General features: G+C 70.2%; 51 protein-coding genes (1 of these 51 running past the window's edge). 26 read left to right on the forward strand and 25 right to left on the reverse strand.

Annotated features, from left to right (window positions below; all coding sequences use genetic code 11):
- From A9977_RS23280 to A9977_RS23295, 4 genes are all read left to right on the forward strand, one after another.
- A protein-coding gene (locus A9977_RS23280; RefSeq protein ID WP_183027211.1) for an SDR family oxidoreductase crosses the window boundary here: on the forward strand, positions 1-189 show its 3' end. 609 nt of this gene lie to the left of the window's left edge; the window shows 189 of its 798 coding nt (coding positions 610-798); the start codon falls outside the window, past its left edge; its stop codon occupies positions 187-189.
- A gap of 65 nt (positions 190-254) precedes the next feature.
- Positions 255-620 (forward strand): H-NS family nucleoid-associated regulatory protein, encoded by a 366-nt coding sequence (locus A9977_RS23285; protein WP_183027212.1) that lies wholly within the window; start codon positions 255-257, stop codon positions 618-620.
- A 74-nt stretch (positions 621-694) separates the two neighbouring features.
- Complete coding sequence (locus A9977_RS23290) at positions 695-1183, forward strand: guanylate cyclase (protein WP_183027213.1); 489 nt, start codon at positions 695-697, stop codon at positions 1181-1183.
- A 48-nt stretch (positions 1184-1231) separates the two neighbouring features.
- Entirely contained in the window at positions 1232-1615 is a 384-nt protein-coding gene (locus A9977_RS23295) for a response regulator (RefSeq protein ID WP_183027214.1), read from the forward strand.
- A 7-nt stretch (positions 1616-1622) separates the two neighbouring features.
- Here A9977_RS23295 and A9977_RS23300 read toward each other — a convergent pair whose 3' ends face one another.
- The 11 genes from A9977_RS23300 to A9977_RS23350 form a co-directional block, all read right to left on the reverse strand.
- Positions 1623-2219: a flavin reductase family protein gene (locus A9977_RS23300; RefSeq protein ID WP_183027215.1), complete on the reverse strand. Its 597-nt coding sequence runs from the start codon at positions 2217-2219 to the stop codon at positions 1623-1625.
- A 117-nt stretch (positions 2220-2336) separates the two neighbouring features.
- A complete protein-coding gene (locus A9977_RS23305; RefSeq protein ID WP_183027216.1) occupies positions 2337-2606 on the reverse strand; it encodes a hypothetical protein in 270 nt (89 codons plus the stop codon).
- A 146-nt stretch (positions 2607-2752) separates the two neighbouring features.
- Positions 2753-4021, reverse strand: a complete 1269-nt coding sequence (locus tag A9977_RS23310; protein ID WP_183027217.1) for a cytochrome c — start codon at positions 4019-4021, stop codon at positions 2753-2755.
- 10 nt (positions 4022-4031) lie between these two features.
- Entirely contained in the window at positions 4032-4769 is a 738-nt protein-coding gene (locus A9977_RS23315; RefSeq protein ID WP_259652108.1) for a c-type cytochrome, read from the reverse strand.
- 132 nt (positions 4770-4901) lie between these two features.
- Entirely contained in the window at positions 4902-5636 is a 735-nt protein-coding gene (locus tag A9977_RS23320; protein WP_183027218.1) for an LrgB family protein, read from the reverse strand.
- The gene (locus tag A9977_RS23325; protein WP_183027219.1) at positions 5633-5986 is read right to left on the reverse strand and encodes a CidA/LrgA family protein; all 354 of its coding nucleotides are present in this window, start codon (positions 5984-5986) and stop codon (positions 5633-5635) included. Before A9977_RS23325 ends, A9977_RS23320 begins: the two co-directional genes overlap by 4 nt.
- Positions 5983-6588 (reverse strand): hypothetical protein, encoded by a 606-nt coding sequence (locus tag A9977_RS23330; protein WP_183027220.1) that lies wholly within the window; start codon positions 6586-6588, stop codon positions 5983-5985. The genes A9977_RS23325 and A9977_RS23330 overlap by 4 nt, the downstream gene beginning before the upstream one ends.
- Positions 6585-7205 carry an SCO family protein gene (locus A9977_RS23335; RefSeq protein WP_183027221.1) on the reverse strand — a complete coding sequence of 207 codons (621 nt, stop codon included), beginning with the start codon at positions 7203-7205 and terminating at the stop codon, positions 6585-6587. The genes A9977_RS23330 and A9977_RS23335 overlap by 4 nt, the downstream gene beginning before the upstream one ends.
- Entirely contained in the window at positions 7202-7813 is a 612-nt protein-coding gene (locus A9977_RS23340) for a cytochrome c (protein ID WP_183027222.1), read from the reverse strand. Before A9977_RS23340 ends, A9977_RS23335 begins: the two co-directional genes overlap by 4 nt.
- Positions 7788-8483, reverse strand: coding sequence for a cbb3-type cytochrome c oxidase subunit II (locus A9977_RS23345; protein ID WP_183027223.1), 696 nt, complete (start codon positions 8481-8483; stop codon positions 7788-7790). The genes A9977_RS23340 and A9977_RS23345 overlap by 26 nt, the downstream gene beginning before the upstream one ends.
- A gap of 8 nt (positions 8484-8491) precedes the next feature.
- Positions 8492-10123, reverse strand: a complete 1632-nt coding sequence (locus A9977_RS23350) for a cbb3-type cytochrome c oxidase subunit I (protein ID WP_183027224.1) — start codon at positions 10121-10123, stop codon at positions 8492-8494.
- A gap of 247 nt (positions 10124-10370) precedes the next feature.
- On the opposite strand from A9977_RS23350, the gene A9977_RS23355 reads away from it, so the two are divergent.
- Entirely contained in the window at positions 10371-11798 is a 1428-nt protein-coding gene (locus A9977_RS23355; RefSeq protein WP_183027225.1) for a PLP-dependent aminotransferase family protein, read from the forward strand.
- 5 nt (positions 11799-11803) lie between these two features.
- Complete coding sequence (locus A9977_RS23360) at positions 11804-12460, forward strand: DUF1345 domain-containing protein (protein ID WP_183027226.1); 657 nt, start codon at positions 11804-11806, stop codon at positions 12458-12460.
- Positions 12461-12521: 61 nt separating this feature from the next.
- On the opposite strand, the gene A9977_RS23365 is transcribed toward A9977_RS23360, so the two are convergent.
- From A9977_RS23365 to A9977_RS23375, 3 genes are read right to left on the reverse strand one after another with little or no spacing between them, the layout of a single operon-like run.
- Positions 12522-13457, reverse strand: coding sequence for a DMT family transporter (locus A9977_RS23365; protein WP_183027227.1), 936 nt, complete (start codon positions 13455-13457; stop codon positions 12522-12524).
- 39 nt (positions 13458-13496) lie between these two features.
- Positions 13497-13994 (reverse strand): methylated-DNA--[protein]-cysteine S-methyltransferase, encoded by a 498-nt coding sequence (locus tag A9977_RS23370; RefSeq protein ID WP_183027228.1) that lies wholly within the window; start codon positions 13992-13994, stop codon positions 13497-13499.
- Positions 13991-15514 carry an AlkA N-terminal domain-containing protein gene (locus A9977_RS23375; RefSeq protein WP_183027229.1) on the reverse strand — a complete coding sequence of 508 codons (1524 nt, stop codon included), beginning with the start codon at positions 15512-15514 and terminating at the stop codon, positions 13991-13993. Before A9977_RS23375 ends, A9977_RS23370 begins: the two co-directional genes overlap by 4 nt.
- 111 nt (positions 15515-15625) lie before the next feature.
- On the opposite strand from A9977_RS23375, the gene A9977_RS23380 reads away from it, so the two are divergent.
- Entirely contained in the window at positions 15626-17008 is a 1383-nt protein-coding gene (locus A9977_RS23380) for a phosphomannomutase/phosphoglucomutase (RefSeq protein WP_183027230.1), read from the forward strand.
- A 14-nt stretch (positions 17009-17022) separates the two neighbouring features.
- On the forward strand, positions 17023-18423 hold the full coding sequence (locus A9977_RS23385) for a 3-deoxy-D-manno-octulosonic acid transferase (protein ID WP_183027231.1): 1401 nt from the start codon (positions 17023-17025) through the stop codon (positions 18421-18423).
- Between the two features lie 9 nt (positions 18424-18432).
- On the opposite strand, the gene A9977_RS23390 is transcribed toward A9977_RS23385, so the two are convergent.
- The 4 genes from A9977_RS23390 to A9977_RS23405 all read right to left on the reverse strand — a co-directional run bounded on the left by A9977_RS23390 (position 18433) and on the right by A9977_RS23405 (position 21668).
- Positions 18433-19803 carry a TolC family outer membrane protein gene (locus A9977_RS23390; RefSeq protein WP_183027232.1) on the reverse strand — a complete coding sequence of 457 codons (1371 nt, stop codon included), beginning with the start codon at positions 19801-19803 and terminating at the stop codon, positions 18433-18435.
- A 25-nt stretch (positions 19804-19828) separates the two neighbouring features.
- Positions 19829-20167, reverse strand: coding sequence for a rhodanese-like domain-containing protein (locus tag A9977_RS23395; protein ID WP_183027233.1), 339 nt, complete (start codon positions 20165-20167; stop codon positions 19829-19831).
- A 100-nt stretch (positions 20168-20267) separates the two neighbouring features.
- Positions 20268-20945, reverse strand: coding sequence for a protein-L-isoaspartate O-methyltransferase (locus A9977_RS23400; protein ID WP_183027234.1), 678 nt, complete (start codon positions 20943-20945; stop codon positions 20268-20270).
- 42 nt (positions 20946-20987) lie between these two features.
- Entirely contained in the window at positions 20988-21668 is a 681-nt protein-coding gene (locus A9977_RS23405; protein ID WP_183027235.1) for a TetR/AcrR family transcriptional regulator, read from the reverse strand.
- Positions 21669-21761: 93 nt separating this feature from the next.
- On the opposite strand from A9977_RS23405, the gene msrA reads away from it, so the two are divergent.
- From msrA to A9977_RS23425, 4 genes are all read left to right on the forward strand, one after another.
- A complete protein-coding gene (gene msrA / locus A9977_RS23410) occupies positions 21762-22325 on the forward strand; it encodes a peptide-methionine (S)-S-oxide reductase MsrA (protein WP_183027236.1) in 564 nt (187 codons plus the stop codon).
- A 14-nt stretch (positions 22326-22339) separates the two neighbouring features.
- Complete coding sequence (locus A9977_RS23415) at positions 22340-22729, forward strand: hypothetical protein (RefSeq protein WP_183027237.1); 390 nt, start codon at positions 22340-22342, stop codon at positions 22727-22729.
- Positions 22730-22807: 78 nt separating this feature from the next.
- Positions 22808-24895: a TonB-dependent receptor gene (locus A9977_RS23420; RefSeq protein ID WP_183027238.1), complete on the forward strand. Its 2088-nt coding sequence runs from the start codon at positions 22808-22810 to the stop codon at positions 24893-24895.
- Positions 24896-24940: 45 nt separating this feature from the next.
- A complete protein-coding gene (locus A9977_RS23425; protein ID WP_183027239.1) occupies positions 24941-25888 on the forward strand; it encodes an AEC family transporter in 948 nt (315 codons plus the stop codon).
- 13 nt (positions 25889-25901) lie between these two features.
- Here the strand turns inward: A9977_RS23425 and A9977_RS23430 are convergent, their stop codons facing one another.
- Both A9977_RS23430 and A9977_RS23435 read right to left on the reverse strand, forming a co-directional pair.
- Entirely contained in the window at positions 25902-26879 is a 978-nt protein-coding gene (locus A9977_RS23430; protein ID WP_183027240.1) for a GMP reductase, read from the reverse strand.
- Positions 26880-27098: 219 nt separating this feature from the next.
- Complete coding sequence (locus A9977_RS23435; RefSeq protein WP_183027241.1) at positions 27099-27764, reverse strand: OmpW family protein; 666 nt, start codon at positions 27762-27764, stop codon at positions 27099-27101.
- 142 nt (positions 27765-27906) lie between these two features.
- Here A9977_RS23435 and A9977_RS23440 point away from each other — a divergent pair, with 142 nt between their 5' ends.
- Positions 27907-30312, forward strand: a complete 2406-nt coding sequence (locus A9977_RS23440) for a UvrD-helicase domain-containing protein (protein WP_183027242.1) — start codon at positions 27907-27909, stop codon at positions 30310-30312.
- 155 nt (positions 30313-30467) lie between these two features.
- On the opposite strand, the gene A9977_RS23445 is transcribed toward A9977_RS23440, so the two are convergent.
- The 3 genes from A9977_RS23445 to A9977_RS23455 are packed head-to-tail and all read right to left on the reverse strand — an operon-like array spanning position 30468 to position 32695.
- Positions 30468-31259 carry a BPSS1780 family membrane protein gene (locus A9977_RS23445; RefSeq protein ID WP_183027243.1) on the reverse strand — a complete coding sequence of 264 codons (792 nt, stop codon included), beginning with the start codon at positions 31257-31259 and terminating at the stop codon, positions 30468-30470.
- A gap of 9 nt (positions 31260-31268) precedes the next feature.
- Positions 31269-32321 carry a homoserine kinase gene (locus tag A9977_RS23450; RefSeq protein WP_183027244.1) on the reverse strand — a complete coding sequence of 351 codons (1053 nt, stop codon included), beginning with the start codon at positions 32319-32321 and terminating at the stop codon, positions 31269-31271.
- Positions 32322-32326: 5 nt separating this feature from the next.
- On the reverse strand, positions 32327-32695 hold the full coding sequence (locus A9977_RS23455; RefSeq protein WP_183027245.1) for a hypothetical protein: 369 nt from the start codon (positions 32693-32695) through the stop codon (positions 32327-32329).
- A gap of 107 nt (positions 32696-32802) precedes the next feature.
- Here A9977_RS23455 and polA point away from each other — a divergent pair, with 107 nt between their 5' ends.
- From polA to A9977_RS23495, 8 genes are all read left to right on the forward strand, one after another.
- On the forward strand, positions 32803-35622 hold the full coding sequence (polA, locus tag A9977_RS23460; RefSeq protein ID WP_183027246.1) for a DNA polymerase I: 2820 nt from the start codon (positions 32803-32805) through the stop codon (positions 35620-35622).
- On the forward strand, positions 35619-36854 hold the full coding sequence (locus A9977_RS23465; protein WP_183027247.1) for a DUF1566 domain-containing protein: 1236 nt from the start codon (positions 35619-35621) through the stop codon (positions 36852-36854). The genes polA and A9977_RS23465 overlap by 4 nt, the downstream gene beginning before the upstream one ends.
- 22 nt (positions 36855-36876) lie before the next feature.
- Positions 36877-37791 carry a LysR family transcriptional regulator gene (locus A9977_RS23470; protein WP_183027248.1) on the forward strand — a complete coding sequence of 305 codons (915 nt, stop codon included), beginning with the start codon at positions 36877-36879 and terminating at the stop codon, positions 37789-37791.
- 187 nt (positions 37792-37978) lie between these two features.
- Positions 37979-38422: a helix-turn-helix transcriptional regulator gene (locus tag A9977_RS23475; protein ID WP_259652109.1), complete on the forward strand. Its 444-nt coding sequence runs from the start codon at positions 37979-37981 to the stop codon at positions 38420-38422.
- Positions 38406-39701 carry a type II toxin-antitoxin system HipA family toxin gene (locus A9977_RS23480; RefSeq protein WP_183027249.1) on the forward strand — a complete coding sequence of 432 codons (1296 nt, stop codon included), beginning with the start codon at positions 38406-38408 and terminating at the stop codon, positions 39699-39701. Before A9977_RS23475 ends, A9977_RS23480 begins: the two co-directional genes overlap by 17 nt.
- A 38-nt stretch (positions 39702-39739) precedes the next feature.
- On the forward strand, positions 39740-40099 hold the full coding sequence (locus A9977_RS23485; RefSeq protein WP_183027250.1) for a DUF2946 family protein: 360 nt from the start codon (positions 39740-39742) through the stop codon (positions 40097-40099).
- A 218-nt stretch (positions 40100-40317) separates the two neighbouring features.
- Positions 40318-42432: a TonB-dependent siderophore receptor gene (locus A9977_RS23490; protein WP_259652118.1), complete on the forward strand. Its 2115-nt coding sequence runs from the start codon at positions 40318-40320 to the stop codon at positions 42430-42432.
- A 13-nt stretch (positions 42433-42445) separates the two neighbouring features.
- Positions 42446-43942, forward strand: coding sequence for a PepSY domain-containing protein (locus tag A9977_RS23495; protein WP_183027252.1), 1497 nt, complete (start codon positions 42446-42448; stop codon positions 43940-43942).
- On the opposite strand, the gene A9977_RS23500 is transcribed toward A9977_RS23495, so the two are convergent.
- Positions 43939-45153: a D-amino acid dehydrogenase gene (locus A9977_RS23500; protein ID WP_183027253.1), complete on the reverse strand. Its 1215-nt coding sequence runs from the start codon at positions 45151-45153 to the stop codon at positions 43939-43941. The two genes, A9977_RS23495 and A9977_RS23500, sit on opposite strands and share 4 nt — an antisense overlap.
- 246 nt (positions 45154-45399) lie before the next feature.
- On the opposite strand from A9977_RS23500, the gene A9977_RS23505 reads away from it, so the two are divergent.
- The 5 genes from A9977_RS23505 (at position 45400) to A9977_RS23525 (ending at position 49400) form a co-directional block, all read left to right on the forward strand.
- Positions 45400-46284, forward strand: a complete 885-nt coding sequence (locus tag A9977_RS23505; RefSeq protein ID WP_183027254.1) for a transporter substrate-binding domain-containing protein — start codon at positions 45400-45402, stop codon at positions 46282-46284.
- A gap of 16 nt (positions 46285-46300) precedes the next feature.
- A complete protein-coding gene (locus tag A9977_RS23510) occupies positions 46301-47035 on the forward strand; it encodes an aspartate/glutamate racemase family protein (RefSeq protein WP_183027255.1) in 735 nt (244 codons plus the stop codon).
- A 107-nt stretch (positions 47036-47142) separates the two neighbouring features.
- Positions 47143-48054 carry a dienelactone hydrolase family protein gene (locus A9977_RS23515; protein WP_183027256.1) on the forward strand — a complete coding sequence of 304 codons (912 nt, stop codon included), beginning with the start codon at positions 47143-47145 and terminating at the stop codon, positions 48052-48054.
- A 126-nt stretch (positions 48055-48180) separates the two neighbouring features.
- Complete coding sequence (locus tag A9977_RS23520) at positions 48181-49089, forward strand: ZIP family metal transporter (RefSeq protein ID WP_183027257.1); 909 nt, start codon at positions 48181-48183, stop codon at positions 49087-49089.
- Positions 49090-49166: 77 nt separating this feature from the next.
- Complete coding sequence (locus A9977_RS23525) at positions 49167-49400, forward strand: hypothetical protein (protein ID WP_183027258.1); 234 nt, start codon at positions 49167-49169, stop codon at positions 49398-49400.
- Between the two features lie 104 nt (positions 49401-49504).
- On the opposite strand, the gene A9977_RS23530 is transcribed toward A9977_RS23525, so the two are convergent.
- Positions 49505-51366, reverse strand: a 1862-nt coding sequence (locus A9977_RS23530) for a DUF3300 domain-containing protein (RefSeq protein ID WP_183027259.1), incomplete at its 5' end; no start/stop codon positions are given.

Below are 51366 nucleotides of genomic sequence, written 5' to 3' on the forward strand. Positions count from 1 at the left end.
GCGGCCGAGCGGTCCGGGCAGTCGGTCGCGCAGTACACGCAGGACAAGCACGCCACCATTCCCGCGCGCCGCGCCGGCCGGCCCGAGGAGTTTGGCGCCGCCTGCGCCTTCCTCTGCGGCGCGCAGGCCGGCTATCTCACGGGCCAGAACATCCTGCTCGACGGGGGCGCCTTCCGAGGGACGCTTTGACGGGAAAAACGGGGCAAACCGGTGGCGTATGCTCCGCCTTCTTCTGTGTCAAGGTTGATCTCGCAATGGCAAAAACATTCGTTCAAGTGCAAAGACAAATCGAGCAGCTGCAAAAGCAGGCTGATCAGCTGCGAAAGAAGGAAGCTGACGGCGTGCGCGCCCGGATCCAGGAAGCGATCAGCGTGTACGGCTTCAGCGCGGACGATTTTGATTTTTCAGGCGAACCCCGACGCGCGAAGGCGGCCAGGAAGACCGTCGGCAAGCAAGGGGCCAAGGTCGCTGCGAAGACCCGGGTGAAGGCCAAGGCGTCGCCGGCGGCCGCCAAATACAAGGACGACGAGGGCCACACCTGGGGTGGCCGCGGCCCGCGCCCCGCCTGGTTCAAGGCGGCGCTGGAAGCCGGCAAGACGCCGGAAGAACTCAGCGCCTGAACGTCGGGGCGGGCTGGGCTCCGGTCGGGCAGTTGGCCTGCACGGGGTGAGCGCTCGCGCTGCTACATTGCCGCATGGTTTACGCCGATCCCGACCCCGATCCTGATGACGCCGCCGTCGATGCCTTGATGGCCGTGGCAGCGAGCGATGGCGTGCGCGCATTGCTGGTCCGTCTCAACGAACGGGTCGCGCATCGTTACACCGCGATCTACCGCCTGAACGGCGAGATGCTTCGATGCGTGCACCTGATCGACAAGACCGGTGCCGTCCAGCCCGGCTTCCTGGCCGAGGTGTCGCTGCAGGACAGCTTCTGCCAGTTCGTCTTTCGCGACGGCGTCTTCCAGACCGAGAACTCGGCCTTCGACCACCGGCTCGACGGCCATCCCTACCAGGGCGTCGTGGTGTCGTACCACGCGATTCCGGTGGTGACCGAGGGCAGCACCCTGTTCGGCACGCTGTGCCATCTCGACACCGTGCCCTGCGACCTGCCGGACCGGGAGCTCGAGATCCTGCGGGGCGTGGCGGCTGGCCTGCCGGCTTTCCTGGAGCGTCCCGCCGCGTGAGCGGTACACGCCTGAAGGCCGCGTCCTGCGCGGCGTCCCAAGCCGGCCATGACACTCAAGATCTTTCTTGTCGAGGACAACCAGACCATCCGGGACAACCTCGTCCCGACGTTGGAGGATCTGGCCCACGCCGAGGTCGTGGGCATCGCCGAGGGTGAGCACGACGCCAACACTTGGCTCGCACGCCATCCGGATGCCTGGCAACTGGCCGTGGTCGACCTGTTCCTCAAAGAGGGTTCGGGCCTGGGCGTGCTGCGCCAGCTGCAGAACCGCGCGCCCGGTCAGCATGCGGTGGTGCTGACCAACTACCCGACCCCGAGCATCCGCCACCGCAGCCTGGCGCTCGGCGCCGATGCGGTGTTCGACAAGTCGACCGAGCTCGACGCCTTCTTCGCCTTCTGCCTGCAGCCGCAGGCGCATGCGGCGCGCTGAGCCGCTGCTAAGGCGCCGCGGGCACCGTCAGCGTCTCCCCGATCGCCAGGAAATGCCCGCCTGCGATGTAGTGCAGGCTGCGCAAGGCCGGGTCGGCCGTCTCGAAATGCCAGTGGCCGTCGCGGAACACCCGCGTGTCGGACCAGGCGGCCACCACCTCGCCGATGAACAGGTCGTAGGCCTGCTGGTTGTGCGGCTCCGCGACCAGCCGGCATTGCAGCCAGGCCGCGCAACCGTCGACGAAAGGCAGGTCGCTGCCGGGCATGCGGAACAGCTGCACGCCCGAGCGATCGAGCTTGTCGGCCTCCTCGTGCAGGCTGCGCGTGCCCAGCGTGTGGGTCAGCGTCAGCTGCGCGACGGTCGGCACCTGGATCACGAAAGTGCCGCTGCCCTCGACCAGTTCACGGGTCTTGGTCGCCTTGTCCAACACGACGGTGAGCTTGGGCGGTGCGAAGTCCAGCGCGCAGGCCCAGGCCGCGGCCATCACGTTGTCCACACCGCCGTGGCGGGCCGACACCAGCACCGTCGGGCCGTGGTTGAGCAGGCGGTAGGCTTTGTCGAGGGGGACGGGAGCGATGGGCGCGGTGGGGCTGTGGGGATTCATGGCGGGCGTTGTCTGCGTGGTTCGTCCACGTGGATACGAATGATGCCCGGCTTGCGTGGGCACTTGGCGTGCCGCGTTGCATGGCCCTTCGGCGCCATGCGGTCCGCAACGTTCAGTTCAGGCTCGCGAGAGCTGCCACAGCGCGATGCCGGCCGCGATGGCGGGCACGGCGAACACCAGCAGCAGGATCGGAGACTCCTCGCGCACGCTGTAGCCCGCCTGGGTGACGCCCACCCACATGTTGACGGCCGCGATCAGCAGCCAGACCGGCAGGAAGGCCTTGGCACCCATCGCCATTCCCGCGGCGCTCGCGCCCCAGAGCCAGCCGAACAGGATGAACAGGCCCAGCAGCACCACGCCGCCTCCGATGACCATCAGCACATGCATGTGGGAGTCCTCGTCGATCGATGAACGCTCGAGTCTACGGCGTGACTGCGCGCTGGATCGTGCGCGCGCGATGGGGGCCGGGACCCGGCTCATCCCTGAAGTAGGGACGGCGAGCCCTGTTGGAAGGATTCGGGCCGTCCTTTGGCTCAGCGCCGCATCGCGTCCCGCTGCGACACCGCCGGCGCATCGTTGCCCCAACTGCCGCGCACATAGGTCAGCACGGCCGCAATGTCGTTGTCGTCGAGCACGTGGCCGAAGGGCGGCATGCCGTAGGGCCGCGGGTTGCCGGCCGTGGCGGGCAGGAAGCCGCCGTGGCGCACCACCTGGATCAGGTTGGCGGGGGTGTCCATGTTCACCGCGCGGCTGCCGGCCAGCGGCGGGTAGGCGCCGGCCGCGCCCTGGCCTGCGTCGCCGTGGCAGTAGGCGCAGCGCTGGTCGTAAATGCGCGCGCCGCGTTCCATCGTGCCGACGTCGCGCCGCTGTGGCGCGGGTGCCGGCGCGGTGGCGTCGGGCAACTTCTGCAGATAGAGCGCCATGGCCGTGAGGTCGGCCTCGCTCAGGTGCTGGGTGCTGCGAAAGACCACGTCGGCCATCGGGCCCATCACCGAGCCGCCGGGCGCGGTGCCGTTCTTCAGCAGCGCCACCACGTGGCGCGTCTCCCAGTCGGCCACCGAAGCCTCGCGCTTGGAGGTGAGCGAGGGCGCATACCAGTTCTCGATCGGGATCAGGCCCCCCGACAGGCCGCGTTTTTCTTCGGTGGCGCCCAGCACGTTGCGCGTGCCGTGGCAGGCGATGCAGTGGCCCAGGCCTTCGACCAGGTAGGCGCCGCGGTTCCACTCGGCCGGCTGGGCCGGGTCGGGCACGAAGGGCGCGGGCGTGAAGGAGAGCGCGCGCCACACGGCCAGCGCGGCCTGCGTGTCGTAGGGGAAGCGCAGCCGGTGCGCCGCGTTCGGCGTGGCCGAGGCCGGCACGCTGCGCAGGTAGGCGTAGAGCGCGTCGGAATCCTCGCGCGTGATGCGCGTGAAGCTCGGGTAGGGGAAGGCCGGGTAGAGCAGGCGGCCGTCCTTGGAGCGGCCGTTGTGCATCGCGCGCCAGAAGTGCGCCGGGCTCCAGTTGCCGATGCCCTGGTGGGCGTCGGGCGTGAGGTTGCTGGCGTAGACGGTGCCGAAGGGCGTCTCGATGCCCAGGCCGCCCGCGTAGGGCTGGCCGCCGCGCACCGTGTGGCAGCCGGCGCAGTTGCCGGCCAGCGCGAGGTAGCGGCCGCGGTCGACCTGCGCCGGCGTGGCCTCGAAGGTGCTGCCGGCCTCGGTGGGCAGCGCGTCTTCGCCGCGCAGGTTGAGTGCGACCAGCGCCGCGGTGCCGAGCACCAGCAGCACGACCAGGCCGGCGAGGAGGTAGAGGAAGCGTTTCAACATGGTCGCGCCCTCACTTCACCGAAACCGGCATGGCGCTGCAAGGCATGGGCAGCGGGCCGGGCAGCGCGGCCACGGCCTTGGCGCGGTCGGGCACGGGCTGCAGCGCGAGCCAGGCCGCGACGGCGTTGATGTCGGCGGTGTCCAGCTTGCGGCCGACCTGGGCCATGCAGTCGGGCGCGAGCGCGTGGCGGTCGTCGGTGAGCCAGGCGCCGAGTTGCGAGGACAGGTAGAGCCGCGGCAGGCCGACCAGCGCCGGGATGCCGGGCTGCACGCCGGTGAGCGCCGCGCCGTGGCACTGGGTGCAGGCGGGGATGCCGCGCGCCGCGTCGCCTTGCAGCGCCAGCGTCTTGCCGCGCGCCAGCGTCTCGGCCGAGGCGTCGCTGACGGGCGAGACCGCGGGGTAGGGCAGGTCGAGCCCGGCGAAGTAGGCGGCCATCTCGCGCAGGTAGTCGTCCGACAGGTGCTGCACCAGGTGGACCATGTCGGAGTTGAAGCGCCGGCCGTCGCGGAAGCTCACCAATTGATTGAACAGGTAGCCCTCGGGCTTGCCGGCCAGCCGCGGGAAGAAGGCCGCGTTGTTGCTCGCGCCTTCGCGGCCATGGCAGGCGATGCAGGCGGCCACGCGCTGCGCGATGGTGTCGGGGACGGTGCGCGGTGCCGCCGCGGGTTCGGCCGCCGGGGCCAGCGTGGGGAGGACGCAGAGTGCGAGCAGGGCCAGCAGGCGGCGGGAGGAGTGCAGCAGCTTCAAATCGGGGCGCTTGTCGTCGTGATCGTGGGCCCGCACGCACTCGGGCGCGCGCGGGGACAGGGCCGATTGTCGGCGCTGGGTTCGGGGCCGAACAGCATCAGTTGCGGTCGCTTCGACCCTAGCAGTTGGGGCCTACAGCCAGCCGATGCACTGGAAACACACGACCGCCAGCGGCATCAGCAGCGCGGTCGCGATGCCGTTGAGCCCCATGGCCAGCGCGGCGAAGGCGCCGGTGCCCGGGTGCTCCTGCAGCTCGCGCGCCATGCCGATCGCATGGGCCGCGAGCCCGATCGCGAAGCCGCGCGCGGCCGGGTCGTGCACGCGCAGCAGGTCGAGCAGCGGGCGCGAGACGACCGTGCCGGCGACGCCCGTGAGCGCCACCGCCACCGCGGCCAGCGCCGGCAGCCCGCCGAAGCGTTCGGCCACCGGCATCGCGATCGGCATGGTGGCCGACTTGGGCGCCAGCGACATCAGCGTCTCGCGCGTGCCGCCCAGCGCCCAGGCCACGCCCACGGCCGAAGCGATGGCCGTGAGGGTGCCGATCGCCAAGGCGATGCACAGGGGCCGCCAGATGGCCTTGAGCCGGGCCCGGTGCCCGAACAGCGGCACCGCGAGCGCCACCGTGGCCGGGCCGACCAGCAGGGTCAGCAGCTGCGTGCCCTGCGCATAGACCGGGTAGGGCGTGCCGCTGAGCCACAGCGCGCCGATCACCAGCGCGACCGCGGTGAACACAGGGAGCAGCAGAGGGTGGCCGCCGCTGCGGCGGTAGAGCCATTGCGCGACCAGGTAGGCCGCCAGCGTCAGGCCGATCCAGGGCAGCGGCGAAGCGGCGAGCCGGGCCCAGTCCTGGGGCGAGGTGGCGCTCATGCGTCGTCTGCCGGTCGGCGCCGCAGCAGCCATTGCAGCACCAGCGCGGTCACGGCCAGCGTGACGATCGCGCCCACCACGCAGGCCGCGAGAAAGGGCCGCCACTCGCGTGCCACGCGCTCGAAGTGCAGCATCACGCCGGCCACCGCGGGCACGAACAGCAGCATCATGTGCTGCAGCAGCGAGCCGGCGGTGCGCTCCAGCGCGGCCGGCACGTAGCCCATCACTGCCAACGCGGCGCAGAGCAGCAGCATGCCGACCAGTGCGCCGGGCAGCGGCAGGCCGAAGCCTGCGACCAGCATCTCGCCCAGCAGCTGCAGCCCGATCAGGGTCGCGAGGGCCTGGATCATGGCGTGGCCGCCGCGGCCGAGGCGTCGTCGTCCTGCGCGAACACGCGCGACACGAAGGCCAGCTGCGCCAGCCACGCGACCAGGCCGGCCGCGGCCCAGCACACCAGCGCGCGACCGGCCGCGGGCTGCTGATCGACCAGGTACACGGCGCACAGCTGCAGCGGCGCCTCCTGGTAGAGCAGGCCCGCGGCCAGCATCATCCAGAAGCCGTTGAGCACGAAGAAGGCCTGCAGCACCGTGCCCGCGCGCGGCCACGAGGCGGCGGCCCAGGCGCCTGCGGCCACCAGGCTCGTGACCTTGGCCAGCGCGATGCCCTCGTGCAGCACCGCCTGGTCCAGCGCGGCCGGCAGCATCCAGAAGCCGGTGGTGCACAGCGCGGCCAACAGGCCCGGCAGGCCGTGCGCGTTCCAGGCGGCGAAACCCGGCGAGCGCGCCGCGCCGCTGCACCGCGGCAGCGCGCAGCCCAGCAGGAACAGGGCCGGCAGCTCGAGCCCCATGTGCCGCGCCATCGTGTGCTCCAGCCAGGGATGGGCGGGCGCGAGCGCGGCGATCGCCAGCGCCGGGGCGCAGGCGATCAGCGTGCGACGCGTGGCGGGTGTCATGGTGTGCGCAACTGTGCGGCCAGCGCGAGGTCGGGCCGGTCGACGTCGTAGGCCTGGGCGAGCCGGCCCCGGCCGTCGATCACGAACAGCGCCGCGTTGTGCGCGTAGCCGCCCAGGCCATCGGGCAGCACCACCACGCCGAACAGCGACAGCATGCGCGCCAGCTGGGCCGGATCGGCGACCGTGGCGAAGCGCCACAGCGCGGGGTCGGCGTCGAGCCGCCGCGCATGTGCCGCCAGCACCGCGGGCGTGTCGTTGGCGGGGTCGAAGCTCAGCGTGAGCAGGCGCATCTGCCCTGCGAGTCCGCGCGCCCGGATCTCCGACTGCAGCCAGGACTGGCCCGAGGCGCTGGTCAGGCACACGGTCTGGCAGCGCAGGTACTGCAGCGTCACGAAGGTGATCGGGGCGTTGGGGGCCGCGTAGTCGCTCAGTTGCAGGCCGCGGCCCGCGCCGTCGACCAGGGCGAGGCCGGGCAGCGCGCGCGGCGCCTGTTCGATGTCGGCGCGCCGCACGCCGTCGGAAGTCACGGCCGCGAAGCCGCGCGTCACGCCGGCGAAGGCGATGAGCGCCAGCGCCGCGACGGCCAGCGTGGCGAGCGTCGTGCGCGCGGCGCTCATGGCGTGGCGTCCGCCTTGGCCAGGAAGTCCTGCAGTTGCTTCACGCCGTTCCATGGTTCGGTGCGGCTGGCCGACGCCGCGCGCGCGGCCTGCACCGCGTCGGCCGTGACCGGCAGGCTGTCGTTGCCCCATTCGCTGCGCACGAAGCTCAGCACGGCCGCGAGTTCGGCGTCGTTCATCTGCTCGCCGAAGGCCGGCATGGCGCCGTTGTAGGTGGTGCCCGCGACCTCGATCGGGCCGTTCAGGCCGTGCAGCAGGATCTGCACTGGCAGCGCGGGCGCTTCCTTGACCCAGGAGGCGCCCGCCAGCGGCGGGAACACGCCGGGCAGGCCCTGGCCATTGGCCTGGTGGCAGGCCTGGCACTTGGCGACGAAGAGCTGGCGGCCATCGACCGCGCCGCCCGGCGCCGCGGCCGCGCCCTGCGCTAGCGTGGCCGGCTGGCGCTGGTCGCCCAGGCCGGCCAGGCCGTCGGGCCGCGCCATCACGATGTAGGCCAGCGCCCAGGCGATCAGCGCGCCGACCAGGGCCAGCACCACGTGCGGCACCGGGTTGTACTGCTCGTGCGGATCGTCGTGTTCGCTCTTACGGTTTTGCGGCGGCGGGGGCATCGGTCTTCTGTGCTTCGGTGGAGGGATCGGGCGCACCGGTGGCGCGTCCTGGTGGCAGCAGGCGGATCACCGCCTCGGCCTGGGCCGGCGTGAGCACCGGGTACTCGCGCTTCAGGCTCTGCAGGTAGGCCACGAGGTCGAGCGCCTCGGGCTTCGCCACCACGATCTCGCTGAGCGACACCGTGCCCGGCGGCAGCGTGACCACGCGTTCGCCCTTGGCCACGGTCTGCTCGTTCTTGATCTCGAACAGGAAGCGGTAGGCCGGCATGTTGCTGCCGGCCACATAGGCGCGCGGCTGGAACAGGTGGCCCAGGTGCCAGTCGGCGCTGGGCTGGCGCACGCCGATGTTGAACAGGTCGGGCCCGGTGCGCATGGTGCCCAGCAGCGGCGGCGCGTCGTAGTGGTAGTCGCCGGCCACCGAGGCACGGCCCCAGCCGCGGCGCGCGTCGGCGATGCCGGCGCCGGTGGTGCTGGGCTGCTGCGTGTGGCAGGCGATGCAGCCGTTGGCCATGTAGACCGCGCGGCCGCGCAGCTCCTGGCTGGTGTAGGGCTTCAGGGCCGGCGGCGCCGGGTCGTCCTTGAGCTGCAGGAAGGGCACCACGATCATGGCCGCGGTGGCGAGGGACAGCGTGACCATGGCCCCGCTGACGAGCTTGAGTTCGTTTTCCATCAGGGGCCTCAGGCGGTGGTGGCGGACGAGGCAAGGCGTTCGGCCGGGGCGAACACGCCCGAGCGCGCGGAGATCAGCAGCACGTGCCAGGCGAAGACCAGGTGGCCCAGCGTCATCAGCGCGCCGCCGATCGAGCGGCCCTGCAGCCAGGGCAGCGTGACCGCCACCGCGTCCATGAAAGGCCGCGCGGGGTCGAGCAGGATCAGGCCCTGCAGCAGGCCGCCGATGCTCAGCGTCACCATGTAGACGGTGAAGCCCGCGACCACCAGCCAGAAGTGCAGGCCGATCAGCGCCGGCTGCGGCCAGCGCACGTCGAGGATGCGCGGCAGCGCGAAGTAGACGCCGCCGAAGATCACCATCGAGACGAAGCCGTACATGCCCAGGTGGGCGTGGGCCACGGTGAAGTGGGTGAAGTGCGTGACCGCGTTGAAGGAGCGCAGCGCCTGGAACGAGCCCTGCAGCGAGGCGCAGGTGTACATCACGGCGCCGAAGACGATGAAGCGCAGCACATGCGAATGCCGCAGCGCGCCGAAGTGGCCCTTGAGCGTGAGGTGCTGGTTGACCGAGAACGCGACCACCGGGATCACCATCATCACGCTCTGCACGATCGACAGCGTGATCAGCCATTCGGGGATCGGCCCGCCGATCAGGTGGTGCGCGCCGACCTGGCCGTAGAAGAAGGCCAGCGTCCAGAAGCCCAGCAGCGAGAGGTTGTACGAACGCACCGGCCGGCCGATCACCTTGGGCAGGAAGTAGTAGACGCAGGCCAGCGACAGCGGCGTGTAGAACAGGCCCAGCACGTTGTGGCCGAACCACCAGTTCATGGTCGCCTGCTCGACGCCGAAGTGCACGCCGGGCACCTTGGCCACGATGTAGAGCGTGGGGAACCAGAACAGCGCCGCACCCATGTACCAGACCGACACGTAGAGGTGCTGCACCTGGCGGCGCTGCAGCATGAGCGCCATCGGCAGGCCGATCAGCATGCCGCCGAGCGCGAACAGCGCGCCGATCTGCCAGGGAATCTCCAGCCATTCCATGCCGGCGTTGATGCCCACCGCCAGCCCGCCCAGGCCCGCGACCAGGCCGGCGTTCCACAGCAGCGTGCCCACGATCACCAGCCGGCCGCCCTGCAACTGCGTCTTGAGCAGCCGCGGCAGCATCCAGATCGCCAGGCCCAGCAGGCCCATCGGCGCCCAGCCGTAGGCCACGGCGTTGAGGTGCAGCGTGCGCAGCCGGCCGAAGCCGAGCCAGGCCTGATCGGTCAGCAGGTCGGGCCAGTGCAGTTTCAGCGAGCTCAGCAGGCCGGCCGCCGAGGCCACCACCAGCCAGACCGTGGCGCAGGCGATCAGCATGAAGGCCGGGAAGGAGCTCGAGCGGTCGGCCGCCTCGCGCGCGGCCAGCTCGGTGGGCGCCGGGCCGGCCACCTCGCCGGCGTGCGCCGCGACCACGCGCGTGAGCGCATGGTGCTGGTCGGCGCTGGCCGAGGGCTCTTCGGGCCGGCCGATCTCGCCGGGCGAGAAGATGGTGCGCGCGCCGCTGGCCTCGGCGTCGAACAGGCCCTTGCGCAGCGACCAGATGAAGCCGAACAGGCCGACGATGGAAAGAAGGAAGGTGGCCAGCAGCAGGGCGGTGGGGTTCATGGGCACTCGTGGGGCAGCGTCGCCCCGTTCGCTGCGAAGGCGGCGGGCGGTGGCGAAGACGGAAGCCGATGCTAGGTCGAACGCATCAGTTGGAGAATCACCAGTTGACGTGTGAAAAACCGGATCAGAAGGAACGCGTGCGAGAGGAATACACTGGCGGCACCGAGTCGGCGCAGTTGCCTCAGCTGGCCGAATCATCCCAGAAAATACGGATCAGGCTTGCCGCCTGCTCCTTCCGGAGCCCTCCATGAAGCGCTACGAGGCCCTGGCGGCCGATGTCGAGGAATCGATACGCAGCGGCGTGCTGCAACCCGGCGACCGCGTGCCCTCGGTGCGCCACACCACCGCCAGCCGCGGCGTGAGCGCCTCGACGGTGTTCCAGGCCTACTACCTGCTCGAGGCGCGCGGCCTGATCCGGGCGCGCGAGCGCTCGGGCTACTACGTGGCCGCCGCCGGCGCCAAGGGCCGCCGCGTGCCGCCCGAGCCCGACCTGAGCTCGCAGCCGGCCGACGCCTCGATCGCGGTCGACGTGAGCGACCGCGTGTTCGAGATCCTCGAGGCCAGCAAGACGCGCGACGTGGTGCCCTTCGGCTCGGCATTCCTGAGCCCGCTGCTGTTCCCGCTGGCACGGCTGGGCCAGGCGCTGGCTTCGAGCGCGAAGACGCTCGACCCCTGGAGCACGGTCGACGACCTCACGCCCGGCAACGCCGCGCTGCGCCGCCAGATCGCGCTGCGCTACCTGGCCGACGGCCTCCACGTGCACCCCGATGAGATCGTGGTCACCAACGGCGCGCTGGAGGCGCTCAACCTGTGCCTGGCGGCGGTCACGCGGCCCGGCGATTCGGTGATCGTCGAGTCGCCCACCTTCTATGCGGCGCTCCAGGCGCTGGAGCGCATGGGCCTGCAGGCCATCGAGGTGCCCACGCATCCGCGCGAGGGCATCGACCTGGCGGCGCTGGCGCGCGCGATCGAGCGCCACAAGCCGCGCGCCTGCTGGCTCATGACCACCTTCCAGAATCCGCTGGGCAGCCTGATGCCCGAGGCCAAGAAGAAGGCGCTGGTGGCGCTGCTCGCCGAGCACGAGATCCCGCTGATCGAGGACGACGTCTACGCCGAGCTCTACTTCGGCGACAAGCGCCCGCTGCCGGCCAAGGCCTTCGACACGCAGGGGCTGGTGATGCACTGCGGCTCGTTCTCCAAGTGCCTGGCGCCGGGCTACCGCATCGGCTGGGCCGCGCCCGGGCGCCACGCCAAGGCCGTGGGCCGGCTCAAGCTCACGACCACGCTGGGCGCCTCGGCGCCCGCGCAGGCCGCGCTCGCGACCTACCTCGAACACGGTGGCTTCGACAAGCACCTGCGCAAGCTGCGCCAGACCCTGGCCGGGCAGCAGGCGCCGCTGGCGGAGGCGGTGGCGCGGCACTTCCCGGCCGGCACCCGCGCCACGCGGCCGGCCGGCGGCTACTTCCTCTGGGTCGAGCTGCCCGAGGGCGTCGACGCGATCGAGATCCACCGCCGCGCGCTGGCGCTGGGCATCAGCGTGGCGCCCGGCCCGATCTTCTCGGCCAGCCGGGCCTTTGCGAACTGCCTGCGGCTCAACTACGGCCACGCCTGGGATGCGCGCGCCGAGGAGGCGGTGGTCACGCTGGGCCGGCTGGTGGCGGCCTCGCTAAAGTGAGCGCCATGCAAACACATCTCTCGAAGGCCGCCGGGCTGCAGCGCCTGGCCTACGGCGCCGCGGCCGGGCTGGCCGTGGGCCTGGTGCCCTGGCCCCTGGGCGGCATCGCGCGCGGCCTGCTGGGCTGGACCTGCGGCACGCTGGTCTACCTGCTGCTGGCCTGGTGGCTGGCCGAGACCTTCGACGCCGAGCGCACGCGGGCGCGCTCCCAGTCGCTGGACCAGCCCAACGTGCTGATCCTGGTCATCACGCTCACGGCGGTGGCCGCGTCGGCCTCGGCCATCACCATGATGCTGCAGCAGGTCAAGCAGCTCGACGGCATCGAGCGGGCCGCCCACATCGCGCTGGGCATGTTCGCGCTCGCGGCCTCATGGCTGCTGATCCACACGATCTACGCCTTCCACTACGCCCACCGCTACTACCAGACCGAGATGCAGAAGACCGAGGCCGGTCCGGGCCTGGACTTCCCGGGCAAGCTGGACCCGGACTACTTCGACTTCCTCTACTTCTCCTTCGTGATCGGCATGACCTCGCAGGTCTCGGACGTGCAGGTCACCTCGCGCGTGATGCGGCGCATCACGCTGGTGCACGGCGTGCTGGCCTTCGCGTTCAACATGCTGGTGCTGGCGCTCTCGATCAACGTGGTGGCCGGGAGTATTTGACTCGCCTCCTCCCTCCCCCTACCGGCGTCCCACGAAAGAGAAAGGCGCGTTCGGGTCGGCGTCAGCGCTGCTTGCCGAGTTTCACCAGCCCCGTCGACAGCGCCACGCCGCAGACGATCACCGCCGCACACACCAGCATCCACTGCGTGATGTGCTCGCCCAGGAACACGGTGCCGTAGAACACCGCGAACACCGGCACCAGGAAGGTCACGGTCAGCGCGCGCGCCGGGCCGGCGCGTTCGATCAGGCGGAAGAACAGGATGTAGGCCAGGCCGGTGCAGGCCACGCCCAGCACGACCAGCGCGAGCCAGGCGCGCAGGCTGGGCATCTTCTCGGGCCAGAACCACAGCGCGGGCAGCGCGAGGAACAGCGTGGCGCCGAGCTGGCTGCCGGTGGCGGTGGCCAGGGCCGGCACGCCACCGAGGTGGCGCCGCGTGGCGCTGGCCGCCACGCCGTAGCAGAGGCAGGCGCCCAGGCAGGCCAGCACGGCCCAGGTGGCGCCGTAGCCGCTGGCATCGGCGTGCAGGCCGGCGCTGCGGCTGGCCAGCATCGCGACCCCGGTGAAGCCGATCACCAGCCCGACGATGCGCGAGCCGCTGGGCCGTTCGCTGAACCAGGCCCAGGCCACCAGGGCGCCGAACATCGGCACGGTGGCGTTGAGCACGGCCGCGAGCCCGCTGTTGATGGTGAGCAGCGCGAAGCAGAACAGCGCGAAGGGCAGGCCCGAGTTGAGGATGCCGATCACGAAGCTGGCCTTCCAGTGCTGCCGCAGCGCCGCGGCCTGGCCGCGCAGGAACAGCAGCGGCAGCAGGAACAGCGCGGCCACCGTGACCCGCACCGCGGCCGCCGGCAGCGCGCCGAATTCGGCCGCGCCGATGCGCATGAACAGGAAGGATGCGCCCCACAGCGCCCCCAGCAGCACGAGGTCGAGGAGCCAGGCGTTGGAGGCCTTGGGCGAGGCGAGGGGGGAGACGGTGTTGTTGTTGGTTGTTGTCATAAGGGTGGTCGAGAACGGCGCGCGAACGCACGCCCGATGCTAGCGGGCGCCTTCGAGGGCCAGCAGCGCGGTCTTGCGTTCGAGCCCGCCCGCATAGCCGGTGAGCGAGCCGTCGGCGCCGAGCACGCGGTGGCAGGGCACGATCACGCTGATCGGGTTGCGGCCGACCGCGGCCCCGACCGCGCGCACCGCCGCCGGGTTGCCCACGCGCTGGCTCAGCGTGCCGTAGCTGGTGGTCTGGCCCGCGGGAATGGCCAGCAGCGCCTGCCACACGGCCTGCTGGAAGGCGGTGCCGTGCGACAGGTCCAGCGGCAGGTCGAAATCGCTGCGGGTGCCTGCGAAGTAGTCCTGCAGCTGCGCCGCGGCCTCGCGCAGCACCGGGTGCGCGTCGTCGGGCTGCCAGCCGCGCATGTCGGGCAGGTGGCGCTGCCGGTCGAACCAGAGCCCGGCCAGGCCGTCGTCGGTGGCGGCCAGCGTGACGCCGCCGAGCGCGGTGTCGACATGCAGCGTGCGGAGGAGGGGGGTCTTGAACTTCATGGCGTGCTCCGTTCGAGGGAAGGGGCGGGCGGCGTGTGCCAGGCGCGCAGCACCGCATAGCTGCGCCAGGGCCGCCAGGCCTGCGAGGCCTCGGCCGCGGCGCGGGCCGTGCCCACGCCCAGCGCCTTCTGCAGCGCCACGTCGCCCGAGGGAAAGGCATCGGGCCAGCGCAGCGCGCGCATCGCGATGTACTGCGCGGTCCAGTCGCCGATGCCCGGCAGCGCCTGCAGCGCGGCCAGGGTGGCCGGCACGTCGGCGCCCGCATGCAGCGCCAGCCGGCCCGAGGCCACCTCGTGCGCCAGCGCCTGCAGCGCCGCCTGCCGCTGGCGCACGATGCCCAACTGGCCCAGCGCGTCGCCGCTGGCCGCCGCGATCGCGGCCGGCGTGGGGAACAGGTGGGTCAGCCCGGCGACCGGCGTCTCGACGGGCTCGCCGAAGGCCGCCACCAGCCGAGAGCCCAGGGTGCGCGCCGCGGCCACCGTGATCTGCTGGCCCAGCACCGCGCGCACCGCCAGCTCGAAGCCGTCGACCGTGCCGGGCACGCGCAGGCCGTCGCCCAGCGGGAAGGTGGCGTGCAGCAACGCGTTGATGGCCATCGGCTCGGCATCGAGGTCGAGCAGGGCGCGCACCCGGCTGATCACCACCGGCAGCGCGCCGGCCAGCGTGTCGCTCACGGCCAGCTGCAGCTGCTCGCGCGCCGGGTCGAAGCGCAGCGCGATCCAGCCGGTGCAGGCGCGGCCCGCATGCTGGACGCGCAAGGTGCGCGCGAAACGCGTGCCGCCGGCATCGAAGGCCTCGACGCCCTGCAGCGCGCGCCGCGCGAAGAAGCCCAGCACCGCATCCACGTCGTAGGGCGGGCGATAGCTCAGACGCACGGCGATGGTGTGGCCGCTCGGCTGGTCGCCGGCGCGCCGCAGCGCGCTCGGGTTGAGCCCGTAGTGCGCCAGGAAGGCGGCATTGAAGCGCCGCACGCTCGCGAAGCCGCTGGCCAGCGCCACCTGCGCCATCGGCAGCGCGGTGTCGGCGATCAGCTGCTTGGCCGCGAGCAGGCGCCGCGTCTGCAGGTACTGCAGCGGTGAGACGCCGAACTGGGCCTCGAAGATGCGGCGCAGGTGGCGGTCGCTCACGCCCAGGCGCTGCGCGATCTGCGCGGCGCCCGGTCCATCCTCGCTCCAGGCGTCGGGCTCGTCGATGAGCCGGGCAGCCTGCAGCGCCAGGATGCGCGAGGCGTCCTCGGTCGACCAGCTCGCCGCGCGCGGCGCCAGCTCGGGCCGGCAGCGCAGGCAGGGGCGGAAGCCCTCGGCCTCGGCCTGGGCCGCGTGGCGGAAGAAGCGGCAGTTCTCGCGCCGCGGCAGCTTCACGCGGCAGACCGGCCGGCAGTAGATGCCGGTGGAGGTCACGGCGGTGAAGAAGCTGCCGTCGAAGCGCGCATCGTGCGTGGTCATCGCCAGGTAGCAGGCGTCGCTTTCCAGCTCGGCGCCGGGTGTGCCGGGTGCGGGGGAGGAAGATGCCTGGGCCATGCGATCGATCATACGGTTGCACCCTCTCGCAAGTAGCCATTTCCGGACATCTGGCCGAAGGTGGGCATGCCTACAATGGCTTCCGTTTTTGAGAACTTTCAGGGCAACGCCATGCAACTCAGCGCATCGATCTTCAAGGCCTACGACATCCGGGGCGTCGTCCCCAGCACGCTCGACCCCGAGATCGCGGAAGCGCTCGGCAAGGCCTTCGGAAGCGCGGCGCGCGCGGCCGGCGAGAAATCCGTGGCGGTCGGCCGCGACGGCCGCCTGTCGGGCCCCTCGCTGGTCGAGGCGCTGATCCGCGGCCTGGTGGCCACCGGCGTCGAGGTGATCGACGTGGGCGCGGTCACCACCCCCATGCTGTACTTCGCGGCCCACACGCTCGCCACCAGCGGCATCCAGGTCACGGGCAGCCACAACCCGCGCGACTACAACGGCTTCAAGATGGTGCTGGCCGGCCGCGCGATCTACGGCGACGACATCCAGGGCCTGCGCCAGGTCATGGAAGCCGACAGCGCCACGCTGGCCCCCGGCGGCAGCGTGCGCAAGGTCGACGTGACCGAGGCCTACACCCAGCGCATCGTCGGCGACATCAAGCTGGCCCGCCCGCTGAAGATCGTGGTCGATTCGGGCAACGGCATCGCCGGCGCTTCGGCCCCGGCGATCCTGCGCGCCATCGGCTGCGAGGTGACCGAGCTGTTCAGCGAGGTCGACGGCAACTTCCCCAACCACCATCCCGACCCGAGCAAGCCCGAGAACCTCAAGGACCTGATCGCCGCGCTCAAGGCCGGCGACGCCGAATTGGGCCTGGCCTTCGACGGCGACGGCGACCGCCTGGGCATCGTGACCCGCGAAGGCAACAACATCTACCCCGACCGCCAGATGATGCTGTTCGCGCAGGACGTGCTCTCGCGCGTGCCCGGCGGCACCATCGTCTACGACGTGAAGTGCTCGCAGCGCCTGGGTCCGGCCATCGAGGCCGCGGGCGGCGTGCCGATGATCTACAAGACCGGCCACTCGCTGATCAAGGCCAAGATGAAGGAGATCGACTCCCCGCTGGGCGGCGAGATGAGCGGCCACATCTTCTTCAAGGAGCGCTGGTTCGGCTTCGACGACGGCACCTATGCCGGCTGCCGCCTGCTCGAGATCCTGAGCAAGAGCCCCAACGCGAGCACCGTGCTCGACGGCCTGCCCACCAGCTTCTCGACGCCCGAGCTCAACGTGAAGTGCGCCGAAGGCGAGCCGCACGCGCTGGTCGACCAGCTGGTCAAGACCGTCAAGTTCCCCGCGCCCGCGAGCATCTCGACCATCGACGGCGTGCGCGTCGACTGGCCCGACGGCTTCGGCCTGATCCGCGCCTCGAACACCACGCCGGTGCTCGTGATGCGCTTCGAGGGCCAGACCGAGGCCGCGCTGCACCGCATCGAAGCCGAGATGCTGGCGCTGCTCAAGACCGTCAAGCCCGACTACGCGCTGGCCGAAGCCGCGCACTGAAGGTTCCTGTCAGCGTGCGTTCCTTTTCGCTTCGCCTCTACGGGCTCTTCACCTCCCTGGCCCAGCCGCTGGTGCGGCGCAAGCTGCGCCGGCGCGCGGTCGCCGAACCGGGCTATGCCCATGCGGTCGAGGAGCGCTTCGGCCACTACGACGAGGCCGCGGTCGGCGCCGGCTGGTGCTGGGTGCATGCGGTCTCGCTGGGCGAGTCGCGCGCGGCCGGCATCCTGATCGCCGAGCTGCGGCGCCAGCATCCGGGGATTCCGATCCTGCTCACCCACGGCACCGCCACCGGCCGCGAGGAGGGCGCCAAGCTGCTCGAGCCGGGCGACCTGCAGGTCTGGCAGCCCTGGGACACGCCGGCCGCCGTGGCGCGCTTCCTCGACCGCTTCGCGCCGCGCATCGGCGTGCTGATGGAAACCGAGGTCTGGCCCGAGATGGTCGCGGCCTGCCGCGAGCGCCGGATTCCGCTGGTGCTGGCCAACGCGCGGCTCAACGAGAAATCGCTGGCCTCGGCCGAGCGCCTGGGCTGGCTGGCCCGCCCCGCCTACTCGGCGCTGACGGCCGTCTGGGCCCAGACCGAGGCCGACTCGCACCGGCTGGTGTCGCTGGGCGCCAAGGTGGCCGGCGTCTACGGCAACCTCAAGTTCGACGCCTCGCCCGATGCGCGCCAGCTCGCGACGGCGCAGAAGTTCAAGTCGCAGCTGCCGCGGCCGCTGGTCGTGCTGGCCAGCTCGCGCGACGGCGAGGAGCAGCTGCTGCTTGACGTGCTCAAGCGCTTCGGCGCCAACGCGCCGCTGCCCGAGGCCACGCCCGGCATCGACTCGATCGCGCGCCAGGTGGCAGCGGTGCAGTGGATGATCGTGCCGCGCCACCCGCAGCGCTTCGACGAGGTCGCGGCGCTGATCGAGGCCAACGGCTTCGCAGTCGCACGGCGCAGCACCGCCGGCGCGCCCACGCAGTCGGAGATCTGGCTCGGCGATTCGCTGGGCGAGATGGCGCTGTACTACGGCCTGGCCGACGCGGCGCTGCTGGGCGGCAGCTTCGAGGACCTGGGCGGCCAGAACCTGATCGAGGCCGCGGCCTGCGGCTGCCCGGTGATCCTGGGCCCCTCGACCTTCAATTTCGCCGAGGCCGCCGACCTCGCGCTGGCCGCGGGCGCGGCGCTGCGCGTGCAGGGCATGGAGCAGGCGGTGCGTGCCGCGCTGCAGCTGGTGGGCGACCCGGTGCGGCGCGAGGCGATGGTGCAGTCGGCCCAGGCCTTCTCGTCGTCCAACCGCGGTGCCGCGGAGCGCACGGCGACGGCGGTGCTGGCGATCGCGATGCAGGCCGCGCCTTCGGAGCCGCCGGCTGCGGCGCCGAGCGCTTCGGCTTCTTCGACCGCCGAGCCCGAGCGGGCCGAGCCCACGCTCGACTGATCCGGCGGATCAGCGCGGGGCCGGCGTGCCGCCCTGCGCCAGCACGGCGTTGATCGGCTGCAGATCGGTCGGCGCCAGCGTGCCGTTGGCCTGGCGCAGCTTGAGGTTGCCCATCAGCACGTTGTAGCGCGCCACGGCCAGGTCGCGCTTGGTCTGGAACAGCTGGCTCTGCGAGTTGAGCACGTCGATGTTGATGCGCACCCCGACCTGGTAGCCCAGCCGGTTGGCGTCGAGCGCGCTCTGGCTCGAGGCCTCGGCCGCTTCCAGCGCCTTGACCTGGCCCGCGCCCGAGATCAGGCCCAGGTAGGCGGTGCGCGTGGCCTGCGTCACGTTGCGGCGGGTGCCTTCGAGCACCGCGCGCGACTGCTCCTCGAGCGACAGCGTCTCGCGGATCCGGTTCTCGGTCGCGAAGCCCGCGAACAGCGGCATGTTGAACACCACGCCGATGCTCGGCCCGCTGGCGCGCGTGCCCACGGTGGTCGTGAGGTTGCCCTGCGGGCTGCGCGTCACGCTGTAGCCCAGCTGGGCGTCGATGGTCGGCTTGTGGCCGGCCTCGGCCTTCTGCACCTCCAGCCCGGCCACGTCCAGGCCCAGCTGCGCCTGGCGGATCGCGGGATGCACCGCCTCGGCCTGCGCCACCCAGGCGTTCATGTCGGCCGGCACCGGGGCGGGCAGCACCACCGGCGTGGCCAGCGGCAGCGGCGCGCTGCCGGTGCGCCCGACCAGCTGGTCGAGCGCGATGCGCCGGACCTGCAGGTCGTTCTCGGCCGCGATCTCCTGCGCCACCACCAGGTCGTAGCGGGCCTGGGCCTCGCGCGAATCGGTGATGGTCGAGGTGCCGACCTCGAAGTTGCGCTGGGCGAAGGCCAGCTGCTCGGCCACGGCCGTTTTCTGCGCGCGCACCAGCGCCAGCGTGTCCTGCGCGGCCAGCACGTCGAAGTAGCCCTGGCTCACGCGCACGATCAGGTCCTGCTCGGCCGTGGCCAGCACGGTCTGGGCGATCTCGGCCTGGCGCTTGCCCTGCTCGTAGGCGGCCCAGGCGGCCGGGCGGTAGAGCGGCTGCGTGGCGCTGATGGCCGCGCTCTGGGTGTTGAAGTTGCGCTCGCCCGAGCCCGGCGGCGCGCCCGAGATCACGTCGATGTCGAATTGGTTGCGCTGCACACTGGCCTGTGCGCCCACCTGCGGCAGGATGCCGGCCTTGGCCTGCGCGGCGCGCGCCAGGTTGGCATCGAACTGGGCCCGCGCGCTCTGGTAGCTGGCGTCGTAGTCGCGCGCCGCCTCGTAGAGCGCGAGCAGGCTCTGGCCGTGGGCCGGCAGCGCGAGCGCCGCGGCCAGCGCGGCTGCAAGAGGAAGAAGCCGGGTCACGCGGGTCGCGGGCATGGGATGCGTCCTTGGAGGATGAGGGTCAGTAGCGCGGGACGTTCGCGTCGCGCAGCGCCGACCAGGCATCGATGCCGCCGGCCACGTTGGCCACGTCGGCAAAGCCGTTCTGCGAGAGAAAGGCCGCCACGCGCTGGCTGCGCGCGCCGTGGTGGCACAGGCAGGCGATGCGGTGGCCCGCGTCGAGCTCGCCCAGGCGCGCGGGGATCTCGTTCATCGGGATGGCCACCAGCGTGAAGCCCTGCGGCGCGACGCTCGCGGTCTGCAGCTCCCAGGGTTCGCGCACGTCGAGCAGCACGGGCACCGCCGCGGGGTCCTGGGCGAACCAGGCGTCGAGGTCGGAGGGGCGGACTTGGTCGATCATGAAGGTGCTTTTCGGGGTGACGCGGGGACGCAGCGGGCGGGGCCGTGCGTCGCTCTCCGCAAGAAGAGCGACAGACGCGGTGCGCGCTGCGCCGATGCGGCTAGAAGTTGAAGGGCGAGGGTTCGGGGAAATTCAGCAGGCGCGGCGCCACGGTGTCCCAGGGCTGCGTGGTCTCCCACTGGCCTTCGCTCACGCGGGTCACGATGTGGGTGCGCATCATGGGCTCGTTGCCGACGATGGCGCTCAACCGGCCGCCGATGTTGAGCGAGCCCAGCAGGCCCTGCGGAATGCGCGCCACCGAGCCGCTCAGCACGATCACGTCGAAGGTCGGGCCGCTGGACAGCGGCTTGGAGCCGTCGGCGTGGCGCACCTCGACGTTGGTCACGCCGTTGCGCTGCAGCGTCTTCGCGGCGCTTTCGGCCAGCCGGGCGTCGATTTCCAGCGTCAGCACCTTGGCGGCGCGGCCGGCCAGCAGCGCGGCCATGAAGCCGGAGCCGGTGCCGATCTCGAGCACCGATTCGTGCGGCTGCACCTTGAGGTCGTTGAGCGTGCGGGCCTCGATCTTCGGGGCGAGCATGGTCTGGCCGGGCTCGGCCGCATGGTCCAGCGGCAGCTCCATGTCGAAGAAGGCCAGGGCGCGATGCACGGCGGGCACGTAGTCCTCGCGGCGGATCGTGTTGAGCAGCTCGAGGACCAGCGGGTCGTGCACGTCCCAGGGACGGATCTGCTGCTCGATCATGTTGAAGCGCAGACGCTCGTGGGTGGCGGGGGTGTTCATGTGTTTCTCTTTTCGGAGTGGGGCTCAGGCAAACCCACGATTTTAGGCGGCCGGGGAAATCGAGGGCGGTTGGCGAGAGAGGCCGCGGATGGCGATCTCGGTCTGGGTCGCGATGTACTTCAGCGGGTCGAGCTCGATGTCGCTCTCGACCCAGGTGCTGTTGTGCTTCACGAGGAACAGGAAAATCATGGGGGCGACCACGGTGTAGATGGCGTTGTCCACGTCCACCGGCAGGAATTCGCCACTGTCGATGCCGCGCCGCAGGATGCGCCGCATCAGCGCATGGCCGGGGGCCACGACCTCGCGCTGGTAGAAGGCCGCGAGCTCGGGGAAATTGTTGCCTTCGCTGAGCATCAGCTTGGTCAGGCCCGACACCGGCGTGGCGCCCACGCGCTCCCACCAGACCTGGGTGCAGTAGCGCAGCATGTCGGCGGTGCTGCCCTCGAAGGCCTCGAATTCCTCGTTCCATTCGGTGAAGCGGCCCGCTAGGCTTTCGGTGATCACCGCCTTCAGCAGGTCTTCCTTGCTCTGGAAATAGAGGAACAGCGTGCCCTTGGACACGCCGGCCCGCGCCGCCACTTCCTCCGAGCGGGTGGCGGCGAAGCCCTTCTCGACGAACAGCTCGAGCGCGGCCTGGATCAGTTCGCCCGGGCGCGCCTCCTTGCGGCGCTCGCGCTTGGCGCGGCCCGGGCAGAGGAGGTTGTTGCTGAGGAAGCGGGGCATGAAAGTTAATGACTGGCGGGTTAGTAATGTAGTGAGGCCCATCGGTCACGTCAAGCCGCGACAATAGCGGGCTTCGCTTTTTCCAGAGCCGCCATGACAGACACGACCACCCCCTCCGCTGCCCCGACCGAGACCATCGTCCTGGGCGGCGGCTGCTTCTGGTGCACCGAGGCCGTGTTCGACCGCGTGCGCGGCGTGGTCGACGTCGAGTCGGGCTACAGCAACGGCCGGACGCTCAACCCCAGCTACGAGCAGGTCTGCACCGGCCGCACCGGCCACAACGAGGTCGTCAAGCTGGTCTTCGACCCGCGCGAGATCGCGCTGCGCGAGGTGCTGGAGATCTTCTTCGTGGTGCACGACCCGACCACGCTCAACCGCCAGGGCAACGACGTCGGCACCCAGTACCGCAGCGGCATCTACTACACGAGCGAGGCCCAGAAGCAGGTGGCCGAGGACGTGATCCGCGAGATCGAGGCCGGCAAGACCTATGCGTCGCCCGTGGTGACCGAGGTGGCGCCGCTCGCCAACTACTCGACCGCCGAGGCCTACCACCAGGATTACTTCCTGAACCACCCGAACCAGGGTTACTGCGCCTTCGTGGTCGGGCCCAAGGTCGAGAAGTTCCAGAAGACCTTCGCGGCCCGCGTCAAGGACTGACGCGCGCCTCCCGCATGCACGCCCTGCGCCATTCCCGCTGCCACGCCAGCCTCATCGTCGCCCTCGCGGTGGCGCTGTGGCTCGCGTCCACGCTGGGGCTGATGCACCGGGTGCTGCACCCCGGCGCGGGCAATGCGCCGGCCTCCGCGGCCGTGGCCCAGGCCCACGGCGTGGGCCATGCGCACAAGGTCGGGCAGGGCGGGCTGCTGGCCCTGTTCGGCGATCACGTCGATGCCGATTGCCGGCTGTACGACCAGCTCGCCGGCGGCGCCGCCGCGCTGTCGGTCCCCCTCGTGGTGCTGCCCATCGCCTTGCCGATGGCGCGCTTCCACTACTTCCTGGGCGAAGCCCTCGCCCGCTGGGTCACGCTGTTCGACGCGCGTGGCCCTCCGCTGACCCGCTGAATCCCCCCTGGTATTCGATTGGCTGCAGCCCCCGGAGGGGCCGCGGCCGGTTTTTCCTTGATTCAACGAGTCCGCACCATGATTTCCAATTTCCGCCTCAGCGCCATCGGCGTCGCCGTCCTGTCCCTCGCGTCCTGGGCCGCCCACGCCCAGACCGCGCCCGCCGCGACGGCGCCCGCGCCGAGCCTGCGCGAGGTGACCGTCACCGGCAACCCGCTCGGCGCGTCCGAACTGATCGCGCCCACCGACACCCTGCAGGGCAATGCGCTGCTGCAGCGCTCGACCTCCACGCTGGGCGAGACGCTCAACAACATCCCGGGCGTGAGCAGCAGCTACTTCGGCCCCAACGCGAGCCGGCCCATCATCCGCGGCCAGGACGGCGACCGCATCCGCATCCTGCAGAACGGCGGCAGCGCGCCCGACGCCTCGGCGCTGAGCTACGACCATGCGGTGCCGGTCGATGCGCTGGTGACCGACCGCATCGAGGTGCTGCGCGGCCCCTCGGCGCTGCAGTACGGCGGCAGCGCGGTCGGCGGCGTGGTCAACGTGATCGACAACCGCATCCCCAGCGAACCGCTCAACGGCTTCGGCGGCCGCGCCGACGCGGGCTATGCCACCGGCAGCAAGGAGAAGAGCGGCGGCGTGGTGCTCGAAGGCGGCAACGACCGCTACGCACTGCACATCGACGCCTTCGACCGCCGCTCGGACGACGTGCGCGTGCCGATCGAACTCGCCTGCGAGAAGCCCGGTTCGCCCGGCTTCGCGCGCCGCATCTGCAATTCGCAGAACAGCGCCCATGGCGGCGCGGTCGGCGGCTCGGTGTTCTTCGACCAGGGCTGGATCGGCGCCTCGGTCAGCACCTACCGCAGCGACTACGGCACGGTGGCCGAGGACGACGTGACCATCGGCATGAAGTCCGACCGCTACGCGCTCGAAGGCGAATGGCGCCCGGGCGGCTTCTTCAGCAGCGTGCACGCCAAGATCAGCCACACCGACTACCGCCACACCGAGTTCGAGGGCGGCGAGCCCGGCACCACCTTCGCCAACAAGACCAACGACATCCGCATCGAGGCGCGCCACCGCAAGATCGGCGGCCTCGAGGGCCTGATCGGCTTCACCAGCGAGACCGGCCGCTTCTCGGCCGACGGCGAGGAGGCTTTCGCGCCGCACAGCCGCACGCGCTCGAACGCGCTGTTCGTGCACGAGGAGCTCGGCACCGCGTGGGGCCGGCTGAGCTTCGGCGCGCGCACCGAGCAGGTCAAGGTCCAGTCCTTCGGCTACCCCGAAGACCCGTCCATCACCCGCTTCACCGTGGGCGAGCGCAGCTTCAACCCGCACAGCGCCGCCTTCGGGGCGCTGGTCGACCTGACGCCGCAATGGCAGCTGACCTCCAACCTGGCCTACACCGAACGCGCGCCCAAGGACTACGAGCTGTTCGCCAACGGCCCGCACGTCGCGACCGCGGCCTGGGAGGTCGGTGATCCGTCGCTGCAGAAGGAGAAGTCGGTCGGCTTCGACATCGGCGCGCAGTGGAAGTCCGGCGCCAACAACGCGCGCGTGAACGCCTACGTGACCCGCTTCCGCAACTACATCGGCCTGACCGCCACCGGCAACCAGCGCGACGACGAGGGCGCGGTGGTCACCGACCCGGCCGCGGAAGACACCTTGGCCGAGTACGTCTACGGCGGCGTGCGCGCGCGCTTCACCGGCATCGAGGCCAGCGGCAACCTGCGCCTGCTGGGCGCCGACGGCTTCGCCGGCACCACCGCGGGATCGACGCTGGACCTGCAGTGGCGCGGCGACCTGGTGCGCGCGACCAACACCGACACCGGCGAGCCGCTGCCGCGCATCTCGCCGGTGCGCGTGGGCGCCGCGCTGGCCTACGGCGACGGACCGTGGACCGCGCGCCTGGGCTTCGACCGCTACTCGGCGCAGAACCGCGTGCCGGCCGAAGGCGCACGCGCGACCGAGGCCTACACGCTGTGGAACGCGGCCCTGGCCTACCGCATGAAGGTGCAGGGCGCGAGCCTCACCTGGTATGCGCGGCTGGACAACCTGAGCAACAAGCTGGCCTACAGCGCGACGTCGATCCTGACGACCACGGTCTATCCGGCCGCGCCGCTGCCCGGCCGTTCGTTGAAAGTCGGCCTGCGCGTCAACTTCTAAAGCGCTGACCTGAACCCGCCGCGGCGAGCCGCTATGCTCGCCGCGGTGAATTCACCTGTCGCTTCCGCCCTGCTGCCCGTCGTCCTTCTCATCGCCGCGGGCTATCTCGCCGGGCACCGTCGCTGGGTCGGGGCCCACGCGGTCAAGGACCTCTCCAACCTGATCTTCCTGCTGCTCGCGCCGGCGCTGCTGTTCCGCTCGATGAGCGCGGTGCAGTTCGAGCAGCTGAGCCTGAAGCCCGTGGCCGCGTATTTCATCGGCGCGGGCATCGTCTTCATCGGCACGCTGCTGTGGCGCGGACTCAACCGCACGGCGGCGGTGCTGGCCATTGCGAGCACCTTCAGCAACACCGTGATCATCGGCGTCGCGCTGGTCGACCTGGCCTACGGGCCCGACGGCCTGGTGGTGCTGCTCACGCTGGTGTCGCTGCATTCGCTGGTGCTGATCACCAGCGCCACGGTGCTGATCGAACTCATGGTGGCGCGCGAGCACGCGGCCTCGAACGGCCGCCAGCGGCACCACCTGCTGCGCACCGTGGGCCGCGCGCTGCGCAATTCGATCTTCCATCCGGTGCCGCTGCCGATCATCGCGGGCCTGCTGTACGCGCAGACCGGCTGGGGCCTTCCGGGCGTCATCGACAAGCCGCTGATGCTGCTGGGCCAGGCCTTCAGCCCGGTGGCGCTGGTGCTGGTGGGCGTGACGCTGGCGCTGACGCCGGTCGGCACGCATTTGCGCGATGCCTTCACCATGGCCCTGGTCAAGAACGTGGTGCACCCGCTGCTGGTGCTGGGCACGGGCTGGCTGCTGGGGGTGCGCGGCCTGCCGCTCACGGTGATGGTGGTGGCCGCGGCCATGCCCATCGGCGCCAATGCCTTCCTGTTCTCGCAGCGCTACAAGGTGGCTGAGGAACTGGTGACGGCCAGCGTGGTGGTGTCGACCGTGCTGGCGCTGCTTACCCTGAGCGCCGCGATGGCGCTCATGGCCCGCTTCTAGGCGGGCCGGGGCCTCACATCAGCAGGTGTTCGCCGGCGTTGTCGCCGCCCAGCGTGACGTAGTTGACCTTGCGGATGTCCATCAGCGCCTTGCCGCCGGCGTAGCTGATGGAGCTCTGCACGTCCTGCTCCATCTCGATCAGCGTGTCGGCCAGCTTGCCCTTGATCGGCTCGAGGATGCGCTTGCCTTCGACGTGCTTGTACTCGCCCTTGTTGAAGTCGCTGGCCGAGCCGTAGTACTCCTTGAACAGCACGCCGTCGACGTCGACGGTCTTGCCGGGCGACTCCTCGTGGCCCGCGAACAGCGAGCCGATCATCACCATCGAGGCGCCGAAGCGGATGCTCTTGGCGATGTCGCCGTGGTCGCGGATGCCGCCGTCGGCAATGATGGGCTTGGTCGCCACGCGGGCGCACCACTTGAGCGCGCTCAGCTGCCAGCCGCCCGTGCCGAAACCGGTCTTGAGCTTGGTGATGCAGACCTTGCCCGGGCCGATGCCGACCTTGGTCGCGTCGGCGCCCCAGTTCTCCAGGTCGATGATGGCTTCGGGCGTGCCCACGTTGCCGGCGATCACGAAGGACTTCGGCAGCTTGGACTTGAGGTAGCCGATCATGTTCTTCACCGTGTCGGCATGGCCGTGCGCGATGTCGATGGTGATGTATTCGGGTGTCAGGCCGGCCGCGGCCAGCTGGTCGACGGTGTCGTAGTCGGCCTTCTTCACGCCCAGCGAGATCGAGGCGAACACGCCCTGGGCCTGCATGTCCTTGACGAACTGCACGTTGTCCAGGTCGAAGCGGTGCATCACGTAGAAGTAGCCGTTCTGCGCCAGCCAGAGGCTGATGGTCTCGTCCACCACCGTCTTCATGTTGGCCGGCACCACCGGCAGGCGGAACTTGCGCCCGCCCAGCGTCACGCCGGCGTCGCATTCCGAGCGGCTTTCCACGCGGCACTTGCGTGGCAGCAGCAGGATGTTGTCGTAGTCGAAAATTTGCATGATGAGACCAAGCTCCTGTGAAGGGTTCGCCGGCAGGAAGTCCCTGTCGGCGTGGGCGCTTGGTCTTGGCCGGTTCCGTCGCCGCGAAAGCGGGCGAAAAAAAACCGGGCGACAAGAATCTTGGGCCCGGTGATTGATTCTAGGGGAGCGGCCGCGCGCGGGTCAGTCGGCTTTTCATATAGACCTTATTTCCCGTGCCACTTCTGCGACGCCGGGCCCTCAGAAGCGGTAGCCGATGCCCACGCCGATCAGCAGCGGATCGACCTTCACGGTCGACAGCTTGGTGCCGTTCAAGCTCACGTCGGTGCGGATCTGCACCTTCTTGACGTCGAAGTTCAGGAACACGTTCTTGGCGATCGCGATGTCCACGCCGGCGCCCAGGGCCAGCCCAAAGCTGTTGTGCTCCAGGTCCAGCCGGCCGACCGTGGGCACGGCCAGGTTCACCGAGCCGATGCGCGTGTAGTTGAGGCCGATGCCGGCATAGGGGCGGACGGTGCCTTCGGGGATGAAGTGGTACTGCAGCATCAGCGAGGGCGGCAGGTGCTTGAAGCTGCCGATGTCGACCGGGCCGCCCAGCGCGCTCTGCGCGATCGTGACGCGCTGCTTCTGCGGCACCGTCAGCACCAGCTCGGCGGCGATGTTCGGCGTGAAGAAGTAGGTGATGTCGATCTCGGGAATCGTCTTGTCGTTGACGTGGATCGCATCGGCCGGCACCGCCAGCGCGCCGATCGCGTCGGAATGGTTGGCCGTATCGATGCGCACGGCGCGGGCGCGCAGCAGCCAGTTGCCTTGCGCTTCCTGCGCGGCGGCGGGCAGGGCGCAGGCGGCGCCCAGGGCGCCGAGGAGGGCGCCGATCCAGGCGCGCGTGAGCAGGTTCTTCTTCATGGTCGGGGACTCCGTTGCGGGCCGCGCAAGGGGCGCGCGGCAACTGGAAGCCAGTGTCCGGAAGCCGCGTCTTGCTGTCCTTGATCCAGGGCAAGCATCGGTCCGCGGCGCATTCCGGGCCCGGCGTTCCTACAATGCCGGGATGTCTCTTTTCGGCTCGCACGACGCTTTCGACGGCGCCCCCCCTTCCCCAGCGGCCGCCTCGCCCCTGCTCCACAACCTCAATGCCGAACAACTCGCCGCGGTCACGCTGCCCGAGGGCAATGCGCTGATCCTGGCCGGTGCCGGTTCGGGCAAGACCCGGGTGCTCACCACCCGCATCGCCTGGCTGCTGCAGACCGGGCAGGTGACGCCGGGCGGCATCCTGGCCGTGACCTTCACCAACAAGGCGGCCAAGGAAATGGTCACGCGGCTGACGGCGATGCTGCCGATCAACGCGCGCGGCATGTGGATCGGCACCTTCCACGGCCTGTGCAACCGCTTCCTGCGCGCGCACTGGAAGCTGGCCAACCTGCCGTCCACCTTCCAGATCCTCGACACCCAGGACCAGCTTTCGGCCATCAAGCGGCTGATGAAGCAGTTCAACGTCGACGACGAGCGCTTTCCGGCCAAGCAGACCCAGTGGTTCATCTCGGGCGCCAAGGAAGAGGGCAAGCGCCCGGGCGACATCGAGGTGCGCAGCGAGGAAGACCGCAAGAAGGTCGAGATCTACCAGCTCTACGAGGAGCAGTGCCAGCGCGAAGGCGTGGTCGACTTCAGCGAGCTGATGCTGCGCAGCTACGAACTGCTGCGCGACAACGACCCGATCCGCGAGCACTACCAGCGGCGCTTCCGCCACATCCTGATCGACGAGTTCCAGGACACCAACCGGCTGCAGTACGCCTGGATCAAGATGCTCTCGGGCACCACGGTCGGCGGCCGCTTCACGCCCGGCGGCAACAGCGTGATCGCGGTGGGTGACGACGACCAGAGCATCTACGCCTTCCGTGGCGCACGCGTGGGCAACATGGCCGACTTCGTGCGCGAGTTCGAGGTCTCGCGCCAGATCAAGCTGGAGCAGAACTACCGCAGCTACAGCAACATCCTCGATTCGGCCAACGCGCTGATCGGCCACAACACCAAGCGCCTGGGCAAGAACCTTCGCACCGAGCAGGGCCCGGGCGAGCCGGTGCGGGTGTACGAATCGACCAGCGACTTCGCCGAGGCGCAGTGGATGGTCGAGGAGATGCGCCAGCTGGTGCGCGACGGCATCGACCGCAAGGAGATGGCCGTGCTCTACCGCAGCAATGCGCAGAGCCGGGTGATCGAGACCGCGCTGTTCAATGCCTCGGTGCCCTACCGCGTGTACGGCGGCCTGCGCTTCTTCGAGCGCGCCGAAATCAAGCATGCGCTGGGCTACCTGCGGCTGCTGGAGAACAAGGACGACGACACCAGCTTCCTGCGCATCGTCAACTTCCCGCCGCGCGGCATCGGCGCGCGCAGCATCGAGCTGCTGCAGGACGCGGCGCGCGCGGCCGGCCACTCGCTGCACGACGCGGTGAGCGCGGTCGGCGGCAAGGCCGGCGCCAACCTGTCGGCCTTCGTCGCCAAGATCGACGTGCTGCGCGAGCAGACCGTGGGCATCTCGCTGCGCGAGATCATCGAGCTGGTGCTCGACCACAGCGGCCTGATCGAGCACTACAAGGCCGACCGCGAAGGCGCCGACCGGGTGGAGAACCTGGAAGAACTGGTGAACGCGGCCGAGAGCTTCGTCACCCAGGAAGGCTTCGGCCGCGACGCGGTGGCGCTGCCGGTCGACGAACTGCGCCAGTCGCCCGCGAGCCAGGGGCTGAACCCCAACCTGCCGGTCCTCGACGAGCCGCTGGCCCCCGATGCCGAGACCGGCGAGACGCTGAGCCCGCTGGCGGCCTTCCTCACGCATGCGGCGCTGGAGTCGGGCGACAACCAGGCCCAGGCCGGCCAGGACGCGGTGCAGCTCATGACCGTGCACGCGGCCAAGGGCCTGGAATTCGACTGCGTGTTCATCACCGGCATGGAAGAGGGCCTGTTCCCGCACGAGAACTCGATGAGCGACCACGACGGCCTCGAGGAAGAGCGCCGCCTGATGTACGTGGCCATCACCCGCGCGCGCCAGCGCCTGTACCTGAGCCACTCGCAGACCCGCATGCTGCACGGCCAGACCCGCTACAACCTCAAGAGTCGCTTCTACGACGAGCTGCCCGAGGCCGCGCTCAAGTGGCTCACGCCCAAGAACCAGGGCTTCAAGCCCTCGGCCTTCGGCTACGGCGGCGGCTACGGCAGCACACGCGCCGGCACCGGCGGCGGCGGCTTCAGCCCCGACGCCTTCGCCAGCCCCCCGGTCCCGCCGCAGAAAGTCGCACCCTCCCACGGCCTGCGCTCGGGCATGCAGGTCTTCCACAACAAGTTCGGCGAAGGCACGGTGCTGGCGCTGGAAGGCAGCGGCGACGACGCCCGCGCCCAGATCAACTTCCCGCGGCACGGGGTGAAGTGGCTGGCGCTGTCGGTGGCGAAGCTCACGCCGGTCTGAGCCGCCAGCAGCGCCCACCATCGGCGATGGTTGAGCGCTTGCAGCGCACTCTGTTCCAGGGACACCGCAGGACCGGCTCCGCCGGCCTGCCGGTGTCGCCCCCCTGAAAGGGGGGAAGGACGCAGCCACACGAAGTGGGCAAGTCCTCCGGGGGGTCAGTCAATAAAGCTGTCGCGGAACGTGAACCACGTGCTCGTGAAGAACATCGACGCCATCACCAGCGCCCCGCCCACCATCAGTGCACCGCCGGCCGCGGCCGCGCCGCCGCCGACCAGCGCCGCGAACAGCGTGGCCACCAGGCTCAGCACGATGCCCGAGCCGATGAAGACGCCGATCCAGGTCAGGCCGAAGACGAACATCGCGCCGAAATTCCGGAAGCAGGCGATGAAGCTGAAGAACAGGCTCTTGGTCGGCGGCACGCCGTGCCAGTGCACCAGCGCCGGCGCGTGCCAGAAGGCCAGCGACAGCGGCAGGTACAGCGCCATGGCGATCCACAGCGCGGCCTGGAACGAACCCGACTCGGCCATCTCGCGGCTCACGGTCTCGCCCATCAGGTAGACCCGTGCGAACTGGCCGCCGTCGGCCAGCGCCGACACGCCCATCACCAGCAGGAACAGCACCGCATAGAGCGCGCCCAGCACCAGCATCGGGCGGATGCCGCTGCGGGCGGCGCTCAGCGCGGCCAGCAGCACGGCGGCGGCCGGCGGCTTCTGGCCCGGTTCGGCCTTGGCGGCTTCGGCGCTGGCGGCCATCAGGCCCAGCGTCATGGTGGGCAGCAGCATCAGCGCCAGGGCGGTGCCGACCAGCGGCAGCTGCGAGGCGATCGACACCATCGCCATGAAGAAGAAGAACAGCGAGGCGAAGGCCAGCGGCCGCTTGGTGAAGGTCTGCAGTCCGCTGCGGACCCAGGTCGCACCCGTGCGGGCCGGGACTATGTTGAGTTTCATCGAATCCGATCAGGAGGTCGCCAGCGCAGCCGGCTGCGCGGGCGCCTGCAGCGCCAGCGGATCGCGGGCCCGCTCGCGCAGCACCCGCTCGAAATGCGTGGGATCGTGCGCCTGCAGCATGCTGGCCTCGCGCGGCAGGTGGAAATCCCAGAGGCGCGAGATCCAGAAGCGCAGCGCGGCCGCGCGCAGCATCGCGGGCAGCAGCGTGCGCTCGGCGCCGGTCAGCGGGCGCACCGCGAGGTAGGCCGCGAGCAGCGCATCGGTGCGCGCCGGATCGGGCCGGCCGGTCGGCAGGTCGATCGCCCAGTCGTTGAGGCACACCGCCAGGTCGAACAGCCAGGTGTCGGTGCCGGCGAAATAGAAGTCGAACACGCCGCTGAGCCGGGGCGCGGCACCGTCGGTGCCGGCCTCGAACATCGCGTTGTCGCGAAACAGGTCGGCATGCACCGGCCCGCGCGGCAGCGCGGCGTAGGCCGAGGAGGCGGCCACGTGGTTCTGGTAGGCCAGCTCGGCGCGCAGCAGCGCCGCCTGTGGCGCCTCGAGGTAGGGCAGCACCACCGGTGCGGTGTCGTTCCACCAGCCCAGGCCGCGCAGGTTGGGCTGAATCCGGTCGAAGTCGCGGCCCGCCAGGTGCATGCGCGCCAGCCAGTGGCCGAGTTCGGCGCAGTGCGCGGCGTCGGGCGCGAGTTGGCTGTGGCCGCTCAGGCGCTGCACCACGGCGGCCGGCTTGCCCGCCACCTTGTGCACCAGTTCGCAGGGCGCGTCGGCCGCAGGGGCGAGCGGCCCCGCCTTGGCCGGCGTCACGGCCGGGTCGGCCATGGGCTCGGGCACCGGGATGCCGCGGGCGGCCAGGTGCTTCATCAGGCACAGGTAATAGGGCAGCTGTTCGGGGCCCAGGCGCTCGAACAGCGTCAGCACGTACTCACCCTGGTCGGTGCTGGCGAAGTAGTTGGTGTTCTCGATGCCGCCCTGGATGCCCTTGAGCGCCTGCAGGGCCCCCAGGCCCAGGCGCTGCACGAGCGCGTTCGCTTCGTCGAAACCGACGTCGGTGTAGACCGCCACGCCGCTCAGAACTTCATCAGGTTCCAGACGCGGGGGCCGTTGCCGCCGCTGCTGGTCTCGGCCTGGCCCTGGCGCGAGCGGCCACCGTCGTTGGGTAGCACCTCGTAGGAGGGCACGTTGGCCTTGGGCTGCACCGTGATGCTCTGGGTCTGGCCGCCGTAGCGGACCTCGTCGACGCTGGCGCCGCCGTCTTCCACGTGGATGTTCTCGATCTTCTGGTTGCGGCGTCCCTCGGCCTTTTCTTCCTGCTTCTGCTGGTCGGCGGTGGGGGCCGGCTGCGGCGCGGGCTGGGCCTGCACGGCGGCCACGGGGACGGCGCAGATGAACGCCAGCGTCAGGGCGTGGCGAAGGAGGAAGGAGGTGGTGGGGGCCATGCCCCGATTGTAGGTGCGCGGCCGTATCCCGTCTGTCAGCGCGGGGCGCTTTCGGCTGTCTGGCGACGGCGCGGCGGGCGGACGCGCGGGCCGGGCAAAATGGGCCGATGACCGACAAGAAAACGCTGCTGCTCGTGGATGGTTCGAGCTACCTCTACCGCGCCTTCCACGCCATGCCCGACCTGCGGGCCGTGCCCGGCGACCCCAAGAGCCCGGCCACCGGCGCCATCCGCGGAATGATCAACATGATGAGCGCGCTGCGCCGCGAGGTGCGCGCCGACTACGCGGCCTGCGTGTTCGACGCGCCCGGCCGGACCTTCCGTGACGACTGGTACCCCGAGTACAAGGCCAACCGCTCGCCCATGCCCGACGACCTGCGCAGCCAGATCGACCCGATCCACGAGATCGTGCGGCTCTTGGGCTGGCCGGTGCTGACCGTGCCCGATGTCGAGGCCGACGACGTGATCGGCACGCTGGCCAAGATCGCCGCCGCGCAGGGCGTCGAGGTGATCGTCTCCAGCGGCGACAAGGACCTGAGCCAGCTGGTCGATGCGCACATCACGATCATCGACACCATGAACGGCAAGAAGCGCGATGTGGCCGGCGTGACCGCCGAGTTCGGCGTGCCGCCCGAGCTGATGATCGACTACCAGACGCTGGTGGGCGACACGGTCGACAACGTGCCCGGCGTGCCCAAGGTCGGGCCCAAGACCGCCGCCAAGTGGCTGCTCGAATACGGCTCGCTCGACGCGCTGATCGAGCGCGCGGCCGAGGTCAAGGGCGCGGCCGGCGAGAACCTGCGCCAGGCGCTGGACAAGCTGCCGCTGAGCAAGCGCCTGGTGACCATCCGCACCGACTGCGACCTGGCCGCACATGTGAGCGGACTGCCCTCGCTCGACGGCCTGCCGGTGGGCGCGCCGCAGGTCGAGCTGCTCAAGCCGCTCTACGAGACCTACGGCTTCAAGAGCCTGGTCAAGGCGCTCGAGGCGCAGGCGGTGCCGCCCGAGCTGATCGAGGAAGAGAACGCGAAGAAAAAGAAGAGTGCGAAGAAGGACACCGACCAGGGCGGCCTGTTCGACGAGCCTTCGGAACTCGCTGCGCTGGAAGCCGCGGCGCCCGCGAGCAACCTCCGGTACGACACGGTCACGAGCTGGGAACAGTTCGACGCCTGGCTCGTGAAGCTCGAAGCCGCCGAACTCGCGGCCATCGACACCGAGACCACCTCGCTCGACGAGATGGTGGCGCAGATCGTGGGCCTGAGCTTCAGCGTCGAGCCCGGCGAGGCGGCCTACATCCCGCTGGCGCACAACTACCCCGACGCGCCCGTGCAGCTGCCCCTCGACGAGGTGCTGGCGAAACTCAAGCCCTGGCTCGAGAACGGCGCGAAGAAGAAGCTGGGCCAGCACATCAAGTACGACCGCCACGTGTTCGCCAACCACGGCATCGAGGTGCAGGGCTACGCCCACGACACCATGCTGCAGAGCTACGTGCTCGAGGTGCACAAGCCGCACGGGCTGGCCAGCCTGGCCGAGCGCCACCTGGGCCGCAGCGGCATCTCCTACGAAGACCTGTGCGGCAAGGGCGCGCACCAGATCCCGTTCAGCCAGGTCGACATCGCCAAGGCGGCCGAGTACTCCTGCGAGGACAGCGACCAGACGCTGGATGTCCACCGCGTGCTCTGGCCCCAGCTGCAGGCCGACGACAAGCTGCGCTTCGTCTACCAGCTCGAGATGGATTCGAGCGAGGCGCTCTACCGGGTCGAGCGCAACGGCGTGCTGATCGACGCGCCCATGCTGGCCTCGCAGAGCCACGAGCTCGGCACGCGCATCATGGAACTCGAGCAGCAGGCCTACGAGATCGCGGGCCAGCCCTTCAACCTCGGTTCGCCCAAGCAGATCGGCGAGATCTTCTTCACCAAGCTGGGCCTGCCGGTGGTCAAGAAGACGCCGAGCGGCGCGCCCAGCACCGACGAGGAAGTGCTGGAGAAGCTGGCCGAGGACTATCCGCTGCCGGCCAAGATCCTCGAGCACCGCGGCCTGTCCAAGCTCAAGGGCACCTACACCGACAAGCTGGGCCAGCTGGCGAATCCGCGCACCGGCCGCGTCCACACGCACTACGCGCAGGCGGTGGCGGTCACGGGCCGGCTCAGCAGCAACGACCCCAACCTGCAGAACATCCCGATCCGCACGCCCGAAGGCCGGCGCGTGCGCGAGGCCTTCGTGGCGCCCGCGGGCAGCGTGATCGCGAGTGCCGACTACTCGCAGATCGAGCTGCGCATCATGGCCCACATCAGCGGCGATGCCTCGCTGCTGCGCGCCTTCACCGAAGGCATCGACGTGCACCGCGCGACCGCGGCCGAGGTCTTCGGCAGCACGCCCGAGGAGGTGTCGAGCGAGCAGCGCCGCTATGCCAAGGTGATCAACTTCGGCCTGATCTACGGCATGAGCAGCTTCGGCCTGGCGAAGAACCTGGGCATCGAAACCAAGGCCGCGGCCTCCTACATCGAGCGCTACTTCGCGCGCTACCCGGGCGTGAAGGCCTACATGGACGAGACCAAGGCGCTCGCCAAGGAGCAGGGCTACGTCGAGACCGTGTTCGGCCGGCGCCTCTACCTGCCCGAGATCAACTCGCCCAACGGCCCGCGCCGCGGCGGCGCCGAGCGCGCGGCCATCAATGCGCCCATGCAGGGCACGGCGGCCGACCTGATCAAGCTCAGCATGGTCAAGGTGCAGGACGTGCTCGAGGCCGAAGGGCGCGGCACCAAGATGATCATGCAGGTGCACGACGAACTGGTGTTCGAGGTGCCCGAGGCGGAAGTCGAATGGGTGCGCACCGAAGTGCCGCGCCTGATGGCCGGCGTGGCCGATCTCAAGGTGCCGCTGCTGGCCGAGATCGGCGTCGGTCCGAACTGGGACAAGGCGCATTGAGCCTGAGGCCTGCCTTCACCATGGCGGCCGCCCTGCTGGGGCTGGCCGCTGGGCCCGCCATTGCGCAGCCGGCCGTGAAGGTGCCGCCCACCGGCGTGCGCCAGTGCCTGGGCTTCCAGCCGGACGGCTGGCCCGCGCCCCAGGCCTGCGCCGAGGCCGGCGCGTTGAAGCTGGTGCCCAAGCAGGACGGCCTGCAGGGTGCGGGGCCGATGGCCTACGAGGCCGTGCCGGGGCAGCCGCTGACCGCCTGCGTGCGCGACCGCGTGTCCGGCCTGGTCTGGGAAGGCAAGCCCGACAGCGGCAAGCCGCCCTGGCCCGTGCGACGCGACGGCCCGGAGGGCTCGCCCCGCTTCGACACCGCGGGCTACGGGCCGCAGAACCAGCCGGTGCCCGGCAGCCGCGGCCACAGCGAGGCCTATTCCTTCCACCGCGATGGCCGGCCGGGCGGGGCGCTGGCCTATGTGGCGGAGGTCAATGCGGCCCGGCTGTGCGGGTACGCGGACTGGCGCTTGCCCACGGTGGCCGAACTGCATGGCCTGGTCGACCTGGGCAAGCCGCGGACGTCCGACGTGCGCCCCACGCGGCCGCTGGCCGAGCAGGCGCTCATCGACGCGCGCTGGTTCCCCCACACCGTGCCGGCGGTCTACCTGAGCTCGGAGTGGCGCGACGACACCAGCGTCTGGTGCGTGAACTTCGAGAACGCCCATGTCTACGACTGCGACCCCGAGATGGCGCGCAAGCCGTCGCCGCTCTTCGTGCGCCTGGTGCGGGGCCCGGCCGTGCCGACGACCGAGCGCTGGCGCGCGTTGCCCGACGAGCGCGGCGTGGCGGGCGGCGCGGTCGAGGATCGCCACACCGGCCTGGTGTGGCGCCGCTGCGCCGAGCCGCAGGCCTGGAACGGCCGGCGCTGCACCGGGACGGCCCGGCGCTACGACGATGTGCAGGCCCTGCAGCGCGCCAGCGGGGAAGCGGGCTGGCGCCTGCCCACGATCAAGGAAGTCAACAGCCTGGCACAGCGCGAAGCCGAGCGCTTCGCGTTCCCCGACACCGGCTTCCCGGCCCCGGGCGACGAGGCCCGGCGCGTGGGCCACTGGTCGTCCACCGTCTGCGATGCGCGCCCCGAAACACCGTCCGCGCGGGCCTCGGTCAGCGCCTGGGTGCTGAGCGAGGACGGCGCGATCCTCTGCGAGTCGCGCATCCGGCACCTCGGGGTCCGGCTGGTGCGCGAGTGATGACGAACTGAGCCCCATCCCCATGCGCCTGCGCCACATCGAGGTCTTCAACGCCATCATGCTCACCGGCAGCGTGAGCGCGGCGGCGCGGCTGATCAACATCACGCAGCCGGCCGTGAGCCGCACGCTGCAGCATGCCGAGCTGCAGCTGGGCTTCCCGCTGTTCGAGCGCGCCAAGGGCCGGCTGGTGCCCACCACCGAGGCGCTCACGCTGTACCCGCACATCGAGCGTCTGTTCGCGCAGCTCGACGAGGTGCAGCGGCTGGCCTCGAACCTGCGCACCGCGGGCGACACCGGCGAGCTGCGCATCCTCAGCGTGCTCGCGCTGAGCTACGAGGTGCTGCCGCGCGCGCTCAAGATCTTCCGCGAGAAGCACCCGGGCGTGGCGGTGACGGTCGAGTCGCTGCACTCGCCGCAGATCCTGTCGGCCCTGCTGTCGCAGCAGGCCGACGTGGGCTTCGCCTTCAGCCCGGCCGTGCATCCCTCGCTGCTGCAGGAAACGCTGGCCGACAGCCGCATGGTGTGCATCGCGCCCAAGGGCATGCTGTCACGCGCGCTGGTGCGCAACGGTTCGGTGGCGCTGCACGACCTGGCCGAGCGCCCGGTGGTCGGCCTCGACAGCCGCGACCCGGTGGGCACCAGCCTGAGCCAAGCCTGCCGCCAGGCCGGCGTGGGCTTCCACCAGGCGGTGGTCACGGTGCAGACCTACCACGCGGCGCTGGCCATGGCGCACCACGGCCTGGGCGTGGCCCTGGTCGACGGCTGCACGGCCGCCTCGGCCGACCGAAGCAAGGTCGACGTGCTGGCGCTGGAACCGCACATCCCGGTGCCGATCCGCGCGCTGCGGCTCTCGGGCCGGCCCGACTCGGTGGTGGTGCGCGCGATCACGCTGGCGATGCGGCAGGCGATCGAGCAGATGGGGCGCGAGAACGGGTGAATGAGACTGCGGCGTTCCCGAACTCCGCCTTGACAGGCTCTGCCGGGCGCGGCGGTGCTTCGCCGCGTTCCTGACGCGAGGGCGCGCTGGCGCCAGCACTGGCGGTCATTGGCTTGAAATGCCTCTGAATTTGTCCGATATATAGGACGATTAAAAGATTTTTGATCGATGTATCAGACATTACTCGATGTTTGTCTTCCTGAGCAACCGATGTTCTTTCGTCGAAGAATGTCTGATATTCCAGGCAAATCCTTCTGAAGCGATTAAAGTATCGGACACCATGCCCAGAACCTTTCAGGCGCAGTTCCCGTCGATCGACAAGCAGGTGCGCGCATTGGCCGCGCGAATGCGCACGGCCCGGCTGCGCCGGCGCATCACCACCGTCCAATTCGCGGAGCGGGTGGGCATCTCGCGCGATACGCTCCATCGGCTGGAGTCGGGTGACCCCCACATCGCGTTCGGGACCTACATGCGTGCGCTGCGTGTCCTGGGCCTGGAGAAGGACATGGACGCCGTGGCCAGCGATGACGTCCTGGGCCGCAAGCTGCAGGACCTGGCGCTGGTTTCCCCCCGCACCCGACGGAGCGCGTCGCCTGCAAAGGCGCCGCCTGCCCATGGCGAAGAAGACTGAGCGCAGGTCGTACGAGGTCCATCTGGACGCGCCCGAATTCGGCCTGCGGCAGCAGGTCGGCACGCTGCACCGCCATGAGACCCGCACCGACGTGCCGCCGGCCTTCGAATACGCGCCGGCCTGGCTCCAGAGCGCGTCGTGCTTCATGCTCGATCCTCGGCTCGATCTCTACGGAGGCGAGCAGCATCCGCCCCGCGGAACAACGGCCTTCGGGATCTTCATGGACTCGGCGCCCGATCGCTGGGGTCGCGTCCTGATGGAGCGTCGGGAGGCCGTGGTCGCCCAGAGGGAAGGGCGCAAGATGCGCGCCCTGCAGGACCTCGACTTCCTGCTTGGCGTGCACGACCTGACGCGTTCCGGCGGGCTGCGCCTGCGTGCAGCGCCCGACCCTGCGCTGGCAAAGGCGGGCCGGGCGATCGCGCCGAATCCCTTCCTCGACGACAGCGCGCATGCGGCGCCTCCGGTGACCGATCTGCAGACCTTGGCGCATGTCAGCGCAATGCTCGAGGAGCCGGGTGTGGAGCGCATGCCGGAGTACGAACGTTGGCTGTCGATGCTCATCGCACCCGGCACCTCGCTGGGCGGCGCGCGGCCCAAAGCCAACTTCACCGAGACCGACGGTGCGTTGTGGATCGCCAAATTTCCCGCCCACGAGGATCGGCACGATGTCGGTGGCTGGGAGCACGTGGTGCACCAACTCGCTCGTCGCGCGGGCATCGCCGTGCCGGATTCCCGCGCACTCCGATTCGGCGAGGGCTACCGCACCTTCTGCGTGCGCCGCTTCGACCGCACGCCCGCCGGACGGCGCATGTATGCCTCGGCCATGACGATGCTGGAGCGGCAGGACGGCGAAGAGGGTGCGAGCTACCTGGACCTGGCCGAGTTCATCGCGGACAACGGGGCCAAGGGCCAGGTGGAGGCTGATCTGGCGCAGCTCTTTCGCCGCATGGTCTTCAACATCCTGGTCGCCAATCGGGACGACCACCTGCGCAACCACGGCTTCATCCGGGAGACCACGGGCTGGCGGCTCTCCGCCGCCTTCGACATCAACCCCAACCTTGCCAAGGCCGAGCATGCCCTGAGCATCGATGGGCACAACGCCTCGCCGGACATCGACGTCGCGCTGGCCACCGCCGAGCTCTACCGGCTCGACGCCGCCGCGGCCAGGGCCGTGCTCGACGAGGTGTCGAAGGTGGTCGGCACCTGGCGGGCCACGGCGGAAGCCCTGGGCATGGCCGGCACCGAGATGGCGCGAATGGCGCGGCTGTTCGAGTCCTGAGCAGGCCGCGGTTCACATTCACGCCATAATCCCGCCCCATGTCCACCCTGCGCCGCATCACCCTCCTGCACCGTTGCGTGCTGGCGTGGTTCCTGCTGTCGCTGGGCGTGGCGGTCGCCGCGCCCATCGTGCATCCGCAGGCGATGGAGCTGGTGTGCTCGACGGCCGGCATGATCAAGGTGATCGTGCAGACCGACGATGGCGCGCAGGAGCTTGGGACCGTCGGCACCGACTGCCCCTTGTGCCTGTTGGCCGGCGCGCCGCCGCCCACCCTCGCGCCGATGAAGGTCGCGGCACCGCTGCCGCTGGCCCGTGCGGTGCAGTCGATCCCCGCGGCACGCATCGCCGCCGCCACCGCCGCGCCGCTGCCGGCGCGCGGGCCGCCCTCTCTTTCCTGAAGTCCCATCGCTGCATCCCCCGCGTGCCTTGACGGCGCGCGTGCGGCTGCACCTTCGAGGGTCCGCGACCGTCCGATCCCGCATCGGCGGCCTCGCGGCAAGCGACTGCACAGCGCGCGGTCGCGTTCTTCAGTGAGTGAGTGTTTTCCATGTCCCGTTCTTCTTCCCTCGATCGCGCCCTGCGCGCGCGTCGTTCCCTTCTGGCCGCCGCATCGCTGATGGCCTGTGCCGGCGCGATGGCCCAGTCCGCCACCGCCTCGCTGCCGCAGGTCGAGGTCTCCGACGACGCCCCGCGCGGCAACGGCCGGCTCAACCTCGACACGCCGGCCGAGACCGGCAGCCGGCTCGGCCTGAGCGTGCGCGAGACGCCGGCCTCGGTCACGGTGGTCAACCGCGCCACCATCGATGCGCGCGGCGCGCTGGACACGCAGGAGATCCTGCGCGCCGTGCCCGGCATCACCGCGCACAACGCGCCGGGCTCGATCGGCGTGAGCTACCGCGGCTTCGGCAGCGGCTCGCTGTCGCAGATGTTCAACGGCATCAACGTGCAGTACTCGATCGCGGCGCGGCCGGTCGACAGCTGGATCTACGACCGGGTCGAGGTGATCGGCGGGCCGTCGAGCTTCTTGTTCGGCGCGGGCGGCGTGGGCGGCTCGATCAACTACATCACCAAGCTCGCAGAGCGCAGCGATTTCTCCGAAGTGCAGCTGCGCGCCGGCAGCAACGACTTGAAAGAGGCCTCGCTCGGCCTCAATCGCCGCATCGCAGGCGACGGCGGTGCCGGCAGCCACTACCTGCGCATCGACCTCAACCACCGCGACACCGGCAGCTGGACCGACGGCACCGATGCGCGCTCGACCCAGCTGGCCGCCTCGCTGCTGTCGGACCTCGGCGGCGGCCTGACCCACACGCTGGCCTACGAGTACCAGAAGGAACAGGTCGACCGCCCCTACTGGGGTACGCCGGTGCTCAATCCGGCCCTCGGTACGCTGAGCGTCGACCCGGCCACGCGCTTCAAGAACTACAACAGCGCCGACGGCATCTACGCGCAGGAAGTGCAGTGGCTGCGCTCGATCACCGAGCTGCGCGCCAGCGACACGCTGCAGTTCAAGAACACCTTCTACGTCTACGACGCGCTGCGCGACTACCGCAACGTCGAGAGCTACCGCTTCAATGCGAACAACAGCGCGGTGATCCGTTCGGGCGCGCTGCTGCAGCGCCATGACCAGACGATGGTGGGCGACCGCCTCGACGGGCTCTATCAAGGCAGCCTCGCTGGGCTGCGCAGCGATTGGTCCTTCGGGCTCGACCTGAGCCGCAACCGGCAGACGCGCTTCCCCAACAGCCTGCCGGCCACCGTGAGCACGGTGAACCCCTACCAGTTCACGACCGAGAACTTCTTCAACGTGCCGGGCATGCAGCCGGGCTTCAACCCCGACCGCAACAACGAGATCCAGACCACCGCGCTCTACCTGGAGAACCGCACCGCGCTGCGGCCTGCGCTCAACCTCGTGACGGCGCTGCGCCATGAGCGCATCGACCTCGAGCTCACCAACCAGCGCGCGGTCACGGCCGCCAGCCCCGCGAGCTTCAGCCGCAGCTACAGCCCGACCACCGGCCGCATCGGCCTGGTCTGGGACTTCGCGCCCGGCGCCAACCTCTATGTGCAGTACGCGACCGCGGCCGACCCGCCCTCGGGCGTGTTGTCGACGGCCTCCTTCTCCGACGTGATGAACAACAGCGAGCTCACGACCGGGCGCCAGTTCGAGATCGGCAGCAAGCTGGACTTCTGGCAGGGCAAGGGCACGGCCACCGTGGCGGCCTACGACATCACGCGCAAGAACATCGCCACGCAGGATCCGAACAACAGCGCGCTGACCGTGCTGGTGGGCCAGCAGTCGGCACGCGGCGTCGAAGTGGCGGTGGGAATCCAGCCCACGGCGCAATGGTCGCTGCAGGGCAACTTCACCTATGTCGACGCGCAGTACGACCAGTTCCGCCAGGGCGGCGTGTCGCTGGCCGGCAAGACGCCGACCAACACGCCCTCGACCGTGGCGAACCTCTGGGTGTCGTATGCGATCACGCCGGCCGTGCAGGCCAGCGTGGGCGTGCGCCACGTCGGCAAGGTCTATGCGGACGCCGCCAACACCATGAGCTGGCCGGCCTACACGCTGCTCGACCTGGGCCTGAGCTGGAAGATCAACCGGTCGGTCACGCTGGTCGGCCGCGTGCGCAACGCCACCGACAAGCTCTATGCGGCCAACGTGAGCAGCACCCAGGCCTACCTCGGCGCGCCGCGCACCGCCGACCTCACGCTGCGCGCGGCGTTCTGAAGAGGGCGACGCGATGCTGCCCCATGCCAAACGCTGGCTGTTCCTGGTCCACCGCTGGCTGGGCATCGTCGCGTGCGCCTTCTTCGCGATGTGGTTCGTCTCGGGCGTGGTGATGATGTACGTGGGCTACCCCAAGCTCACGGCCGAGGAGCGGCTGCAGCACCTGCCGCCGCTCGATGCCTCGGCGCCGCTGATGGGCCCGCGGCAGGCGCTCGATGCGGCGGGCCTGCAAGGGCCGCTGCAGTCGCTGCGCCTGGCCGCGGCCAGCGGCGGCCGCGCGGTGTACCTCGCGGTGCCGGCGCAAAAGCGCGCCTCGGTGGTGATCGACGCGCAGACCGGTGCCGTGCTGCGCGAGGTCGACCCGGCGCGCGTGCTGGCCAGCGCACGCGCCTATGCGGGCCCCGGCGTGGCGCTGCACGCCGACGGCACCATCGACGAAGACGCCTTCAGCCATTCGCGCGGCCTCGATGCGCACCGGCCGCTGCACCGCGTGCAGCTCGACGACCCCGCCGCCACCCGGCTCTACATCTCGGGCACCACCGGCGAGGTGGTGCGCGACGCGCCGCGCGCCGAGCGGCTCTGGAACTACGTGGGCGCCTGGATGCACTGGCTCTATCCCTTCCGCGGCAACGTCTTCGATCCCTACTGGGCCGACATCGTGAACTGGCTGTCGATCCTGGGCATCGTGGCCACGCTCGCGGGCACAGTCGTCGGCGTCATGCGCTGGCGCTTCGCCGGCCGCTACAAGAGCGGCTCGCGTTCGCCCTACCGCGGCTTCATGATGCGCTGGCATCACATCACCGGGCTGCTGTTCGCGCTGGTCACGCTGACCTGGATCTTCAGCGGCCTGATGTCGATGAACCCCTGGCGCATCTTCGACAGCGGCGCGCCCGCGCTGCGCGTGGCGGCAATGAACGGCGGGCCGCTGCTGATCGGCGAACGCGACGCGGCGCCCGCGGTGCTGCTGGCCGCGGCTGGGCGCGAAGTGCGCGAGCTGCAATGGGAACGGGTCGACGGCCGCACGCTGGTGCTGGCCCGCGGCGCGGCGGGTCGGCCACTGCTGCTGTCGTCCGGAGGCGAGCGGACGACGATCGATGAGACGGCATTGAAGGCGGCCGTGGCGCGCCTGCTGCCCGATGCGGTCGCGCGCATCGAGGTGCTCCGGGCCTACGACCTCCACTACTACGCACGCGATGCCCACACCATGATGGGCGGCACCGAGAAGCCGCTGCCCGTCTGGCGCGTGGTGTTCGACGATGCGAACAAGACCTGGGTGCATGTCGATCCTTCGACCGGCGCCGTGCTGGGCCGCAGCGACCGCACGCGGCGCGCGAGCCGCTGGCTGTTCGCGATGCTGCACAGCTGGGACTGGCTGCCGCTGCTCGAGCGCCGGCCGCTGTGGGACATCGTGCTGGTGCTGCTGAGCCTGGGCGGCGCGGCGTTGAGCCTGACCGGCGTGGTGATCGGCTGGCGTCGGCTGGGCAAGAAGCTCGGAGCCGCGAGAGCTTAGGCGCGCAGTGCTTCAGCGATGCGCTGCGCCGAACCGAAGGCCAGCGTGAAGCCCAGCGCGCCGTGGCCGGTGTTGAACAGCATGTTGGCCGGTGCGGCCGCGCGCCGGCCGATGATCGGCAGGCCGGTGGGCGTGGCCGGGCGCATGCCGGTCCAGGGGCTCAGGTCGTCGAAGCGCTCGATCTGCGGGAACACCGCGCGCGTGGCCGCGGCCAGCGTCTGGATGCGGTCGGCGGGGATGCGCGTGTCCTCGCCCACCAGTTCGGCCATGCCGGCCACGCGCAGCCGCGAGCCGATGCGCGCGAACACCACCTTGCGCGCGCTGTCGGTCACGCTCACGCGCGGCGCGGCGCCCACGGCCTCGTCCACCTCCAGCGTGATGCTGTAGCCCTTGAGCGGGTACACCGGCAGCGAGCTGCCGAGCTTGCGCCCCAGCCGGTGCGAGGCCGTGCCCAGCGCCATCACGAAGGCATCGGCCTCGACCGCGCCCGCAGTGCCGGTGCGCACCGCGGCCACGCGGTTCTGGCGGATCTCGAAGCCCTGCACCTCGGTGCCGAGCAGGAAGCGCACGCCGCGTGCGCGCAGTGCCTGTTCCAGCGCCAGGCAGACCTTGAGGCAATCGGCCGCGCATTCGCTGGGCGTGTGGACCGCGCCCGCGATGCGTGCCTGGTAGCCGGCCAGCGCCGGCTCGATCGCCACGCAGGCTTCGGGCGTGACCAGCGTCTGCGCGCTGCCCATGCGGCGCTGCAGCTCGACCTGGCGGCGCGCGCCCTCGAGGCCCTGGGCGTTCTGATAGAGCACCAGCTTGCCGGTGGCGGAGAAGTCGCAGTCGGGCGCGAGCTCGGCGCGCATGGCCTCGAAGCCCAGGCGGCTGGCCGCGGCCAGCGTGAGCAGCGCGGCCGTGCTCTCGCGCGAGGTCTGGGCGTTGCAGGCGGCCATGAACTCGATGCCCCAGCGCCACTGCAGCGGGTCGAGCCGAGGCCGCAGCTTGAGCGGGGAGTCGGCGGCCAGCAGCAGCTTGGGCAGCTGCTTCCAGATCGAGGGATCGGCCAGCGGCTGCACGTAGGAGTAGCTCAGCTGCGCGCCATTGCCGCCGCTCGCGCCCGCGCCGGGGGCGGCACGGTCGATCACGGTCACATCATGGCCGTCCTGTAGAAGCTGCCAGGCCGTGGCGAGGCCCACGATGCCGGCCCCCAGCACGCACACGCGCATGGCTCGTCCTTTTCCTGTTCGTTGTTGTCGATGCTGCAATGCCGCAACTCTAGGCGCGACGAGGCAATCGTGGAAATGCCAAAAGCACCCACACCCATAGCCGGAACGCATGGGTGGCCCCATGCATAACTTTGAGGCATGGGGCAGGGCGCAAAAGGAATGATGGCTTTTTCGTGACAGCTTCCTACACTGGCTGTCCGCGTCGGTCTTCGACGTCCTCCCCACCCGAACATTGAAAGGGCTCGCATGAAACTCTCCGTACTGATGGCTGCCATCCTGTTGACCGCCACCGGCGCCCAGGCGGCCGACACGTTGGCGAAGATCGCCGCGGCGAACAAGATCACGATGGCCTATCGCGAATCGTCCGTGCCCTTCAGCTACCTGGACGGCCCGAGCAAGCCCATCGGTTTCTCGGTCGACCTGTCGAACGCGATCGCGGCGGAAGTCAAGAAGAAGCTCAACAAGCCGAACCTCGAGATATCGTGGATGGCCGTGACCTCGCAGAACCGCATCCCACTGCTGCAGAACGGCACGGTCGACGTCGAGTGCGGCTCGACCACCAACAACAGCGCGCGCGGCAAGGACGTGTCCTTCGCGATCAATCACTTCTACACCGGCACCCGGCTGCTGGTGAAGACGAATTCGGGCATCAAGAACTACGCCGACCTCAAGGGCAAGAAGGTGGCGATCACCACCGGCACCACCAACATGCTGGTGGTGCGCAAGTACAACGAGGACAAGAAGCTCGACATCGACATCGACATCGTGTCGGCCAAGGACCATGCCGACGCGCTGCTGCTGGTCGAGAGCGACCGCGCCTCGGCCTTCGCGATGGACGACATCCTGCTGTACGGGCTGCGCTCCAACTCCAAGAGCCCGGCCAGCCTCGAGGTGGTGGGCGACGCGCTGCAGGTCGAGCCCTACGCCTGCATGCTGCCCAAGGACGACCCGCAGTTCAAGGCGCTGGTCGACGGCGTGATCGTCGGCCTGATGAAGTCGGGCGAGTTCGAGAAGCTCTACACCAAGTGGTTCCTGGGCCCGATCCCGCCCAAGGGCCTGCCGGTCGGCCTGCCGCTGAGCGACGAGCTGCGCGAGAACATCAAGACGCCGAGCGACAAGCCGGCGACCTGATGCGGGGGTGACTGACATGACGCAGGTGGTCGGCATCCTGGGAGGCATGGGCCCGGCGGCGGGCGCCGACTTCGTGCGGCTCTTCGTCGACGCCTGTGCCCAGCACATGCGCGCGGCGGGCGAGCCGGTGCGCGACCAGTCCTTTCCCGAGCACTGGCTCGCGCAGGTGCCGGTGCCCGACCGCAGCGGCGCGCTCGAGCGCACGGGCGAGGGCGCGCACCAGCCGCTCGAGCCGATGCTGCAGGCGCTGGGCCGGCTGGCCGCGCTGGGCAGCCGCGCGGTCGCGATCGCCTGCAACACCGCGCATGCCTGGCACGCCACGCTACAGCAGCGCTTTCCGCAGATCGAGTTGCTGCACGTGGCGCGCGAGGTCGCGGCCCACCTGTCGGCCCGCGGCGAGACCCAGGTCGCGCTGATGGCGACCGAAGGCACCTACCGCGTGCGCCTCTACGAACAGGCGCTGGCCGACAGCGGCCTGCCATGCCACCTTCCGACGGCCGAGGAGCGCCGCATGCTGATGCGCGGCATCTACGAGGGCGTGAAGGCCGGCGACCTGCCGCTGGCCGAGGCGCTGTTCTCCGAAGTGGCCCTGCGGCTCTCGCAGCGCCACGGCGACGTGGCCATCGTCATGGGCTGCACCGAGGTCCCGCTGGGCCTGCAGGGCGCGGCGGCGGTGCATGGGCTCAAGCTGGTCGATCCGGCCCGCGTGCTGGCATCCGCATTGGCGGAGCGCGCCTACGCCAGGGCTTAGGGATCTGCCCTACATTGCAGCAGCGCCCCTCGCGGCGCACGCCTGCCGGTGCCCCCTCGCACCGCGCATCCCCCTTTGCAATGTCCCGTCCCTTCCCAGGAGTGAGCATGTCTTCCCTCGACGATCCGCGTTCCGATCTGCAGGCCGATTTCGATTCGCTGCGCCCCGGCGACAGCAGCGCGCAGGGCGCGACACGCCGCACCGCGCTCAAGGCCGCGCTGGGCGTGGGCTATGCCGCCGCCACGCTGCCGATCGCGGCGCAGACCGCCATCACGACCTCCGACGACGGCCTGCAGGCCGGCCCGATCAGCTACACCGTCGACGGCTTCAAGGTGCCGGCCTATGCGGCCGCGCCCTCGGGCAAGACCGGGCTGCCGGTGATCCTCGTGATCCAGGAAATCTTCGGCGTGCATGGGTACATCGCCGACACCTGCCGCCGCTTCGCCAAGCTGGGCTACCTGGCCATCGCGCCCGAGCTCTACGCGCGCCAGGGCGATCCCCGCAACTACACCGAGATCCCCAAGCTGCAGAGCGAGCTGGTGTCGAAGGTGCCCGATGCGCAGGTGATGGCCGACCTCGACGGCGCGCTGCAGTACGCGGCGCTCAATGGCGGCGACGTGTCCAAGGCCGGCATCACCGGCTTCTGCTGGGGCGGGCGCATCGTCTGGCTCTACGCCGCCACGGGCAAGGTCAAGGCCGGCGTGGCCTGGTACGGCCGACTGGTCGGGCAGGCCAGCGAGAACACGCCGCGGCACCCGGTCGACGTCGCAGCCGCGCTCAAGGCGCCGGTGCTCGGTCTTTACGGCGGCAGGGACCAGGGCATTCCACTCGACACTATTGATAAGGTAAAATCAATTCTGGCGACCGGATCGGACGCCGCCAGGATTTCGCAATTCGTCGTGTACCCCGAAGCGGGCCATGCCTTCCATGCCGATTACCGGCCGAGCTACCTCAAGGCGCCGGCCGAAGACGGCTGGCAGCGCGCACTGGCCTGGTTCAAAGCCAACGGCGTCGCCTGACCCTTCCAGGGGCGGGCGAACGCTCCCGCCGGCATGACGAAAAGCCGCCCTTCGGGGCGGTTTTTGTTGGGGGATCGAACCCGCGGGCATCGCGCCCGTGCACTGAGAGAACGCAAGAAGAACATCATGAATTTGCTGATCATCCTGGCCGCCACCCTGGTCGCGGGCATCGGAAGCGTCTGGGTCGCCGCACTGCTGATGCGTGTGGGCGTGCGCAGCTCGGGCGGCGTCAACCCGCAGCACCTGCTGAGCCTGGCCGCGGGCGCGCTGCTGGCCACGGCCTTCATGCACCTGCTGCCCGAAGCCTTCGAGAGTGGCATCGAGCCCGCGATGCTGTTCGCCGCGCTGTTGTTCGGCGTGGTGTTCTTCTTCCTGCTCGACAAGGCCGAACTCTGGCACCACGGGCACGAGCACAACGCGGCGGAAACGCAGGCCGACGCACACGACCACCACGGCCATGGCCACGCGCATGGCCACGCGCATGGCCACGCGCACGCCCATGCGCCGCGTTCCGGCGGCTGGGCCGTGCTCACCGGCGACAGCGTGCATTGCTTCGGCGACGGCATCCTGATCGCCTCGGCCTTCATCGCCGACATGCGGCTGGGCCTGGTGGCCGCGCTGGCGGTGCTGGCGCACGAGGTGCCGCACCACATCGGCGACCTGGTGGTGCTGCGCCAGACCTCGGCCAATCCGCGTGCGGCCTTCCTCAAGGTCTCGCTGGCCGGCACCATGACCGCGCTGGGCGGGCTCGCGGGCTGGTGGCTGGTCGACCAGCTGCATGGCTGGCTGCCGTACTTCCTGGTGCTGGCGAGCAGCAGCTTCATTTACGTGGCGCTGGCCGACCTGATCCCGCAACTGCAGAAGCAGCTGCCGGCACGCCAGACCTTCGCGCAGATCGCCTGGCTGGTGGTCGGCATCGTGCTGGTCACGCTGGTGAGCCGGCTCGCGCATGGCGGGCATGACCATGGCCATGCACATGGTGGCGCAGGACATTCGCACAGCGAAGCGGCGCCCGGCGCCGACCCCAAGCACTGAGCGGGATCGGGTTGCATGCGCGCGCGAACAGGCGCAGCATGGGTCACCTCATTCCGTTCTTGCTGGAGACCCGTGCCATGACCGCTGCCGACCCGCGCCCGCGCACCGTACCGCCCTTGCTGGCGGACGATGCCAACGACCTCGACGACGCCGAAGAGAGCCTGGGCGACAGCCTCGATGTGTCCGAGCCCTCGGCCACCGACGAACTGTCGGAGGAGACCGGCATCGACCTCAGCGATGCGAGCGAACTCGACGCCGACAACGTGCCGGCGGACGAAGAGCACGACCGGATCATGCAGGCGCCGGACTGAGGGCGCCACGCGTCTTCACGGGGCCGCGCAGAGCCGGCCCCGCCTCTCTCTCCCCGTTTGAGGCCGTGCGTGCGCCGCGGAAGCATCCGGCGGCGCATCGCTGATCAGGGCCGTGGCTCGTCGCCGGGTCGACGGCCCTGCGGCGGCTGCGGATGCTGCTGGCGCGCCTGCTGCTCCTGCGCCTGACGTCGCTGCTGCTGCTGGGCCTGCTCCTGCTGTTGACGCTGCGCCTGCTCCTGCTGGTGGCGCTGCTGCAGCTGGGCCTGTTGTTGTTGCTGCTGTTGTTGATGGGCCTGCTCGGCTTGCCGGCGCTGTTGCTCCTGTTGCTGCCGTTGTTGCTGTTGTTGCGCCTGCTGCGCCTGAGCTGCCTGCTGCCGCTGCTGCTCCTGTGATTGGCGTTGCCGCTCCTGGGCCTGTTGCTGCTGTTGTTGCTGCTGGCGACGCGCCTGCTCCTGTTGCTGCTGCTGTTGTTGCGCCTGCTGTGCCTGCTGCGCCTGCGCTGCCTGCTGCCGCTGCTGCTCCTGCGATTGGCGTTGCCGCTCCTGGGCCTGTTGCTGCTGCTGTTGCTGCTGGCGACGCGCCTGTTCCTGTTGCTGCTGTTGTTGCTGCCGCACCTGGTCCTGCTGCCGCGCCTGCGCGTCGATCTGCTGGCGCCGTGCCTGCTCCTGCTGTTGGCGCGCCTGTTGCTGCTGGTCCTGCTGTACCCGCTGCTGTTGCTGCTGGCGCACCTGTTCCTGCTGCTGCCGCTGGCGCTGCTGCTCCTGCTCGACCCGGGCCTGTTCGCCGCGGCGCTGCTGGTCGGCCGCCTGCTGCTGCCTGCGCGCCTCTTCCTGCTGGCCCTGCTGCTGGCGTTGCTGCAACTGCTGGTTCTGGGCCTGCATCTGCTGCTGGCGCTGCTGTTCCTGCTGCTGCCGCACCTGGTCGCGCTGGGCCTGCATCTGCTGGTCGCGCTGGCGGGCCTGCTGGTCCTGCAACTGCCTTTGTTGCTGTTGCTGTTGCTGCTGGAACTGCCGCTGCTGTTCCGCCTGCACCAGTTGTGCCGAAGGCTGGGGCTGCGGCGGCTGGGGCTGCGGCCGCGGTGCGGGTGCGTTGTTGTTGTAGACGTTGCGGATGTTGTTATTGACGATGGTCTCCGAACGCGAGACGTAGGTCGACTGGTTGTAGATCACGGCCGGCCGGGCGGGCGGGCGCTGTTCCGGCGGCCGGCCATCGGGCCGGCGCGGGTCGCGGCCGCGGTCGCCCCAGTTCATGCCCCAGGCATTCCAGCCCCAGTCGTGGCGCTGGATCGCGCTGCCCACCACCACGCCGAGCCCGAAGGTCAATGCGCCCGCGGTGGCGATCTGCGCGTTGCTGTAGCGCGGCTCGACATAGACGGGCGGCGGCGGGGCATAGGCATAGCCCGGGTACACGGGCACCGGCTCGCCATAGATCCGCTGCGGGTCGTAGCTGGGCACGTAGACCAGGTCGGGCTGGGCCGGCGCGATGGTGATCAGCTCCGGCGGCGCCTCGATGATCGGCGGCCCCGCATAGATCGGCTGCGCGTTGGGGTCGGCCCGGTACACCGGCGCGACCGTCGCCGCGGCCACCTTGAGCTGCGGCGTGCTCTTGAGCCGGCCCGCGCGCTGGGCGCGGGTGCGCATCACCTGCACCGCGTTGAGCACGTCGGTCGGGTCGTTGTAGTAGGCCTCACCCAGCGCGGTGGTCCAGGGCAGGTTCTTCGCCATCTGGTCGAGCACCGTGCGGAAGGCGGTCAGCGACTTGATGCTCGGGTCCCAGGGCTGGCGCTCCGCGGCGTCGGCCAGGGGGCCGGCCTTGAGCTGCGCGTTCTGCGCGAGCCAGAGGTCGGCGGCCGTGACCTGGTCCGGGTAGGTGGCGCCGGCCAGCACCTGCGCCACCAGCTTGTCGGGGTAGAGCGCGATCGGCGCGACCAGCTGGGTCAGCTGTTCGGCGGTGGGCGGCACGTAGG

Source organism: Variovorax sp. UMC13 (assembly GCF_014170375.1).
Classification (GTDB): domain Bacteria; phylum Pseudomonadota; class Gammaproteobacteria; order Burkholderiales; family Burkholderiaceae_C; genus Variovorax.

What these genes read in the sequence shown, in the direction of transcription:
- A9977_RS23520 (WP_183027257.1), top strand. Translation starts at nt 48,181, where the DNA reads ATGAATTTGCTGATCATCCTGGCCGCCACCCTGGTCGCGGGCATCGGA.
- A9977_RS23285 (WP_183027212.1), top strand. Translation starts at nt 255, where the DNA reads ATGGCAAAAACATTCGTTCAAGTGCAAAGACAAATCGAGCAGCTGCAA.
- A9977_RS23480 (WP_183027249.1), top strand. Translation starts at nt 38,406, where the DNA reads ATGGCGAAGAAGACTGAGCGCAGGTCGTACGAGGTCCATCTGGACGCG.
- A9977_RS23505 (WP_183027254.1), top strand. Translation starts at nt 45,400, where the DNA reads ATGAAACTCTCCGTACTGATGGCTGCCATCCTGTTGACCGCCACCGGC.
- A9977_RS23345 (WP_183027223.1), bottom strand. Translation starts at nt 8,483, where the DNA reads ATGGAAAACGAACTCAAGCTCGTCAGCGGGGCCATGGTCACGCTGTCC.
- A9977_RS23290 (WP_183027213.1), top strand. Translation starts at nt 695, where the DNA reads ATGGTTTACGCCGATCCCGACCCCGATCCTGATGACGCCGCCGTCGAT.
- A9977_RS23390 (WP_183027232.1), bottom strand. Translation starts at nt 19,803, where the DNA reads ATGCCCGCGACCCGCGTGACCCGGCTTCTTCCTCTTGCAGCCGCGCTG.
- A9977_RS23325 (WP_183027219.1), bottom strand. Translation starts at nt 5,986, where the DNA reads ATGATCCAGGCCCTCGCGACCCTGATCGGGCTGCAGCTGCTGGGCGAG.
- A9977_RS23370 (WP_183027228.1), bottom strand. Translation starts at nt 13,994, where the DNA reads ATGAAGTTCAAGACCCCCCTCCTCCGCACGCTGCATGTCGACACCGCG.
- A9977_RS23320 (WP_183027218.1), bottom strand. Translation starts at nt 5,636, where the DNA reads ATGAGCGCCACCTCGCCCCAGGACTGGGCCCGGCTCGCCGCTTCGCCG.
- polA (WP_183027246.1), top strand. Translation starts at nt 32,803, where the DNA reads ATGACCGACAAGAAAACGCTGCTGCTCGTGGATGGTTCGAGCTACCTC.
- A9977_RS23435 (WP_183027241.1), bottom strand. Translation starts at nt 27,764, where the DNA reads ATGAAGAAGAACCTGCTCACGCGCGCCTGGATCGGCGCCCTCCTCGGC.
- A9977_RS23470 (WP_183027248.1), top strand. Translation starts at nt 36,877, where the DNA reads ATGCGCCTGCGCCACATCGAGGTCTTCAACGCCATCATGCTCACCGGC.
- msrA (WP_183027236.1), top strand. Translation starts at nt 21,762, where the DNA reads ATGACAGACACGACCACCCCCTCCGCTGCCCCGACCGAGACCATCGTC.
- A9977_RS23500 (WP_183027253.1), bottom strand. Translation starts at nt 45,153, where the DNA reads ATGCGCGTGTGCGTGCTGGGGGCCGGCATCGTGGGCCTCGCCACGGCC.
- A9977_RS23510 (WP_183027255.1), top strand. Translation starts at nt 46,301, where the DNA reads ATGACGCAGGTGGTCGGCATCCTGGGAGGCATGGGCCCGGCGGCGGGC.
- A9977_RS23455 (WP_183027245.1), bottom strand. Translation starts at nt 32,695, where the DNA reads ATGGCCCCCACCACCTCCTTCCTCCTTCGCCACGCCCTGACGCTGGCG.
- A9977_RS23395 (WP_183027233.1), bottom strand. Translation starts at nt 20,167, where the DNA reads ATGATCGACCAAGTCCGCCCCTCCGACCTCGACGCCTGGTTCGCCCAG.
- A9977_RS23400 (WP_183027234.1), bottom strand. Translation starts at nt 20,945, where the DNA reads ATGAACACCCCCGCCACCCACGAGCGTCTGCGCTTCAACATGATCGAG.
- A9977_RS23445 (WP_183027243.1), bottom strand. Translation starts at nt 31,259, where the DNA reads ATGAAACTCAACATAGTCCCGGCCCGCACGGGTGCGACCTGGGTCCGC.
- A9977_RS23485 (WP_183027250.1), top strand. Translation starts at nt 39,740, where the DNA reads ATGTCCACCCTGCGCCGCATCACCCTCCTGCACCGTTGCGTGCTGGCG.
- A9977_RS23495 (WP_183027252.1), top strand. Translation starts at nt 42,446, where the DNA reads ATGCTGCCCCATGCCAAACGCTGGCTGTTCCTGGTCCACCGCTGGCTG.
- A9977_RS23420 (WP_183027238.1), top strand. Translation starts at nt 22,808, where the DNA reads ATGATTTCCAATTTCCGCCTCAGCGCCATCGGCGTCGCCGTCCTGTCC.
- A9977_RS23330 (WP_183027220.1), bottom strand. Translation starts at nt 6,588, where the DNA reads ATGACACCCGCCACGCGTCGCACGCTGATCGCCTGCGCCCCGGCGCTG.
- A9977_RS23405 (WP_183027235.1), bottom strand. Translation starts at nt 21,668, where the DNA reads ATGCCCCGCTTCCTCAGCAACAACCTCCTCTGCCCGGGCCGCGCCAAG.
- A9977_RS23515 (WP_183027256.1), top strand. Translation starts at nt 47,143, where the DNA reads ATGTCTTCCCTCGACGATCCGCGTTCCGATCTGCAGGCCGATTTCGAT.
- A9977_RS23440 (WP_183027242.1), top strand. Translation starts at nt 27,907, where the DNA reads ATGTCTCTTTTCGGCTCGCACGACGCTTTCGACGGCGCCCCCCCTTCC.
- A9977_RS23475 (WP_259652109.1), top strand. Translation starts at nt 37,979, where the DNA reads ATGTTTGTCTTCCTGAGCAACCGATGTTCTTTCGTCGAAGAATGTCTG.
- A9977_RS23430 (WP_183027240.1), bottom strand. Translation starts at nt 26,879, where the DNA reads ATGCAAATTTTCGACTACGACAACATCCTGCTGCTGCCACGCAAGTGC.
- A9977_RS23365 (WP_183027227.1), bottom strand. Translation starts at nt 13,457, where the DNA reads ATGACAACAACCAACAACAACACCGTCTCCCCCCTCGCCTCGCCCAAG.
- A9977_RS23350 (WP_183027224.1), bottom strand. Translation starts at nt 10,123, where the DNA reads ATGAACCCCACCGCCCTGCTGCTGGCCACCTTCCTTCTTTCCATCGTC.
- A9977_RS23310 (WP_183027217.1), bottom strand. Translation starts at nt 4,021, where the DNA reads ATGTTGAAACGCTTCCTCTACCTCCTCGCCGGCCTGGTCGTGCTGCTG.
- A9977_RS23360 (WP_183027226.1), top strand. Translation starts at nt 11,804, where the DNA reads ATGCAAACACATCTCTCGAAGGCCGCCGGGCTGCAGCGCCTGGCCTAC.
- A9977_RS23335 (WP_183027221.1), bottom strand. Translation starts at nt 7,205, where the DNA reads ATGAGCGCCGCGCGCACGACGCTCGCCACGCTGGCCGTCGCGGCGCTG.
- A9977_RS23300 (WP_183027215.1), bottom strand. Translation starts at nt 2,219, where the DNA reads ATGAATCCCCACAGCCCCACCGCGCCCATCGCTCCCGTCCCCCTCGAC.
- A9977_RS23490 (WP_259652118.1), top strand. Translation starts at nt 40,318, where the DNA reads ATGGCCTGTGCCGGCGCGATGGCCCAGTCCGCCACCGCCTCGCTGCCG.
- A9977_RS23380 (WP_183027230.1), top strand. Translation starts at nt 15,626, where the DNA reads ATGCAACTCAGCGCATCGATCTTCAAGGCCTACGACATCCGGGGCGTC.
- A9977_RS23355 (WP_183027225.1), top strand. Translation starts at nt 10,371, where the DNA reads ATGAAGCGCTACGAGGCCCTGGCGGCCGATGTCGAGGAATCGATACGC.
- A9977_RS23340 (WP_183027222.1), bottom strand. Translation starts at nt 7,813, where the DNA reads ATGCCCCCGCCGCCGCAAAACCGTAAGAGCGAACACGACGATCCGCAC.
- A9977_RS23305 (WP_183027216.1), bottom strand. Translation starts at nt 2,606, where the DNA reads ATGCATGTGCTGATGGTCATCGGAGGCGGCGTGGTGCTGCTGGGCCTG.
- A9977_RS23375 (WP_183027229.1), bottom strand. Translation starts at nt 15,514, where the DNA reads ATGGCCCAGGCATCTTCCTCCCCCGCACCCGGCACACCCGGCGCCGAG.
- A9977_RS23525 (WP_183027258.1), top strand. Translation starts at nt 49,167, where the DNA reads ATGACCGCTGCCGACCCGCGCCCGCGCACCGTACCGCCCTTGCTGGCG.
- A9977_RS23415 (WP_183027237.1), top strand. Translation starts at nt 22,340, where the DNA reads ATGCACGCCCTGCGCCATTCCCGCTGCCACGCCAGCCTCATCGTCGCC.
- A9977_RS23295 (WP_183027214.1), top strand. Translation starts at nt 1,232, where the DNA reads ATGACACTCAAGATCTTTCTTGTCGAGGACAACCAGACCATCCGGGAC.